General features: G+C 64.0%; 53 protein-coding genes (2 of these 53 cut by a window edge). 24 read left to right on the top strand and 29 right to left on the bottom strand.

Features of this window, described 5'->3' with window-relative positions; all coding sequences use genetic code 11:
• The 5 genes in view from GGR38_RS00810 to GGR38_RS00790 are tightly spaced (each overlapping or abutting the next) and all read right to left on the bottom strand, a layout consistent with a single transcriptional unit that may run on beyond the window.
• Positions 1 to 306, bottom strand: partial view of an ATP12 family chaperone protein gene (locus GGR38_RS00810; RefSeq protein ID WP_183621771.1) — the start only. The gene continues 390 nt to the left of window position 1, outside the view; 306 of the gene's 696 nt are visible here — the first part of the coding sequence; its start codon is at positions 304 to 306; its stop codon lies beyond the left edge, outside the window.
• On the bottom strand, positions 306 to 527 hold the full coding sequence (locus GGR38_RS00805) for a hypothetical protein (RefSeq protein WP_172341060.1): 222 nt from the start codon (positions 525 to 527) through the stop codon (positions 306 to 308). Before GGR38_RS00805 ends, GGR38_RS00810 begins: the two co-directional genes overlap by 1 nt.
• Complete coding sequence (locus GGR38_RS00800) at positions 524 to 1,189, bottom strand: HAD-IA family hydrolase (RefSeq protein ID WP_183621769.1); 666 nt, start codon at positions 1,187 to 1,189, stop codon at positions 524 to 526. Before GGR38_RS00800 ends, GGR38_RS00805 begins: the two co-directional genes overlap by 4 nt.
• Positions 1,186 to 1,785, bottom strand: a complete 600-nt coding sequence (locus GGR38_RS00795; RefSeq protein WP_183621730.1) for an FMN-binding negative transcriptional regulator — start codon at positions 1,783 to 1,785, stop codon at positions 1,186 to 1,188. The genes GGR38_RS00800 and GGR38_RS00795 overlap by 4 nt, the downstream gene beginning before the upstream one ends.
• The gene (locus GGR38_RS00790; protein WP_183621728.1) at positions 1,785 to 3,134 is read right to left on the bottom strand and encodes an RluA family pseudouridine synthase; all 1,350 of its coding nucleotides are present in this window, start codon (positions 3,132 to 3,134) and stop codon (positions 1,785 to 1,787) included. The genes GGR38_RS00795 and GGR38_RS00790 overlap by 1 nt, the downstream gene beginning before the upstream one ends.
• Before the next feature lie 319 nt (positions 3,135 to 3,453).
• Between GGR38_RS00790 and rpsU the strand changes: the two genes are divergently transcribed.
• The 5 genes from rpsU to gatB all read left to right on the top strand — a co-directional run bounded on the left by rpsU (position 3,454) and on the right by gatB (position 7,853).
• Entirely contained in the window at positions 3,454 to 3,660 is a 207-nt protein-coding gene (gene rpsU / locus GGR38_RS00785) for a 30S ribosomal protein S21 (RefSeq protein ID WP_168603737.1), read from the top strand.
• Positions 3,661 to 3,889: 229 nt separating this feature from the next.
• Positions 3,890 to 4,429 carry an FKBP-type peptidyl-prolyl cis-trans isomerase gene (locus tag GGR38_RS00780; protein WP_172341064.1) on the top strand — a complete coding sequence of 180 codons (540 nt, stop codon included), beginning with the start codon at positions 3,890 to 3,892 and terminating at the stop codon, positions 4,427 to 4,429.
• Positions 4,430 to 4,568: 139 nt separating this feature from the next.
• Positions 4,569 to 4,871, top strand: a complete 303-nt coding sequence (gene gatC / locus GGR38_RS00775; protein ID WP_168603735.1) for an Asp-tRNA(Asn)/Glu-tRNA(Gln) amidotransferase subunit GatC — start codon at positions 4,569 to 4,571, stop codon at positions 4,869 to 4,871.
• Positions 4,871 to 6,352 (top strand): Asp-tRNA(Asn)/Glu-tRNA(Gln) amidotransferase subunit GatA, encoded by a 1,482-nt coding sequence (gene gatA, locus GGR38_RS00770; protein ID WP_183621726.1) that lies wholly within the window; start codon positions 4,871 to 4,873, stop codon positions 6,350 to 6,352. The genes gatC and gatA overlap by 1 nt, the downstream gene beginning before the upstream one ends.
• Before the next feature lies 1 nt (position 6,353).
• Positions 6,354 to 7,853 carry an Asp-tRNA(Asn)/Glu-tRNA(Gln) amidotransferase subunit GatB gene (gatB, locus tag GGR38_RS00765; RefSeq protein WP_183621725.1) on the top strand — a complete coding sequence of 500 codons (1,500 nt, stop codon included), beginning with the start codon at positions 6,354 to 6,356 and terminating at the stop codon, positions 7,851 to 7,853.
• A gap of 255 nt (positions 7,854 to 8,108) precedes the next feature.
• On the opposite strand, the gene GGR38_RS00760 is transcribed toward gatB, so the two are convergent.
• Both GGR38_RS00760 and GGR38_RS00755 read right to left on the bottom strand, forming a co-directional pair.
• A complete protein-coding gene (locus GGR38_RS00760) occupies positions 8,109 to 10,961 on the bottom strand; it encodes a M16 family metallopeptidase (protein ID WP_183621723.1) in 2,853 nt (950 codons plus the stop codon).
• An 88-nt stretch (positions 10,962 to 11,049) separates the two neighbouring features.
• Positions 11,050 to 11,703, bottom strand: a complete 654-nt coding sequence (locus tag GGR38_RS00755; protein WP_183621722.1) for an outer membrane protein — start codon at positions 11,701 to 11,703, stop codon at positions 11,050 to 11,052.
• Positions 11,704 to 11,898: 195 nt separating this feature from the next.
• On the opposite strand from GGR38_RS00755, the gene GGR38_RS00750 reads away from it, so the two are divergent.
• Complete coding sequence (locus tag GGR38_RS00750) at positions 11,899 to 13,665, top strand: M28 family metallopeptidase (RefSeq protein ID WP_246404156.1); 1,767 nt, start codon at positions 11,899 to 11,901, stop codon at positions 13,663 to 13,665.
• Positions 13,666 to 13,779: 114 nt separating this feature from the next.
• Complete coding sequence (clpB, locus tag GGR38_RS00745; RefSeq protein WP_183621720.1) at positions 13,780 to 16,359, top strand: ATP-dependent chaperone ClpB; 2,580 nt, start codon at positions 13,780 to 13,782, stop codon at positions 16,357 to 16,359.
• 36 nt (positions 16,360 to 16,395) lie between these two features.
• Here clpB and GGR38_RS00740 read toward each other — a convergent pair whose 3' ends face one another.
• Entirely contained in the window at positions 16,396 to 17,022 is a 627-nt protein-coding gene (locus tag GGR38_RS00740; RefSeq protein WP_183621718.1) for a glutathione S-transferase family protein, read from the bottom strand.
• Between the two features lie 121 nt (positions 17,023 to 17,143).
• On the opposite strand from GGR38_RS00740, the gene mtnP reads away from it, so the two are divergent.
• The gene (gene mtnP, locus GGR38_RS00735; protein WP_183621716.1) at positions 17,144 to 18,010 is read left to right on the top strand and encodes an S-methyl-5'-thioadenosine phosphorylase; all 867 of its coding nucleotides are present in this window, start codon (positions 17,144 to 17,146) and stop codon (positions 18,008 to 18,010) included.
• Between the two features lie 54 nt (positions 18,011 to 18,064).
• Here mtnP and desA read toward each other — a convergent pair whose 3' ends face one another.
• Both desA and GGR38_RS00725 read right to left on the bottom strand, forming a co-directional pair.
• Complete coding sequence (gene desA / locus GGR38_RS00730) at positions 18,065 to 19,453, bottom strand: syringate O-demethylase (RefSeq protein ID WP_183621714.1); 1,389 nt, start codon at positions 19,451 to 19,453, stop codon at positions 18,065 to 18,067.
• 28 nt (positions 19,454 to 19,481) lie between these two features.
• On the bottom strand, positions 19,482 to 20,177 hold the full coding sequence (locus GGR38_RS00725) for an alpha/beta fold hydrolase (protein ID WP_183621712.1): 696 nt from the start codon (positions 20,175 to 20,177) through the stop codon (positions 19,482 to 19,484).
• Positions 20,178 to 20,360: 183 nt separating this feature from the next.
• Between GGR38_RS00725 and GGR38_RS00720 the strand changes: the two genes are divergently transcribed.
• The 3 genes from GGR38_RS00720 to GGR38_RS00710 all read left to right on the top strand — a co-directional run bounded on the left by GGR38_RS00720 (position 20,361) and on the right by GGR38_RS00710 (position 22,609).
• Complete coding sequence (locus GGR38_RS00720) at positions 20,361 to 21,236, top strand: methylenetetrahydrofolate reductase (protein WP_183621710.1); 876 nt, start codon at positions 20,361 to 20,363, stop codon at positions 21,234 to 21,236.
• 69 nt (positions 21,237 to 21,305) lie between these two features.
• Positions 21,306 to 22,178, top strand: a complete 873-nt coding sequence (gene purU, locus GGR38_RS00715) for a formyltetrahydrofolate deformylase (RefSeq protein ID WP_343058938.1) — start codon at positions 21,306 to 21,308, stop codon at positions 22,176 to 22,178.
• 17 nt (positions 22,179 to 22,195) lie between these two features.
• Entirely contained in the window at positions 22,196 to 22,609 is a 414-nt protein-coding gene (locus GGR38_RS00710; protein ID WP_183621707.1) for a dihydroneopterin aldolase, read from the top strand.
• Between the two features lie 53 nt (positions 22,610 to 22,662).
• On the opposite strand, the gene GGR38_RS00705 is transcribed toward GGR38_RS00710, so the two are convergent.
• Positions 22,663 to 23,529, bottom strand: coding sequence for a LysR family transcriptional regulator (locus GGR38_RS00705; RefSeq protein WP_183621706.1), 867 nt, complete (start codon positions 23,527 to 23,529; stop codon positions 22,663 to 22,665).
• Between the two features lie 311 nt (positions 23,530 to 23,840).
• On the opposite strand from GGR38_RS00705, the gene GGR38_RS00700 reads away from it, so the two are divergent.
• On the top strand, positions 23,841 to 24,545 hold the full coding sequence (locus GGR38_RS00700; protein ID WP_183621704.1) for a CoA transferase subunit A: 705 nt from the start codon (positions 23,841 to 23,843) through the stop codon (positions 24,543 to 24,545).
• 5 nt (positions 24,546 to 24,550) lie between these two features.
• Positions 24,551 to 25,186: a CoA transferase subunit B gene (locus GGR38_RS00695; protein ID WP_183621702.1), complete on the top strand. Its 636-nt coding sequence runs from the start codon at positions 24,551 to 24,553 to the stop codon at positions 25,184 to 25,186.
• 73 nt (positions 25,187 to 25,259) lie between these two features.
• Here the strand turns inward: GGR38_RS00695 and GGR38_RS00690 are convergent, their stop codons facing one another.
• The 7 genes from GGR38_RS00690 to ligK form a co-directional block, all read right to left on the bottom strand.
• Positions 25,260 to 26,795 (bottom strand): DHA2 family efflux MFS transporter permease subunit, encoded by a 1,536-nt coding sequence (locus GGR38_RS00690; RefSeq protein WP_183622323.1) that lies wholly within the window; start codon positions 26,793 to 26,795, stop codon positions 25,260 to 25,262.
• 89 nt (positions 26,796 to 26,884) lie between these two features.
• Positions 26,885 to 28,081 carry an HlyD/EmrA/EmrK family protein gene (locus GGR38_RS00685; protein ID WP_246404155.1) on the bottom strand — a complete coding sequence of 399 codons (1,197 nt, stop codon included), beginning with the start codon at positions 28,079 to 28,081 and terminating at the stop codon, positions 26,885 to 26,887.
• Positions 28,082 to 28,087: 6 nt separating this feature from the next.
• Positions 28,088 to 29,518, bottom strand: coding sequence for an efflux transporter outer membrane subunit (locus GGR38_RS00680; protein ID WP_246404154.1), 1,431 nt, complete (start codon positions 29,516 to 29,518; stop codon positions 28,088 to 28,090).
• A gap of 220 nt (positions 29,519 to 29,738) precedes the next feature.
• On the bottom strand, positions 29,739 to 30,668 hold the full coding sequence (locus GGR38_RS00675) for a LysR family transcriptional regulator (protein WP_183621698.1): 930 nt from the start codon (positions 30,666 to 30,668) through the stop codon (positions 29,739 to 29,741).
• Between the two features lie 69 nt (positions 30,669 to 30,737).
• Entirely contained in the window at positions 30,738 to 31,616 is an 879-nt protein-coding gene (locus GGR38_RS00670) for an amidohydrolase family protein (protein WP_183621696.1), read from the bottom strand.
• 13 nt (positions 31,617 to 31,629) lie between these two features.
• Positions 31,630 to 32,691 (bottom strand): 4-oxalomesaconate tautomerase, encoded by a 1,062-nt coding sequence (locus tag GGR38_RS00665; RefSeq protein ID WP_246404153.1) that lies wholly within the window; start codon positions 32,689 to 32,691, stop codon positions 31,630 to 31,632.
• A gap of 271 nt (positions 32,692 to 32,962) precedes the next feature.
• Entirely contained in the window at positions 32,963 to 33,637 is a 675-nt protein-coding gene (gene ligK, locus GGR38_RS00660; RefSeq protein WP_183621694.1) for a 4-carboxy-4-hydroxy-2-oxoadipate aldolase/oxaloacetate decarboxylase, read from the bottom strand.
• A gap of 114 nt (positions 33,638 to 33,751) precedes the next feature.
• On the opposite strand from ligK, the gene GGR38_RS00655 reads away from it, so the two are divergent.
• The 7 genes from GGR38_RS00655 (at position 33,752) to GGR38_RS00625 (ending at position 40,485) form a co-directional block, all read left to right on the top strand.
• On the top strand, positions 33,752 to 34,906 hold the full coding sequence (locus GGR38_RS00655) for a LysR family transcriptional regulator (RefSeq protein WP_183621692.1): 1,155 nt from the start codon (positions 33,752 to 33,754) through the stop codon (positions 34,904 to 34,906).
• Between the two features lie 93 nt (positions 34,907 to 34,999).
• Positions 35,000 to 35,839, top strand: coding sequence for a DUF1932 domain-containing protein (locus GGR38_RS00650; protein ID WP_183621690.1), 840 nt, complete (start codon positions 35,000 to 35,002; stop codon positions 35,837 to 35,839).
• A gap of 6 nt (positions 35,840 to 35,845) precedes the next feature.
• Positions 35,846 to 36,871: an amidohydrolase family protein gene (locus tag GGR38_RS00645; RefSeq protein ID WP_183621689.1), complete on the top strand. Its 1,026-nt coding sequence runs from the start codon at positions 35,846 to 35,848 to the stop codon at positions 36,869 to 36,871.
• A gap of 56 nt (positions 36,872 to 36,927) precedes the next feature.
• Positions 36,928 to 37,374, top strand: coding sequence for a protocatechuate 4,5-dioxygenase subunit alpha (gene ligA / locus GGR38_RS00640; protein ID WP_183621687.1), 447 nt, complete (start codon positions 36,928 to 36,930; stop codon positions 37,372 to 37,374).
• Position 37,375: 1 nt separating this feature from the next.
• Complete coding sequence (locus GGR38_RS00635) at positions 37,376 to 38,218, top strand: class III extradiol dioxygenase subunit beta (RefSeq protein WP_183621685.1); 843 nt, start codon at positions 37,376 to 37,378, stop codon at positions 38,216 to 38,218.
• A 60-nt stretch (positions 38,219 to 38,278) separates the two neighbouring features.
• Positions 38,279 to 39,229: a Gfo/Idh/MocA family oxidoreductase gene (locus GGR38_RS00630; RefSeq protein ID WP_183621683.1), complete on the top strand. Its 951-nt coding sequence runs from the start codon at positions 38,279 to 38,281 to the stop codon at positions 39,227 to 39,229.
• A gap of 263 nt (positions 39,230 to 39,492) precedes the next feature.
• Positions 39,493 to 40,485 (top strand): aldo/keto reductase, encoded by a 993-nt coding sequence (locus tag GGR38_RS00625; RefSeq protein ID WP_183621681.1) that lies wholly within the window; start codon positions 39,493 to 39,495, stop codon positions 40,483 to 40,485.
• 37 nt (positions 40,486 to 40,522) lie between these two features.
• Here GGR38_RS00625 and GGR38_RS00620 read toward each other — a convergent pair whose 3' ends face one another.
• From GGR38_RS00620 to GGR38_RS00600, 5 genes are all read right to left on the bottom strand, one after another.
• Positions 40,523 to 40,951, bottom strand: coding sequence for a transcriptional repressor (locus GGR38_RS00620; RefSeq protein ID WP_172341092.1), 429 nt, complete (start codon positions 40,949 to 40,951; stop codon positions 40,523 to 40,525).
• A 114-nt stretch (positions 40,952 to 41,065) separates the two neighbouring features.
• On the bottom strand, positions 41,066 to 41,509 hold the full coding sequence (locus GGR38_RS00615; protein WP_183621679.1) for a Ros/MucR family transcriptional regulator: 444 nt from the start codon (positions 41,507 to 41,509) through the stop codon (positions 41,066 to 41,068).
• 172 nt (positions 41,510 to 41,681) lie between these two features.
• Entirely contained in the window at positions 41,682 to 42,158 is a 477-nt protein-coding gene (locus tag GGR38_RS00610) for a GNAT family N-acetyltransferase (protein ID WP_246404152.1), read from the bottom strand.
• Between the two features lie 21 nt (positions 42,159 to 42,179).
• Entirely contained in the window at positions 42,180 to 42,872 is a 693-nt protein-coding gene (gene tsaB, locus GGR38_RS00605) for a tRNA (adenosine(37)-N6)-threonylcarbamoyltransferase complex dimerization subunit type 1 TsaB (protein ID WP_343058936.1), read from the bottom strand.
• The gene (locus GGR38_RS00600; RefSeq protein ID WP_183621678.1) at positions 42,869 to 43,444 is read right to left on the bottom strand and encodes a NifU family protein; all 576 of its coding nucleotides are present in this window, start codon (positions 43,442 to 43,444) and stop codon (positions 42,869 to 42,871) included. Before GGR38_RS00600 ends, tsaB begins: the two co-directional genes overlap by 4 nt.
• A 137-nt stretch (positions 43,445 to 43,581) precedes the next feature.
• Between GGR38_RS00600 and GGR38_RS00595 the strand changes: the two genes are divergently transcribed.
• The 4 genes from GGR38_RS00595 to GGR38_RS00580 all read left to right on the top strand — a co-directional run bounded on the left by GGR38_RS00595 (position 43,582) and on the right by GGR38_RS00580 (position 49,330).
• On the top strand, positions 43,582 to 46,467 hold the full coding sequence (locus tag GGR38_RS00595) for a M16 family metallopeptidase (protein ID WP_183621676.1): 2,886 nt from the start codon (positions 43,582 to 43,584) through the stop codon (positions 46,465 to 46,467).
• Between the two features lie 260 nt (positions 46,468 to 46,727).
• The gene (locus GGR38_RS00590; RefSeq protein WP_172341098.1) at positions 46,728 to 48,098 is read left to right on the top strand and encodes a class II 3-deoxy-7-phosphoheptulonate synthase; all 1,371 of its coding nucleotides are present in this window, start codon (positions 46,728 to 46,730) and stop codon (positions 48,096 to 48,098) included.
• A gap of 78 nt (positions 48,099 to 48,176) precedes the next feature.
• Complete coding sequence (locus GGR38_RS00585; RefSeq protein ID WP_183621667.1) at positions 48,177 to 48,701, top strand: DUF4337 family protein; 525 nt, start codon at positions 48,177 to 48,179, stop codon at positions 48,699 to 48,701.
• Complete coding sequence (locus tag GGR38_RS00580; RefSeq protein WP_183621665.1) at positions 48,698 to 49,330, top strand: LysE family translocator; 633 nt, start codon at positions 48,698 to 48,700, stop codon at positions 49,328 to 49,330. The genes GGR38_RS00585 and GGR38_RS00580 overlap by 4 nt, the downstream gene beginning before the upstream one ends.
• Positions 49,331 to 49,570: 240 nt before the next feature.
• Here GGR38_RS00580 and GGR38_RS00575 read toward each other — a convergent pair whose 3' ends face one another.
• The 6 genes in view from GGR38_RS00575 to GGR38_RS00550 are tightly spaced (at most 45 nt apart) and all read right to left on the bottom strand, a layout consistent with a single transcriptional unit that may run on beyond the window.
• Complete coding sequence (locus GGR38_RS00575; protein WP_183621663.1) at positions 49,571 to 50,548, bottom strand: quinone oxidoreductase family protein; 978 nt, start codon at positions 50,546 to 50,548, stop codon at positions 49,571 to 49,573.
• Between the two features lie 7 nt (positions 50,549 to 50,555).
• The gene (locus GGR38_RS00570) at positions 50,556 to 51,173 is read right to left on the bottom strand and encodes a ParB-like protein (RefSeq protein WP_221226944.1); all 618 of its coding nucleotides are present in this window, start codon (positions 51,171 to 51,173) and stop codon (positions 50,556 to 50,558) included.
• Positions 51,174 to 51,193: 20 nt separating this feature from the next.
• Positions 51,194 to 52,810 carry a SulP family inorganic anion transporter gene (locus GGR38_RS00565; protein WP_183621661.1) on the bottom strand — a complete coding sequence of 539 codons (1,617 nt, stop codon included), beginning with the start codon at positions 52,808 to 52,810 and terminating at the stop codon, positions 51,194 to 51,196.
• 45 nt (positions 52,811 to 52,855) lie between these two features.
• A complete protein-coding gene (locus tag GGR38_RS00560; RefSeq protein ID WP_183621659.1) occupies positions 52,856 to 53,734 on the bottom strand; it encodes a transglutaminase family protein in 879 nt (292 codons plus the stop codon).
• A gap of 7 nt (positions 53,735 to 53,741) precedes the next feature.
• On the bottom strand, positions 53,742 to 56,225 hold the full coding sequence (locus GGR38_RS00555; RefSeq protein WP_246404151.1) for a circularly permuted type 2 ATP-grasp protein: 2,484 nt from the start codon (positions 56,223 to 56,225) through the stop codon (positions 53,742 to 53,744).
• Position 56,226: 1 nt separating this feature from the next.
• Positions 56,227 to 56,731: the 3' portion of a transglutaminase family protein gene (locus GGR38_RS00550; protein WP_183621657.1), read on the bottom strand. It continues 2,852 nt past the right edge of the window; only the last 505 of its 3,357 coding nucleotides appear in the window; its start codon lies off the right edge, out of view; it ends in the stop codon at positions 56,227 to 56,229.

Here is a 56,731-nt window from a genome sequence, read left to right as displayed (position 1 = left end):
GTCTTCCGGATCGGCACGATAGCACAGCGTGTCGGTTTCGGCATAGGGCAGCAGCGAAGCGATGGCCTCGGCCCGGTCGCGCCCGACCACGTCCAGCGCATAATCGGCCATATCGCGCAGGATAAAACTGGTGGGGTCGATCTCTTCCCCTTGCGCCGCCCATTCGGCAGCCAGCGCCTCGGCCAGAGCCTTGGTCGGCACCTTTTGCGGCTGTCCGCCCACCGTCCGAATCGCGCGCCCGTCCAGCGTCACCTGCCAGACGTTTTCTTGCCCGGCGACCGATACTTCCTTGTAAAACCGCTTCATTACGCCCCGTCTTGCTTCTTCCAGCGCTTCACCAACCGGCTGGGAAAGATCAGCGCGTAATAGATCCCGCCCAGCAGGACCAGCAGGCCGACCAGACGCGGCAGGTCAACCTTGCCCGCCATGATCGCCGCGCCCACCATCGCCACCAGCACGCCGACAAAGCGCACCACGTTCAACCGCTTGAACCGCGCCTTGGCCAGCATTTCCGCGTCCATGCTCATCCCAGTAACTCCCGCAAGTGCTCCGGATCGCGCGCGACCGCATCGGCGCCCGCGGCCATCAATTGCGCCACGCTGTGGTATCCCCATGCCACGCCCAGCGCACGCACGCCCGCGCTGCGCGCCATGGCCATGTCAAAGCTGGTGTCGCCGATCATCACGCTGTCCTGCGGCATGGCGGCGGCTTCAAACAGGGCGGCTTCCAGCATGGCGGGATGGGGCTTGGACGGATGGCGGTCGGCGGTCTGCAGCGAGACGAAATGATCGGACAGGCCGTGCATCGCCAGACAATGCGTCAGCCCGCGATCACTTTTGCCCGTGGCCACTGCCATCGCCCAGCCATCGCTGCGCAACCCGTCGAGCAGCCCCCGGATGCCGTCATACAAAGGCTCGCCGATCCGCCCCTGATCGCGCGCGCTGCGATAGGCGTATTTATATTCCTCGACCAGCGCGGCCTGTTGCTCTGTCTCAAGATCGGGGCGCAGGCGACGCATGGCCACCGGCAGGCTGAGCCCGACGATCTGGCGCACCGCCTCGCGCGAGGGGGGCGTCAGGCTCTGGGCGCGGAAAGCGTCGACCATCGCGGCCTGAATGTCATGCTGGCCATCGACCAGCGTGCCATCGCAATCGAACACGGCCAGTCGGGTCGCAATAGGCTGTGTCATACCAGACCCCGCATGATCGCCGCCATCGCATGGCTCCCGGCTTCTTCCAGCCCGGCGGCGACCTGTTCGCGCAGCTGCGGGCTCTTGTTCTGCGAGAGTTTGAAGGTCGGGCGCCATGCCTGCACCTCCATCTCAAAGCCGACAATCGCGCCCATCAGCTTGTCGATATAGGCCGGATCGGATTTCTCCATCGTCCATGCGGGCGGCGGCAATTTGGCCTCCTCCTGCGCGGACAGGGCCTCCAACAGGCCATATAGCCCGTCGCGGTCCATCCGGCGCACCGGCCCCTCCATTTCAAGTGCGACATAGTTCCATGTCGGCACCTGATTGGGATCGTCACCGTACCAACGAGGCGAGACATAGGCGTCCGGCCCATTGACCACCGCCAGCGCCACCATGCCGTCCATATGACGCGCGAGCGCATTGCCGCGCGCCAGATGGAACTGCACCGCGCCATCGCCGGTCGAAACCAGCGGCACATGCGCCACGCGCGGCCCATCGGGCGTGGTGGCAAAGATCATGGCAAAGCCGATCCCGCCGATCAGCCGTTCAAACAGCGCGCGGTCGCCCTGACGAAAGGCGGGATTGGGATGCATTAACGCTGACCTCGCGGTGCGGGCGGCCTCCCGGTGGAACGGCCTGCGGGCTTACCGGCGGGCTTGCCAGCAGGTTTGCCGACGGGACGCGGGCCGGTGGGCTTGGCGCTGGGCTTGCTGCCCAGACCTTTTTTCGGGCCGGATTTGCGCGGGGCTTCGGTACGGGCGCCGGGGCCTTTGCGCGAATCGCTCTTGCGGGCATCGGGGCGGCGCGAATCGCCCTTGTGCGAATCGTTGCGCGTGCGGCCCGTATCGGCGCGACCGCGGCGTTCGCCCTTGCGCTCCTTGCGGTAGTCCTTGGCATGGGCCTTGGCCGCTGTCTTCTTTTCCTCGCGCGACATATCGCGGCTGGGATCGGGGATATATTCGCCCTCGGATTCCTCAAAACCCAATTGCGCAAGGCTGGCCGCCATATGATCGGGCAGGGGCGCCTCGACATCCAGCGGCGTGCCATCGGGATGCTCGATAATCAGGCGGCGGGCATGCAGGTGCAGCTTGCGGCTGATGCTGCCCGAAAGGAACGCGTCCGGGCCGCCATATTTGCCATCGCCCACAATCGGGTGGCCGATCGCGGCCATATGCACGCGCAACTGATGGGTGCGCCCCGTCAGCGGTTGCAGCTCGACCCAGCAGCAGCGATTGCCCGCGCGGTCGATCACGCGATACCGGCTTTTGGAGGGCTGGCCCTGTTCGGATTGATCGACCATCATCTTTTCGCCGCCCGAACCGGGCTGCTTGGCCAAAGGCAGGTCGATCAGCCCTTCGTCGATGGATGGCACACCAACCACCAGCGCCCAATAGACTTTCTTGGCCGTGCGCCCGGAAAAGCGCTTGGAGAAGAAAGCCGCGCTGCCCGGCGTGGCGGCGACCAGCAGCACGCCCGACGTGTCCTTGTCCAAACGGTGGACAAGGCGCGGGCGGGGGCCGCCATTGGCATAGGCGTCGAGCAGGCCGTCGACATGCTCGAACGTGCCGCTGCCGCCCTGAGTGGCCAGACCGGGGGGCTTGTTGATGACGATGGCGCTGGGGTCGCGGTGCAGCACGATGGAATCGGCCAGTTCGAGCTGCGCTTCGGTCAAAGGCTTGCGGGCGCGCACGCCTTTTCCGCCGCCGATCCCCACGATGCTGTCGCCGGGCGGCACGCGCAGGGTCTGGCCCTTGGCCACGCGGTCTTCGGGGGCGGCGCGCTTGCCGTCGATGCGGATCTGGCCGGTGCGGGCCCAGCGGCTGATCGTGGCAAAGCCGATCTGGGGCAGGTGGCGCTTGAACCAGCGGTCCAGACGAATGCCGTCGTCATCGCGACCGACGACAAATTGGCGGACCTGATTGGAAGATGTTTCATGACTCATAGGCCGCCCCCTAGCTTATGGCGGGGCTTGCGTATAGTCCGGGGGCGCCTTGGCGGCGCGGGCCTGTTCCATAAAATGCGGGCAGGGGTGTTGTCATCCTGCTGTTTATAGGCTTTAGAGCCGCCGCGCGCCTTGGTTGGCGAGTCACGTTTCGGTCGATGGCAGCTTGCCTTTGGCCCGCGACTCTGCTAGCGGGCCGCAAATCCAGCCGACCCCTCAGGGATTCGGCGCAAGATTCGTTGAAATCCCTTGGGTGAACCCCCGCTCGATCGAGACTGGGTGGGGCTCTGGCCGACAGATATTTGAGGTGGTTCTTTTTATGCAGATTCTCGTCCGCGAAAACAATGTCGATCAGGCCCTGCGCGCTCTCAAGAAGAAGTTGCAGCGCGAGGGGGTGTACCGCGAGATGAAGCTGCGTCGCCACTATGAAAAGCCCTCGGAAAAGCGTGCTCGCGAAAAGGCCGCCGCTGTGCGTCGCGCCCGTAAGCTGGAGCGCAAGCGCGCCGAGCGTGACGGCGCCAAGTAAGGCGTCTTTCGGTCTTCACTGACCGAATCAAAAAGCCCGCTGGCCCGGCTGTCTGAAAAGATGGCCATGGTCGGCGGGCTTTTTGCTGTGCGCTGTCCGGGCGTTCTTCGGCAAATTCGTGGTCTTTAAGACCTGTGTTGCGCTTGCACAGACCATGGCGCGGCTGTAGGGAGGCGGCCAAGTGTTTGGGCCGTATCCGGCCATTGATCGCATAGGACAGGATTGCACCATGACCGAGATCACCCGCGTTCCCCTTCAGCCGTTGAGCAAGGGTTCGGTTTCGAAAATCTGGCTTGGCACGCTGGTGGCCGTGCTGGTGGGCGGGACCGTTGCCGTGGCCGCGCGGCCGCCGCTGGTGGGCGTCAAGACGCTCAAGGCCGGCGAAGGCCCCAATCCGACCGTGGCCGATCTGGTGATGGTCAATTATGTCGGCAAGCTGGATAATGGCACCGTGTTCGACCAGAACAAGAATGTCGTGATGCAGATGCAGGGCACGATCCCCGGTTTCGCCAAGGCGCTGGCTCAGACGCAGCGCGGCGGCAAGTATCTGGTCAAGATCCCGGCCAAGCTGGCCTATGGCGACAAGGGCGCGGGGCCGATCCCGGCCAATTCGAACCTGACGTTCGAGCTGGAAGTGATCGATTTCCGCAACCGCGCCGAGCTGGAAATGCAGCAGCGCATGATGGAACGCATGTCGCGCGCGCAGGGCGGTGCTCCGGGTGCGGAAGCTCCGGCCGCAGAGGCTCCGGCGGTTCCGGGCGCTCAGTAAAGCGCCTTGCTTGAAGCGCCGCATAGGCGGTGCTAGCGTTTGAATAAGCGCGAGGGGCGGGTGCCACAGGTGGCAGGCTGCCCCTCGCTTTGTTATGGGCCGGATGATCCGGCCCGGTTTTAACGGCAAAGGTTGTTGCATGTCGGTCGATACCGCCACAGTGGCCCGGATCGCCAGTCTTGCCCGCATCAAGGTGAGCGAAGGCGAGTTGGAAGCGATGGTTCCTGAACTCAATGGCATCCTCAATTGGGTGGAACAATTGGGCGAGGTGAATGTCGAAGGGGTTGAGCCGATGACGGCCGTGATCCCCAATACGCTGCGCCTGCGCGCGGATGTGGTGAATGCCGATCCGTTGACGGGCGGCGGCATTCGCGATGCGGTGCTGGCCAATGCGCCCGCTGCCGAGCATGGATTTTTCGGCGTGCCCAAGGTGATTGAATAATGACTGGTTTGACCGATCTGGGCCTGATCGCGATCCGCGATGGTGTGGCCAAGGGCGAATTCACCGCTGTTGAAGTGGCGCAGGCATTCAACGCCGCCGTGGCCGATGCGCAGGAGGCGTTGAACGCCTTTATCGTGACCACGCCCGAGGCGGCGCTGAGCGCGGCCGCAAAGGTCGATGCCGACCGCTCGGCGGGCAAGGAACTTGGCAAGCTGGCGGGCGTGCCCATCGGCATGAAGGACCTGTTCGCCACCAAGGGCGTGCAGACTTCGGCGGCGTCGAAGATTCTCGAAGGCTTTACGCCGCAGTATGAATCGACCGTTTCGCAAAAGCTGTGGGACGCGGGCGCGGGCATGTTGGGCAAGCTTAACCTTGACCAGTTCGCGATGGGTTCGAGCAATGAGAGCAGCGCCTTTGGCCCCGCGATCAGCCCCTGGCGCCGCAAGGGCGACACGGCGGCGCTGACGGCGGGCGGTTCTTCGGGCGGCTCCTCGGCGGCGGTGGCGGCCCGGCTGTGCCCGGCGGCGACCGGCACCGACACCGGCGGCTCGATCCGTCAGCCTGCGGCCTTCACCGGCATTTCGGGTATCAAGCCGACCTATGGCCGCTGCTCGCGCTGGGGCATCGTGGCGTTTGCCTCGTCGCTCGATCAGGCCGGGCCGATGGCGCATGATGTGGCCGATTGTGCGCTGATGCTTGAAGCGATGGCCGGGTTCGATCCCAAGGATGCGACCTCGCTGGACATGCCGGTTCCTGATTGGTCGGCTCTGCTGAACGCGGATCTGAAGGTCAAGAAGGTGGGTATTCCGCGCGAATATCGCATCGAGGGCCTGAACGCCGATGTGGCGAAGGCTTGGGATGATGGCATCGCATGGCTCAAGGATGCCGGGGCCGAGGTGGTGGACATCTCGTTGCCGCATTCCAAATATGCGCTGGCCACCTATTACATCATCGCGCCTGCCGAGGCTTCCTCGAACCTCGCGCGTTATGATGGTGTGCGTTACGGTCTGCGCGATCTGCCCGATGGTGCGAACCTGCAGGACATGTATGCCGCCACCCGCGCCGCCGGTTTCGGGGCCGAGGTCAAGCGCCGCATCCTGATCGGCACCTATGTGCTCTCGGCCGGTTTCTATGACGCCTATTACACGCAGGCGCAGAAGGTCCGCACGCTGATCTCGCGCGATTTTGAAGAAGCCTTCAAGCAATGCGACGTGATCCTTGCGCCGACCGCGCCGACGCCTGCCTTCGCGCTGGGCGAAAAGAGCAATCCGCTCGATCTCTATCTGGGCGACGTGTTCTCGGTGCCGGCTTCGCTGGCGGGCCTGCCCGCGATGAGCGTGCCTGCGGGCCTGTCCTCGGACGGTCTGCCGCTGGGGCTTCAGATCATTGGGCGGCCTTTTGATGAACAGGGCGTGCTGAACGCGGGCCTTGCCATCGAACAGAGGGCGCAGTTCTCGGCCAAGCCGGAAAAGTGGTGGTAAGATGAGCAGCTATCGTATTCAGGGCGCAACGGGCGAATGGGAGGTCGTGATCGGCCTTGAAGTCCATGCGCAGGTCACCAGCAACGCCAAGCTGTTTTCGGGGAGCGCCACGGCCTTTGGCGCCGAGCCGAATTCGCAGGTATCGCTGGTTGATGCCGCGATGCCCGGCATGTTGCCCGTGCCGAACATGGAATGCATCCGTCAGGCGGTGCGCACCGGCATGGCGATTGAGGCGGCGATCAACAAGTGGTCGCGGTTTGACCGCAAGAACTACTTCTATGCCGACCTTCCGCAGGGCTATCAGATCAGCCAGCTCTATCATCCGCTGGTGGGCGAGGGATCGCTGACCATTGAGGCGGATGAGAAGGCGGGGATCCCCGAGCCCAAGGTCATCGGCATCGAGCGTATCCATGTCGAGCAGGACGCAGGGAAACTGATGCATGATCAGCACCCGACCATGTCCTATGTCGACCTGAACCGTTCGGGCGTGGCGCTGATGGAAATCGTCAGCCGCCCCGATATGCGTTCGCCCGCAGAAGCTGGGGCCTATCTGTCCAAGCTGCGCCAGATTGTCCGTTACGTGGGTTCGTGCGACGGCAATATGGATCAGGGCTCGATGCGCGCGGATGTCAACGTTTCGGTGCGTCGTCCGGGCGATGAATTCGGCACGCGCACGGAAACGAAGAACGTCAATTCGGTGCGCTTCGTTATGGCGGTGGTGGAATCCGAGGCCAAGCGTCAGGTCGCGCTGATCGAGGACGGGGGCAAGGTGGTGCAGGAAACGCGCCTCTACGATCCGGACAAGAACGAGACGCGTTCGATGCGCTCGAAGGAAGATGCGCATGACTATCGCTACTTCCCCGATCCCGACCTGTTGCCGCTGGTGCTCGACGATGCCTTCCTTGAGGAATGCCGCGCGTCCTTGCCCGAACTGCCCGATGCCAAGCGGGCGCGCTATGTCGATGGCCTTGGCCTGTCGGATTATAACGCCACCGTGTTGACCACGGATGTCGATACGGCGCGCTGGTTTGAGGCGCTGCTGGCGGCCACGGCGTCGGCCCAGAACAAGCCTGAGGCCGATGTGGCCAAGCAGGCGGCCAACTGGCTGCTGTCGGAATTCTTCGGGGCTTTGAACAAGCTGGGCAAGGATCTCTCGACCAGCCCGATTTCGCCCGAAGGCGCGGCCGAACTGCTCGCGCTGGTGGGCAATGGCACGATCTCCGGCTCCATTGCCAAGCAGGTGCTGGAAAAGATGCTGGAAACCGGCGACGCAGCCGGTGTGATCGTTGAGCGCGAAGGGTTGAAGCAGAACTCCGACACCGGCGCGATCGAGGCGGTGATCGCCGAAATCCTGACCAAGAACGCCGACAAGGTCGAGCAGTATCGCGGCGGCAAGGAGGCCCTCTTCGGCTTCTTCGTCGGTCAGACCATGAAGGCGATGCAGGGCAAGGCCAATCCGCAGATCATCAACGAGCTGCTGAAGAAGGCTTTGGCTGGGTAAAGCAAGGGGGTAAGTTTGCCTCCGGCGGGTTAAGGGCCTTGGCCCTTAACAATCCCGATACTGTATGCGTTGCGCTGTAAGTTCGACCGAGGTTGAATGGTGCAGCGTTTGAATTGAAAAAAGCCTGCGGCGCAGATTAGCTGGCGCCGCAGGCTTTTTTAAATGCTTCGCGAAGCAGCGCCCCGGCCAAACCGAGGCGCTACCCCATAATGGGATTGCAAAGGGACCGAGTCCCTTTGCCCGCCGGAGGCAAACTTACTTTGCCCCCGACACCTCCACCGGCAACCCCACATCCTTCAACTGCGCCTCGACCTTGGCCTTGTCGCCCACGACGACGAAGGTCAGGCCTTCGGGTTGCAGATATTCCGCCGCCTTGGCCTCAAGCGCCTTGGCGTCGATGCTGCGATAGAGCGCGGGCAGCTTGCGGTAATAGTCATCCGGGCGCCCCAGCCGCTCATTGGCGGCAATCGCGCCCAACACCTGCCCGTTGGTTTCAAACTTGTTGGGCAGGCCGCGGATATTGCCGTCGGTCACGCGCTGCAATTCCTCGGCGGTGACGGGTTTTGCGCCGGGAAATGCCTTCATGTCGGCGATCATCGCCTTGATTGAATCGCCGGTGCGGTCGGTCTGGACGGGTGCGAAGAGGATCATGCTGCGCGCACCCAGAGGCTGGCGCACGGCGGTGGAGACGCCGTAGGACCATGCCTTTTCCTCGCGGATGTCGAGGTTGAGGCGCGAGAGGAACCCGCCGCCCAGCACTTCATTGGCCAGATCAAGCGCTTCCTGCCCCGGCGCCCGCCCGTCGACGGGCAGCACTTTGCCCGCCACGATCATCGACTGGGGCGAACCGGGCCGGTCGATCAGCACGATGCGCGGGCGCACGGTGGGCAGCGCGGCGTTCAGCGCCTTGACCGGCTTGGCGGCGCTTGGCGCTTTCCATACGCCCAGCGCTGCCTCCAGACGGGGCAGCAATTCGGCCATCGTGATGTCGCCCACCACCGTCACGCGGGCCAGATCGGGGCGCAGCCACTGGTCATGCGCGGCGCGCAGATCCTGCGAGGTCAGCGCCTTGAGCGAGGCCGCATTGCCCAGCCCGTCGGAGGCATGGCCATAGGGATGGTTCGGCCCGAACAGCAGCGGATTGATCGCCCGCAGCGCCACCCCGCGCGGATTGGCCATGGTCTGGGCCAGCGCGGCCAGACGCTGATCCTTGACCCGCGCGACCTCGGTGGGGGCGAAGGCGGGGTGCAGCAGCACGTCCGTCATCAGCGAGAGCGAGGGCGCCAGATTGGTCGAGAGCGCCGAGAGCGTGATCGAACTCGTGTCCAGACTGCTGCCCGTCTCGATGCTCGCACCCAGCCGCTCTTCCTCCTCCAGCACCTGTACCGCGCTGCGGTTCACGCCGCCGGTGGCGTCCTTGACCGTGCCTTCCTTCAGCATGGACAGCATCAGCCCCTGCGTGCCGGGCGTGTTCTGCGAATCGGCGGCGATCCCTGCGTCAAAACCGATGCTGACCAGCACCTTGGGCACCGCCGTGCGCCGCGCCAAAGTCACCGGCATCCCGTTCGACAGCGTGGCATGTTCAACCGAAGGAAAGGCCAGCTCGCCCACCGGGGCCACCTCGGGCGTGGCGCGCGGGGGCGATTGCGGCACGGGGGGCACGGGGGCCTTGGCATCGGGCTTGGGCGCGGGGCGCGTGGCCTCATCGCCCCATCCGCCCAGCAATTCGCCCTTCTGCTTGCGCTCGCCCGGCGTCACGGCAATCGCCAGCACAGGCCGCTTCATCCAGCGTACCGTAGCCGCCTTGATCGCTGCGGGCGTCAGCGCGGCCAGCTCGGCCAGATCCTTCTTATACTGCGCCGGATCGCCCGAATACATCAGCCCCTCGGCCAGTGTCGAGCCCTTGCCGCCAAAGCCGCCGACCACCTCTAAAGCGCCGATTTCCGCCGAGACTGAACGGGTCGCCGCGCGCTTCACCTCATCGGCATTGGGCCCGGTGGCCAGGAAGCGCGCGATTTCCGCGTCCAGCGCCGCCTCGGCCTTCGCACGCGGCACCCCCGGCTTCACATCCATCGAGATTTCAAGGAAGCTGACCTGTTCATGCGTCTCGAAATCGGCGCTGACCGACACAGCCACCTGCTTGCCCCGCACCAGCGCATTGTCGAGCCGTGAGGAGGCAAGCCCGCCCAGCACGCTCATGCCCATATCCAGCGCGGCGGCATCCTTGTCATTCAGGCCCGGCCCGGACCAGATCCGCATGATCCGCGTTGTGGCTACCTTGTCCTGCATCTCGACCCGCTTGGGGGCCTTGAGCGTCACCGGCCCGGCCACAACCGGTTTCACCACCGGCCCGGCCGGAATGTCGCCAAAATACTTTTCCACCAGAGGCCGCGCGCTGGCCGCGTCAATATCGCCCGTCAGCACCAGCACGGCATTGTTCGGCCCATAGTGATCGGTGAACCAATGGCGCACGTCTGAAAGGCTGGCCGCATCAAGGTCGGCCATCGAGCCGATGGTCTGATGCCGATAGGGGTGGCCGATGGGGAACAGGCCGTCGGTTTCGGCATAGCGCAAGAGGCCATAGGGCTGATTGTCGCCCTGCCGCTTTTCATTTTGCACCACGCCGCGCTGCTTATCCAGCTTGTCCTGCGTCACCGCGCCCAGCAGGTGCCCCATGCGGTCGCTTTCGAGGAACAGCGCCAGCGGCAGCGCGCCGGTCGGCACGGTTTCGACATAATTGGTGCGGTCATACCATGTGCTGCCATTGGTGCTGGTCGAACCGGCGGCTTCAAGCGGCACGTCGAAATTGGCGACATTCTCGCTGCCGCCAAAGAAGAGATGTTCGTAGAGATGGGCAAAGCCGGTCTTGCCGCGCGGCTCATGCTTGGACCCGACGCGGAAATAGGTGGTGACGCCGATGATCGGCGCCTTACGGTCGGTATGGACCAGAACCGTCAGCCCATTGGCCAGCTTGAAGCTCTCATAGGGAATATCGACCTTCTTCACCAGTTCGGCCAAAGGCGTGGTCGATGGGGTCTGGGCGAGGGCGGGCTGGGCGGAGAGGGCGAGGGTAAGTGCCAGCAGCGGCGCGGAAATCTGGTGTCGCATGGTGTTTCCCGTCAATGGAATGCACCATGGGTAGTTTCATCCCCGGCCTGTCGCAAGGATGAACCGCGCGTCAGGCCGGAGAGATCGATCAGAAGCCGTAGGTCATGCTGGTGGCCACCTGATGCTTGTCGAGCGTGAGGCCGGTCTTGACCCCGTTGATGCTCAGGTCGCCATAGGACGAATAGCGATATTCGACGCGCAGGCGGGCGTTTTTCGAAAGGAAATATTCCAGCCCCGCTCCGCCGCGCCAGCCTGAATTGCTGAAGCTGCCATGGGTTCTGAAGCCGGTGGTGTCGGTGAAATCGGCCGTTACCAAAAGGTTGGTATAGCCCGCCTTGGCATAGGCATAGAGGCGCGGGGCCAGCATATAGCCCAGCTTGCCGCCGATGAAGAAGTCGCGGCCAAGGCCGATGCGCGCGGTGCCCACGCCTGCTTGCGTCTCGCTCCACGATGCGGTCGATCCGCTCAGTTCCGCTTCGAGGCCCACGCGGCTGCGTTCGCCCGTGCGCGAATCCATGCCGACCAGCCCGCCATAGGACATGCCATGGGTCGTAAGGCCCTGCGATACGGCGGTGTCCGACAGGGTCAAGCTTTCATAGGTGATGACCGGGCCGCCATAGATCGACAATTCCGGGTTTTCCCAGCCGATATGCGGGGCGCCCGCCATGGCCGGTGTGGCCGACAAAGCGATCAGCCCGGACGCCGCAAGCAGAGCGGGGCGATATAGGGAAAGAACCGGCATCCTCGTATTTCTCCAGCACAGGCCGTTAAACAGTTCGACCGGGGCTGTATCGGTGGCTGAGGGTTAATTTCTGATTGTTCAGCTTGAATTTATTTCACAATTTTCTCATGTTTGTTGCAGTCGGGCGGGGTGCTTGCCTGCGGCGAAATCTTGCCTATGCTGACATGCATGTCAGTTTCCGTAAAAGAGAGATACATGCCCTCTGTTGCCAAGTTTTCCGCCTGTCTGATCCCCGCGCTGATGATGATCAGCCCGGCCCATGCCATTGAATCGGTAGAGGCCACCGAGGCTATGTATGAAGAGGCCGGGACGCCGGTTGCCGCCAAGCTTGTGGTCAAGCCCGAAGGCCCGACCCGCGCCGAAGCCGACCTGCCGCTCGATCCGCGTTTTTCGGCCCAGCGCATCCGCTCCGACATTGCCTTTCTGGCCGACGACCTGCTCGAAGGGCGCGATGTGGGCAGCAGGGGGCATGAGATTGCCGCCCGTTTCGTGGCGCAGCGTTTCGCCTCGCTGGGCCTGACGCCGATGGGCGACATCGGCCCGGACGGCAAGCGCGGCTGGCTTCAGCGCATCACCTTTCAAAAGACCTCCTATGCCGATGGTCCGGCGGGGATGGAGATCACCGGCCCCAAGGGTAAGATTATCTTTGAACATGGCAAGCAGGTGATGATTTCGGCCAGCGCCAATGAGCCGAAGCTGGATATCACCGCGCCGCTGGTCTTCGTCGGCTATGGTGTCGACAATGCTCTGCTGGGCATCGACGATTACAAGGGGCTGGACGTCAAGGGCAAGATTGTGGTCGTCCTGCGCGGCTATCCGGCGGGCATGGCCAGCGAGGAGGGCGCGCATCTCTCGGCCACCAAGGCGCAGATGGCGCAGGCCCATGGCGCAATCGGCGTGATCACGCTGGCCACTAACATCTCCGCGCGGGCGCGGCCGTGGGAGCGGGCGCTGCAATATGCCTTCTATCCCAGCTATGCCTGGGTGGGCGAGGACGGCAAGGCCAATGAGGCGGCGCCCGGCATCCGCATGGCCGGATCGATCAGCGACGAGGCCGCCGCCGCCCTGCTTGCCGGGGCGCCCCGCACACTGGCCCAGATCCGCGCCGAGGCGGACAAGGTCGGCGGGCGGCCCAAGGGCTTTGAACTCAAGACCTCTTTGCGCGCTTTCGTCAGCAGCAAGTCCGAGCGCGTGACCAGCCCGAACATCGTGGCCATGTTGCCCGGCGGCGATCTGAAGGATCAGACCGTGGTGCTCTCGGGCCATCTCGATCACCTTGGCGTGGGTGTGGCCAAGCCGGGCGATGCGCCGGATAAGGACCGCATTTACAATGGCGCGATGGACAATGCCGCAGGCAGCGCGACCACGCTGGAGGTCGCCCGCGTGCTGTCCGAGGATAAGAAAGGCCCTCGCCGCTCGGTGGTGTTCCTGATTTCGACGGCGGAGGAAAAGGGCCTGCTGGGTGCCGATTATTACGCCAACCATCCCACCGTTCCGGCTGCCAGCATTGTCGGCAATGTCGATCTGGACATGCCGGTTCTGCTCTATCCGTTTACCGATGTGGTGGCCTATGGCGCGGACCATTCGACGCTGGGGCCGATTGTCGCGGCGGCGGTCAAGCCGATGCAGGTGAGCCTCTCTCCCGATCCGATTCCGGCTGAAACGATCTTTGTGCGCTCGGACCACTATCGCTTTGTGCGCAAGGGTGTGCCTGCGGTGTTCCTTGCCACCGGCTATGCCAATGGCGGGGCGGCGGCCAATGAGGCGTTTCTGGCCAAGACCTATCACCAGCCGGGTGACGATATGAATCAGGCGTGGGACTGGCGCGCGGGCGCCCGCTTTGCCGAGGCCAATTATCGCATCACCCGCGCCATGGCCGATGGCGATACGCCGCCGCTGTGGTTCAAGGGCGATTTCTTTGGCGATACTTATGCCTCGGGCGCGGCGAAGGCTGCGAAATAAGCGGATTGCTCGGGATCAAAGAACCGGGAAACATGGGGCGGTAAATTCTTGTTGCAAGGGCTTGTGTGGCGATTTTGTCACACTACCTTGTGAGGCAACGGAGGAACCGACCCCATGAACCTCGAAAAGTTTACTGACCGCGCCAAGGGTTTCCTGCAAGCCTCGCAAACCCTGGCGATCCGCCTGAACCATCAGCGCATCACGGCGGAACATATTTTGAAGGCCCTGCTGGAGGACAGCGAGGGCATGGCCAGCGGGCTGCTGCAACGCGCGGGCGGCAATCCCGCCATCGCCAGCGCCGAGCTGGACAAGGCCTTGGCCAAGATCCCGGCGGTGTCGGGGTCGGGCGCGCAGGCCCAGCCGGGCCTCGACAATGACGCTGTGCGCGTGCTGGACAGCGCCGAGCAGATCGCCACCAAATCGGGCGACAGTTTCGTCACGGTCGAACGCATTCTGGTCGCGCTGGCTCTGGCCACGACCACGGCGGCGGGGCAGGCGCTGAAGGCCGCCAATGTCACGCCTCAGGCGCTGGAGGCCGCGATCACGGCCCTGCGCGGCGGGCGCACGGCGGACAGCGCGGGGGCCGAAAACGCCTATGACGCGATGAAGAAATATGCCCGCGATCTGACTCAGGCTGCCAAGGACGGCAAGCTCGACCCCGTGATCGGGCGCGACGAGGAAATCCGCCGCACGGTGCAGATCCTGGCCCGCCGCACCAAGAACAACCCTGCGCTGATCGGCGAACCGGGCGTGGGCAAGACCGCGATTGCTGAGGGCCTCGCGCTGCGCATTGCCAATGGCGATGTGCCCGACAGCCTCAAGCATCGCCGCCTGATGGCGCTCGACATGGGCAGCCTGATCGCGGGCGCCAAATATCGCGGCGAGTTTGAGGAGCGCCTCAAGGCGGTTCTGGACGAGGTGAAGGGCGCCGAGGGTGAGATCATCCTGTTCATCGACGAGATGCATACGCTGATCGGCGCGGGCAAGAGCGAAGGCGCGATGGATGCGGGCAATCTGCTCAAGCCCGCTCTGGCGCGCGGCGAATTGCACTGCATCGGCGCAACCACGCTGGATGAATACCAGAAATATGTCGAGAAGGACCCTGCCTTGCAGCGCCGGTTCCAGCCCGTTTTCGTGGGCGAGCCGACGGTGGAGGACACGATCTCGATCCTGCGCGGTCTGAAGGAGAAATACGAGCTGCACCATGGCGTGCGTATCGCGGACAATGCGATTGTTGCGGCAGCCACGCTGTCGAATCGCTACATTGCCGACCGTTTCCTGCCCGACAAGGCGATCGACCTGATGGATGAGGCCGCAAGCCGCATCCGCATGGAGGTGGAGAGCAAGCCGGAGGAGATCGAAAACCTCGACCGGCGGATCATCCAGCTCAAGATCGAGGAAATGGCGCTGGCCAAGGAGAGCGATCAGGCATCGAAGGATCGGTTGGCCGCTCTGCGCGAGGAACTGGCCAATGCCGAGCAGAAGTCGGCCGAGCTGACCACCCGCTGGCAGAATGAGCGCGACAAGATCGCCGCCGAGGGCAAGATCAAGGAAGCGCTGGACGCTGCGCGCATCGAGCTGGAGCAGGCCCAGCGCAAGGGCGATCTGGCCCGTGCGGGTGAACTGTCCTATGGCCGCATCCCCGATCTGGAGCGTCAGCTTTCCGAGGCGCAGTCGCAGGCGCAAAACGCCATGCTGCGCGAGGAAGTGACCGCCGATGACATTGCCGGCGTGGTCAGCAAATGGACCGGCGTGCCGGTCGACCGCATGCTGGAAGGCGAGCGGGAAAAGCTGCTGCGCATGGAAGAGGTGATCGGCCAGCGCGTGATCGGGCAACGCGATGCGGTCGTGGCCGTGTCCAAGGCCGTTCGCCGCGCCCGCGCCGGTTTGCAGGACCCCAACCGCCCGCTGGGCAGCTTCCTCTTCCTTGGCCCGACGGGTGTGGGCAAGACCGAGCTGACCAAGGCGCTGGCCGGGTTTCTGTTTGACGATGACAGCGCGATGGTGCGCATCGACATGAGCGAGTTCATGGAGAAGCACGCCGTCTCGCGTCTGATCGGCGCCCCTCCGGGCTATGTCGGCTATGACGAAGGCGGTGTGCTGACCGAGGCGGTGCGGCGGCGGCCCTATCAGGTCGTGCTGTTCGACGAGGTAGAGAAGGCCCACAGCGATGTGTTCAATGTGCTGTTGCAGGTGCTCGACGATGGCCGCCTGACCGATGGGCAGGGCCGCGTGGTGGATTTCACCAACACGCTGATCATCCTGACGTCGAACTTGGGCAGCCAGTATCTGGCGAATCTGCCCGAGGGCGGCGATGTGGAAAGCGTCGAGCCGCAGGTGATGGAGGTGGTGCGCAGCCATTTCCGGCCCGAATTCCTCAACCGTCTGGATGAGATCATCCTCTTCCACCGGCTGGGCCACGAGCATATGGCGCCCATCGTCGATATTCAGGTCGCGCGGGTGCAAAAGCTGCTGAAAGATCGCAAGATCACGCTGGCCATGACCGAGGCAGCCAAGCGCTGGCTGGGCCGGGTGGGTTATGATCCGGTCTATGGCGCGCGGCCTTTGAAGCGCGCGGTCCAGCGCTATTTGCAGGACCCGCTGGCCGAAAAGTTGCTGGGTGGCGAGGTGCCCGATGGCAGCACGGTGGACATCGACGAGGGCGATGGCGCGCTGCATATCACGGTGGAATAAATATCGGGGCCGGGGTTAAATCCCGGCCTTTTCTTATCAGCTTGGCGGGATGAATTCCTGCTGGATCGCCTGAAATTCAGGGCGGCCCTCGGCGCGGGCGCTGTGGGCAGCAAGGGCCGGATAGTCTGCCAGCGACACCAGCCAGCCATAGGCCTCGGACACAAAACGCGCGACCACGGCCACGGCGATGTCATCATGGCCCGGCGCATCGCCATGCCACCAGTCGCCATCGCGCGCGGCGCATTGCGCGTTTAACGCGGCCATGCCGTCGCGGATTTGCGCCTCGCTGCGCTGGGTGAAAAACGGATCGACCTCGCCGCCGAACCTGCGCGTGTAGAAATAGGCCACCGCCTTGTCGGCTACCGCTGTCGCCGTGGCAATGCGTTTCAGTGCTGCGCGGCGGGCTGGGCCGGAGGCGGCGATCAGCGCCTTGTCGCGGCCATAGGCTTCGTCGAGATAATCGAGGATCGCCCCGCTTTCGATCAGCACTTCACCATCGTTGAGCACCAAAGTCGGCACCCGCTTCAATGGGTTGAGATGAGCGAATTTGTCGCCATCGCCCATCACCGAAAAGGGGCTGTGTTCGAAAGCCATGCCGTAAATCCTGAGCGCAATCCCGACGCGGCGGACAAAGGGGCTGTCAAACTGGCCAATCAAAAGCATAAGTTTTTCCTTTCGGCCGCAGACTGCACGGGCGCGCAACTCTTGGCAAGAGAAGCGAAAAGCGGTTTCGGCGCCGCCCGGCATCGGCTAGGCAACCGGCAGGACACAGGAGTTTGATCGCATGAGCGCATGGCATATCGGGGTGATTGGCGGATCGGGTCTGGCCGAGGGGATCGGACTTGAAGGCGCGCAGGAGATTGCCGTCGAAAGCCCCTTTGGCGCGCCCAGCAGCAGCGTCACCACCGGCACGCTGGACGGCGTGCGCTTCACCTTTTTGCCGCGCCACGGGCCGGGCCATGCGATCCCGCCCAGCGACGTCAATTACCGCGCCAACATCGACGTGCTGAAACGTTGCGGCGTGACGGATCTTGTCTCGCTCTCGGCGGTGGGTTCCTTGCGTGAGGAATATGCGCCGGGCCATTTCGTCTGCGTCGACCAGATGATCGACCGCACCGAAGGCCGCGCGCGCAGCTTTTTCGGCAGCGGTATGGTCGCGCATCTGGCGCTGGCCGATCCGGTTTGCCCGCGCTTATCGGAATTGCTGGCGCTCTCGGCCCATCATGCGGGCGGCACTGTGCATCCCAAGGGGGCCTATATCGCCATCGAGGGACCGCAGTTTTCGACGCGGGCCGAAAGCCGGATGTATCGCGGCTGGGGCGCCGATGTGATCGGCATGACCGGCTTTCCCGAGGTGCGCCTCGCCCGCGAGGCCGAGCTGCCCTATGCGATGCTGGCCATGGTGACGGATTATGACGCCTGGCGCGATGAAGAGGCGGGCGTCGAGGCCCATGAAGTCTTCGCAACGATGAAGGCCAATGCGGCGCTGGCCCGCGCGGCGGTGCGCGAATTGGCGCGGCTGTTGCCCCCGGTGCGTGAGGCCAGCCCGATTGACCGGGCGCTGGACGGTGCCTTTGCCACGGCCCCGGCGCAACGCGATCCGGCGCTGTTGGCGCGGCTTGATGCCGTGGCCGGGCGAGTGCTGCGTTAAACGGAAAACGCCCCCGCCGTTTCCGGCAGGGGCGTTTCCTGGGATCAGAACCGATCAGGCCTGACGGTTGCGCCAGCTGTCGGCATAGGCGTCGCGCGCCACTTCCGAATAGGGCACCGAGGCGACCACGGCCTTGATTTCGGTCTGGACATGGCGCTCGACGGTGGGCTTGCGCGTGCCGCCATCGGGTTCGCCCCACAGCAGCGTGACCTGCGTGCCGGGCGTGGCGACGCTTTCGTCCACCATGGCCAGCGTCAGGAACTTGCCCTCATTGGCGGTATAGCCGATCCAGGTGGACAGGCCGACCATCTTGCCATCCTGAAGCACCTGATCAAACGGGTGCATCGCATAGACGGCGCTGGGATATTCCATGAACTTTGCGCGGTCGCCCTTCGACAGGGCCGAGGACTGGACGCGCATCACGTCTTCATTGTCCAGCGCCAGTGTCACCTTGCGGCGGTGCGGGCCAGCGGCCTTGGCTTCCAGTGCTTCACGACCGATGAAGTCATGATCGAATTTCACAAACGGACCATAGCCCAGATCCCACGGGGTCAGGTAATAGCCTTCGATGCTGTCGGGGATGTACGATCCGCCGATCGAGCACTTGGCTTCATACGAATTGGCGCTGGCCCATGCGCGGAAACCCTTCGAGCCTTCGCCGGTGTAGGTGGCGGGCAGCGGCGAGGGGATCCAGCCCGATTCCAGCGTGTTCGACGAATAGGTGCGGCCACCGCACAGCGTCAGGCCAAATTCCTTGCCCGCCTCGACCAGCGCGCCATGGACGGCGGCGTAATCTTCCCACGGGCCGAACAGCTCATAGCCCGGCTGGCCCGCCATGCCGTGACGCAGCGCGCGCACCTTGGCGCCGCCGAATTCCAGCGTGGTCATGTGGAAGAACTTGAGGTCCGGCGCCTGATAGCCCAGCGCCTTGGACAGCACGGCCATCGCGTTGGGGCCCTGAAGCTGGAAACGGTAGCTCTTGCGCTTGCCGTCGGTGCGCATGGCCCAGCGTTCGTCGCGCTCGACCTTCACATCCCACTTGCCGGTCTGGGCGTGATATTCGATCCATTCGATGGTCGGCGCGCGGCCCACCAGATTGAACAGGTTTTCAGCCAGATAGAACAGGATCACGTCGCCAATCACATAGCCTTCGGCCGTGACAGGCACGAATTGCTTGGCGCGATCGGGCACGAAACCCTTGAAGCTGTTAATGCCCAGATAGTTGAGCATGGCAAAGGCGTCGGGGCCCGACACTTCCAGATCGACCATGTGATACGACTGGTTGAACAGCACGGCGGTCTTGGCCCAAGCCTGCTGCTCGGTACGCCAGTTCGAATATTCGGCCGGAACGCCGGGATAGACATTGGGGCCAACCTGCGCGTTGCGCAGCATTTCGACAATGTCGCCGCTGGCATCGAGGACATCTTGCAGGCTCTGGGTCATCTTGCTCTCCTTATGTGGATCTTGGTTTTCAGGCGCGCTGGGTCAGCCAGCGGGCGATGATCTGGGTGAAGGCTGCCGGGCGCTCGATGGGCAGGAAATGGCCAGCATCGGCCACGATTTCCAGCACGGCGCCGGGGATGGCATCAGCAATGGCGGCGGCCTGTTCGGGCGGGCTCCACACGTCCAGCGCCCCGGTGCAGGACAGAACGGGCATGGTCAGCGTGGGCAGGAAATCCTCAAGCGCGGGGCGCGCGAGCAGGGCCTCGATCTGCGCCTCAAAGGCGGAAAGGCCCTGTTCAAGGCACATGGCGGTCAGCGGCCCGATCAGCGCGGGGCGATTGTCGGGCGCGATCATCGGCGGCAACCAGTCGGCCACCAGCGCCTCCATCCCATATGCGCGGCCCTTGTCGCGCAGGGCATAGCGCTTTTCCGCCTCGCCCGCGCCGACAGGATGCGTGCCGGTGGAAACCAGCGCGAGGCGTTCGACCCGCTCGGGCGCGCGACGCGCGACTTCCAGAGCCACGCGCGCGCCCATCGAATGACCCAGCAGGGCAAAGCGTTCGGGTGCCTGCGCCAGCAGCTTGTCCGCCATCGCGCCCAGCGAATCCACCGCGCCCCAGCCGGGCAGCGCAACGGCCTGCGGCAGGGCGGCGCATTGCGCGGCAAAGACCCGCGAATCGCAGATCAGGCCGGGAACCAGCAGCAATGGGAGGTTTTCAGACATCGTATCCCGCAATTTTCTCGTCCATGAAAAATTCATCTATACGAAATTATCGCCCTGCGCTAGAGGACACTTCAAGTTACACGCATTTCGTTTTAGTATGCGTCGCATACAAAATAACCGTCCGGGATGAAGCAGGCGTGAAAGCCCCCATCGCCAGACGCCAAAGAGAAAGGGCAGAGGACCATGGTGGCCATTTCGCAGATCCACCCCAATTGGGAACGCGCGCCGGACGGCATTACCGACGGATTTTCCTTGGAAATTACGGCAAAGGACGTCGAATCGCTGCGCGCCGCCGCGCCTGCCATTCCGCCTGAAACACCCATCGCCGTGACCTTCCTGCCGGGCGAGGAAGCGCCTGCGCGAATCGCCGCTGCCAAGGCCGTGCGCGCACTGGGCTTTGAACCGATGCCGCATTTCTCCGCCCGCCGGATCACCAGCGAGGCCGAGTTCGAGGATTACCTCAACACTGTAGTGCAGGAAGCGGGCGTGCGCCGCTGCTTCGTGATCGCGGGCGACCCGGATCATGCCGCGGGGCCGTATAATGATTCGAGCGAGCTGATCGCCACCGGCCTGTTTGAAAAGGCGGGCATCAAGGCGATCGGCGTGGGCGGCCACCCTGAAGGCCATCCCAACATGACCGAGGAGCAGTGCTGGGAGGTTCTGGCCCGCAAATGCGTTGAGATCGACGCGCGCGGCATGGCCCCGCTGGTGGTCACGCAATTCGGGTTCGATCCCGATGCGGCGCTTGAATGGCTGGCCGCCTTGCGCCAGCGCGGGATTGTCGCGCCCGTGCGCATCGGCGTGCCGGGCCCGGCGGGGATCAAGACCCTGATGCGCTTTGCCGCGCGCTGCGGCGTGGGCGCCTCGGCCAGCGTGCTGGCCAAATATGGCATTTCGATCACGCAATTGCTGGGCAGCGCCGGGCCGGACAAGCTGGTTGACGCGCTTGCCAAGGGGCTGAATGAAAGCCATGGACCGGTGCGGTTGCATTTCTATCCGTTTGGCGGGCTGGAAAAAACCGTGGCGTGGATCAACTCGTATCGCAAATCGCGCGGCTGATCGGCTGCGACAAGGAATAAGCGCCGGCGCGAAAAGGCGCCGTGCGGGAGAGAGAAAGGATCAATGCAAGTGACCACGTCTGACCACGACACTGTTTGTACGCTGAGCCTGTCCTGTGGGGACCAGCCCGGCCTTGTGGCCAAGGTGGCGGGCTATCTGGCCGGACGCGGCGGCAATATTCTCGATGCCCAGCAGTTCAACGACCGACTGACCGACCGCTTTTTCATGCGCGTGATCTTTGCCTTGCCCCAGGGCGATACGGCCGAGGAATGGCGCGCCCATTTCGGCGATCTGGCCGCCGAACATGCGATGGACTGGCGCCTGCGGGTCCATGGCGAGCGGCAGAAGGTCGTGCTGATGGTCAGCAAATTCGACCACTGCCTTGGCGATCTGCTCTATCGCTGGCGGATTGGCGAAATTGACATGGATGTCGTGGCCATCATCTGCAACCATGACCGCAAGCATATCACCACCAGCCTGATCGGTGATCTGCCCTTCTATCATCTGCCGATCACCAAGGACACGAAGGCGCAACAGGAAGCGCAGATAAAGGCCGTTGTTACTGAAACGGGGGCCGATCTGGTGGTGCTGGCGCGTTATATGCAGATCCTGAGCGACGATCTGGCTGGCTTCCTGTCGGGCCGCTGCATTAATATCCACCACTCGTTCCTGCCCGGCTTCAAGGGCGCCAAGCCCTATCATCAGGCCTATGAGCGCGGGGTCAAGATGATTGGCGCGACGGCGCACTATGTGACCGCCGACCTCGACGAAGGCCCGATCATCGCGCAGGACGTGGGCAGCATCAGCCATGCCCACGCGCCCGAAGACCTCGTCCGCAAGGGTCGCGACATCGAACGCCGCGTGCTGGCCGAGGCGGTCAAGGCGCATCTGGAGGACCGCGTGTTCCTCAATGGGCATCGTACCGTGGTATTCCCGGGCTGATACAGGAGGCGGGGTGTATGGAAAGTGTGATCTCTCTGCGCCCCGCGCCTGTTGCGGGCTATGAGGTGGCCGAAACGGTGGTGCGCCTGTCGGGTTTCGAGGTGATGGCCGCCGTTGGCGTCAACCATGGCGAAATCGGGCGGCGCCAACCGCTGGTGATCTATGCCGAGCTGGGCCTTGGCGTGGGCGCCATCGACCGGCTGGAGCAAACCGTCGATTACCGCGACATTGGCGCGGCGGCGGAACAGCTGGCGCGTACCCACATTGACCTGATCGAGAGCTTTGCCCGGCAATTGGGCGAGGCTTGTTTGGGGATGGGGTCGGTGCTTTGGGCGCGGGTGCGGATCGATAAGCCCGAGGCGGTCGATAATGGGATGGCTTCGGTGTCGGTGATGGTGCGGCGCGGCGATCTCAATCGAACACCTCATTAACGGGATTGCAAAGGGATAAGTCCCTTTGCCCGCCGGAGGCAAACTTCTCGCCTTTACCGAGGATCAATCCGCAACCCCGCCGCCCGCCTGAACAACTCCAGCACCAGCGGATCGCTCTCCTCCGCGCGGATCGCGGCTTGAAACTCGATCCCGCGCTTGGGCCGGGGCCAGACCTCTTGCAGGCGCCCACCTGCCACCGCCTCGCGCGTCATGGTTTCGGGCAGCAGGGCCATGCCTTGCCCCGCCGCGATGATGTCGATCAGCATCCGGGCGTTGTTGCAGGTGCGGATGGCGGGCAGGGCCTCGCCCGAGAGGGTTTCGAGCATGACCTGATGCAGCGGCGACTGGCGGGGCAGGGACCAGAGCGGGGGCGTCGCGCCATTGCGCATTGCCGCCGCCGTTGCGGGTGAGGCCAGCCATTGCAGCGCGACCCCGCCGATTGAGGCGGTTTGCAGCCCCGGACTGGCCGCAGGGCCTGCCAGAAACACCAGATCGCTGGTCGCGCCCAGCAGATCTTGCAGCAATTGCGCGGTCAGGCTGATCGTGATGTCCAGCGTTACGGCAGGCATGTCGCGCTCGATCTCTGCCACGAAGCCGGGCAGGCAGGAGGCCGCCGCGATCTCGCCCGTGCCGATGCGCACCACGCCGCGCGCGCCTGCCAGATTGTCCGCCGCCAGCGTCCGTTCCAGCGCCGCCCACAGCGGCTCGGTATCGCGCACCAATTGCCGCCCGCGCACCGTCAGCAGCATCCGCCGTCCCTCTCGCCGGAACAGGGGGTAGCCGATCTGTGCCTCCAACTCGCGCACGCGGGCCGAGATGGTGGGCTGGGTGGTGTTCAGCCTTTCCGCCGCCGCTGCGAAGGTGCCGAGGCGCGCGATCCAGAGCAGGGTTTCGAGGTGGTAGAGGGCGATGCGGTTCAATGTATGCCTCCGGCGGGCAAAGGGCGGGGGCCCTTTGCAATCCCGTTAATGGGGTGGCGTATGGCTGGCCAACGCACTCTCTTCCGCGAAGCGGTTTTATAGCCTGCGGCGCTGCAAGGTTGCGCAACGCCGATTCCTTGGCGCAACATCGACAGTACCGGGATTGTTAAGGGCCCCCGCCCTTAACCCGCCGGAGGCACCTTCCAATACATCACCATCTTCTATCAATACCCCAAAAAAACTATCATTAGAACGCATAATTTTCTTCGATACACTCGCCCCGGAATTTATCCCGAGAGAGAGGGAGCTGTATGGCGAGCAAGGTTTATCCCAGCGCAGAAGCGGCGCTGGAAGGGGTGTTGCGCGATGGTCTGCTGATTGCCAGCGGGGGCTTTGGCCTTTGCGGCATTCCAGAGCGTCTGCTGGATGCGATTCAGGCCAGCGGGGTAAAGGATCTGACCTTTGCCAGCAACAATGCGGGCATTGACAATGAGGGCATCGGCAAGCTGCTGCGCACGCGGCAGGTGAAGAAGATGATTTCGTCTTATGTAGGCGAAAACAAGGAGTTCGAGCGTCAGTATCTGGCGGGCGAGCTTGAGGTGGAATTCACGCCACAGGGTACTCTGGCCGAGCGTCTGCGCGCGGGCGGGGCGGGCATTCCGGGCTTTTACACCAAGACGGGCGTAGGCACGCTGGTGGCCGAGGGCAAGGAAACCAAGGTCTTTGACGGTCAGGAATATGTGCTGGAGCAGGGCATTTTTGCTGACCTCGCCATTGTGAAGGGCTGGAAGGCGGACACCACCGGCAATGTGATTTTCCGCAAGACGGCGCGCAATTTCAACGTGCCTGCCGCCACCGCCGGCAAGATCACCGTGGTCGAGGTCGAGGAGATTGTCGAGCCGGGCCAATTGGACCCCGATGCGATCCACCTGCCGGGCGTTTATGTTCAGCGCATCGTGCTGGGCGCCTATGACAAGAAGATCGAATTCCGCACTACGCGCCCGAAGGAGGCCTGAGCAACATGGCTTGGAACCGCAATGAAATGGCCGCCCGCGCCGCGCGTGAGCTTCAGGACGGCTTTTATGTGAACCTTGGCATCGGCATCCCCACGCTGGTGGCCAATTACGTGCCCGAAGGGCTGACCGTGACGCTGCAGAGCGAGAACGGGATGCTGGGCATCGGCCCGTTCCCCTATGAGGGCGAGGAAGACGCCGACCTGATCAATGCGGGCAAGCAGACGATCAGCGAGCTGCCCCATTCGGCCTATTTCGACAGCGCGCAGAGCTTTGCCATGATCCGTGGCGGCCATATCGATCTGACCGTGCTTGGCGCGATGGAAGTGTCCGAGGGCGGCGACATCGCCAACTGGATGATCCCGGGCAAGATGATCAAGGGCATGGGCGGCGCGATGGATCTGGTCGCGGGCGTCAAGAAGATCATCGTGGTGATGGAGCATTGCGCCAAGGATGGCAGCCCCAAGTTCATTCCCGCCTGCACCTTGCCGCTGACGGGGCGCAATGTGGTGGATATGATCGTGACCGATCTGGCCGTGTTTGCCCGCCCGGATCACAGCGGTCCGTTCAAGCTGGTTGAACTGGCCCCCGGCGTGACGGCGGAGGAAGTCCGCGAAAAGACCAGCGCGCATTACGTCGAATAAGGCGCTTTCAAACGCCATAAAAAAGGCCGGGGTGGATCAACCGCCCCGGCCTTTTCTTTAGTCAACCACGCTTTTAGTCAACGACCACCGCACCACCCTGCGGCGGCGCAGGCTTGCGCGTACACCAGAGCAGCGCCAGCATCGCCACACAGCCCATCCCGGCAAACCAGAAGATGTCGAGCGAGGACATCAGATAGGACTGGTTTACCATCTGCCCGGTCAGCGCGCCGGTGGCCTGTGTCTTGCTCATGCCGATGGTCTGCAAATGGTCCATCGCCTGCACATAGGCCGGATTGGACGGATTGGCGGCCTCGGCCAGACGGCTCTGGTGCAGCACCTCGCGCCGGTCCCAAAACGTCGTGGTGATCGAGGCGGCAAAGGCGCCCCCGGTGATGCGGGCAAAGTTCGAAATGCCCGTGGCCGAGGGGATGCGATGCGGCCCCAGCCGGTCAAACGAGAGCGTGGTCATCGACATGAAGAAGGTACCCATCGCCGTGCCCTGAACGATCGAAGGCAGGATGAAGTGCCAAAGATCGGTATCGGGGGCAAAACCGGTGCGCATCATATAGGACGCGGCAAAGGCCAGCAGCGCATAGGTCGCGACATAGCGCAGGTCGATGGTGCCCGCCGCCCGCGCCACAAAGGGCGCCAGCAAAAAGGCCACCATACCCGCCGGCGCCGACACCAGCCCCGCCCATGTCGCGGTATAGCCCTGCTGGGTTTGCAGCCAGAGCGGCATCAGCAGGTTGCTGGCGAAGAAGAAGCCGTAGCCGAGACAAAAGCACAGCGTGCCGATGGCGAAATTGCGGCTCTTGAACAGCGAGAGATCGACCGCAGGATGCTCCTCGGTCAATTCCCAGATCAGCCAGGCAAGGAAGGCCACCACCGCGACAGCCGCCAGCACACAGATGAAGGTCGAATTGAACCAGTCCTCATCCTTGCCAAGGTCCAGCACGATCTGAAGCGACCCGACCCACAGGATCAGCAGCGCCACCCCGCCCCAGTCGAAGGGCAGCTTGATCGGCGGCGTATTATAGGCCCGCATCCGCGCCATCAGCACGCCAACGGTGATGAAACCCACCGGCACGTTGATGAGGAAGATCCAGCCCCAATGATAATTGTCCGAAATATAGCCGCCAAGGATCGGTCCCAGCACCGGCCCGACCAGCGCCGTCATCGACCAGATCGACAGGCCCACGGTGCGCTTTTCGGGGGGGAAGATCGCCAGCAGCAGCGCCTGACTGCCCGGAATCATCGGCCCTGAAACCGCGCCCTGCAACAGGCGGAACAGGATCAGCGAGGGCAGCGACCATGCGATCCCGCAAAGGAACGAGGCCAGCGTGAAGAGCGCCACCGAGGCGATAAAGGTGTTCACCACGCCAAAGCGCCGCATCAGCCACCCGGTCAACGGCACGGTCACGCCATTGGCCACGGCAAAGGCGGTGATCACCCATGTCGCCGTGCTGCTCGCCTCGCCCAGATTGCCCGAGATCGTGTTGAGCGCCACATTGGCGATGGTGGAATCCAGCACCTGCATGAAGGTGCCCAGCGCCAGCGCAAAGGCGGCGGAAAACAGCGCAAAGCCATGCAGCGGCGGCGGCGTCGCCATCGAGGATGAGGGGCTTTCATCCTCTTCCTCAACGGCGAATTCGCTCGCGTCCAGATCTTGCGAGGGGGATTGGCTCATGACATCTGCCTTCAGCGACCTGCGTTGGCCGCGATGATCCGGCGGATGCGGGCCTCGATCTCGGGGCTGACGGTATCGACCGGCTCGCTGGCCTGCGCCACGGCGGGGATCGCGGTCACCGGCTGGCCGGTGCCTTGGCTGGTGTCCACCTCGACATTGACCGACAGGCCAAGGCGCAGCGGATGGGCGTCCAACTCCTTGGGATCAAGCGCGATGCGCACCGGCACGCGCTGAACCACCTTGATCCAGTTGCCGCTGGCGTTCTGCGCGGGCAGCAGCGCAAAGGCCGCGCCCGAACCCGCCGACAGGCCGATGACCTTGCCGTGGAAGGTCACCTTCTTGCCATAGGCGTCGGAATGCAGCGTGGCGCTCTGGCCGATGCGCAGATTGGCCAGCTGCGTTTCGCGGAAATTGGCGTCCACCCAGACCTTGCGCAGCGGCACGACCGACATCAGCGGCGCGCCGGGGGCAACCTGCTGGCCCACCTGCGCGGCGCGCTGGGCCACCACACCATCGACCGGCGAGGAAAGATGCATATGCGAGCGCACGATGGCCGCGCGCTTGACCGCCGCGATCGCGGCCAGAACCGCCGGATTGCCCGCCACATCGGTTCCGCCCACGGTGCTTTCGGCATCTGCCCGGTGGCTGCGTGCGAGATCCAGATTGGCCTGCGCCATGCGCACGGCCTCACCGGCATGGGCGACCTCTTCGGCTGAAATTGCGCCCGAGGAGACGGCCTTTTCGCGGCGCGTCAGATCGCTCCTGGCGGCGGCAAGGCGCACCTCGGCCTGCGCGATTTCGGCCTCGGCGGTGCCCACCTTGGTAAAGCCGGAGCGCACCGTGCGCGCGGCGCGGGCCAGTTCGGCCTCGGCGGCGGCCAGTTGCGCATCCGCCAGCGCCGGGTCCAGATCGACCAGCGGTTGCCCTGCCTTCACGCCCTGCGTGCTTTCGGCGTGCACCGCAATGACGGTGCCGGGATCGCGCGCGGTGATTTGCGTGATGTTGCCCGCGACATAGGCGTCATCGGTTTCCTCGCTGGCCGCGCTCATCATCACATAGGCGCCGTAACCGGCCGCCCCGATCAGCGCGGCCACGCCCAGCATCAAAAGACCCTTGCGGCGGGCGGCGTTCTTGGCCGGGGGAGGGCTGTAGCTGTCGGCCATGGCGGGGGCATTGTCCTTGTCGAAAGAATGGTTTTGCTGGTTCATGGCGAATTACTTTCCGGCCGGGGCGGTTGCGCCCGCGTTCTGATCGGGGATCGGGGTAAAACCGCCGCCCAGCGCGATCAGCAATTGAATACGTTTGACGGCCCCATCGGCGGCCAGATCGACCTGCGCCTGACGCGCAGAGAGCAGGCGTTCGCCCGCGCTCAGCACGTCGAGATTGGTCGAGAGGCCCGATTGCAGCCGCACCTTGTCGAGCGAGACGGTCTTTTCCAGCCCGGTCAGGATCTCGGCCTGCTGGCGCGCATCGGCCCGGTTGGTTTCAACGCCCGACAGCGCATCGGCCGCCTCGCGCACGGCGCCCACCACAGCCTTGTTATACTGGGCAATGGCAATGTCCGCGCCCGCCACGGCCTGACGATATTGAGCGCGGATCGCCCCGCCTGAAAAGATCGGCAGATGGATGGCCGGACCAAACCCGCCGGTCAGCGCGCTGCCGGTAAACAGCGACCCGATGCCCAATGCTTGCGCCCCGACAAAGGCGCGCAGATTGACGTTGGGATAGAACTCGGTCTTGGCGATTTTCTCGCCCGCCATGGCCAGTTTGACCTGTTCGCGCGCGGCCAGCAGATCGGCGCGGCGCGCGAGCAGGTCGGCGGGCAGGGTTTCAGGCACGGGCAGCGCCTTGTCCAGCGCCAGCGTGGGTGTGGTCAGATTGGCGCCATAATCAGGCCCGCGCCCGGCCAGCGCGGCCAGAGCATGAACCGCCAGCGCCCTTGCGCCCAGCGCGCGGGTCAGCGCCTGCTCGGCCTCTGATTGGAGGGTGCGTGCGCTGGCAATGTCAAATTCATTGCCAAGGCCCGCATCGCGCCGCCCCGTCACGATCCTCAGCGAGGCCGAGCGCGAGGCGACAAATTCGCGCGCGATCCGGGCCTGTGCCTCCGCGCGGGCGAAATTGACATAGGCCTGCGCCACATTGCCCGCCAGCGCCACGCGGGCGGCGGACAATTGCAACTCGTTGGCGTGGGTATAGACCTTGGCGGCCAGCACCAGTTCCTTTTGCCGCCCGGCCAAATCGAGCGACCAGTCCAGATTGGCCTGCGCATTGGAGATCCACGTCCACGATCCGCCCAGCGGCGCGGGATAGATATAGCGGTTCGACAGGCGCTGATCCATGGCCGAGGCATCCGCCGACACCTGCGGCAACAGGCCCGAACGCGCCGAGGCGATCAGGCTGCCCGCCATGCGCAGCCTTGCGGCCGCTTCGTCGAGCGAGGGATTGCCCGCCAGCGCGTCGGCCATGATCCGGTCAAGCTGGGGATCGCCCAGCGCCTGCCACCAGTCGGCGGCGACCGGAACCGGCGCGGTATTGGTCAACCCCAGATCGGCAGCCTCACGGGGTTTCAACTGCGGCTTGTCATGGGGCAGGCCGGCGCAACCGGCCAGCATCGGCCCGGCCAGCAGGGACAGAGTCAAAGCCATGGCCATCTTTGCCGATGTCCGCGGCTTTGTAAGGGATTGAGTCATGGGTAGCTTTCGTTCCTCTTCCTGACGGTTTTCCGAGGGCCGACAGAAAGTTTTGCAAGGGCGGGCCATAGGCGGACCGTCCTGATACTGACAATTGTGTTATAGTGCAGTGCAGCGTCAAGGATTATCCGCCCTTGCGGCATAATAGTGTTTCTCAATTGACTATAATCACCGCTTAACCCTTGGGCACATTGGTCCACTTGGGCAGGGTCAGATGCGGGCGCAGAAAATCGAGCAGCGCACGCACCCGCGCTGGGCGGGCGCGTCCGGGGGGCGTGATCAGATAGAGCGGGCCGGGCGGGGTGCTCCATTCGGGCAGCAATTCGACCAATCGCCCCGCGCGAAGATGACCCCACACGAAATATTCCGCCATCAGCCCGATGCCCACCCCCGCCACCAGCGCAGGCACCAGCGCATCGGCATGGTTGGCGCGATAGCGGCCATTGACGCGCACGGTCACCGGATCCTCGTCGCCGCGGGCGAATTGCCATTCGTGGCTGTTGGCGATGTGGCTGGGCAGAACGGCGGGATAGCGGGCCAGATCCTGCGGCGATTGCGGCATGCCCAGCCGTTCGAGCAATTCGGGCGCCCCCACCAGCGGGCGGCGCAGCGAGGACAGGCGCACCGTGCGCAGGCTGGCGGAATCGCCGTCCAGACCGACCTGAATGGCCGCATCGAACCCTTCTGCCACCAGATCGACCCGGTTTTCGGTCAGCACCAGATCGACCTCGATTTCCGGATTGGCCTTGAGAAATTCGGGCAGGACCGGCGCGATCACCTCAACGCCCACCGCGCTGATCGAGGCGATGCGGACAAGGCCGCGCGGGGTGGCGGCTTCGTCCAGAATGTCGGCCTCGATCGCCGCGCCGTCGATCAGTATACGCGCGGCGCGTTCCAGTGCGAGGCGGCCCGTTTCGGTCAGCGATAATTTGCGCGTGGTGCGGTGGAATAGGCTGGCGCGCATCCTTTGTTCAAGCCGGGTCACGGCCTTGGATACGGTGGTCTTGGCCAGGCCAAGCTGCTCGCCCGCGCGGCTGAAACTGCCGCATTCGGCCACTTTGGCAAAGATGGCCCATGCTTCAAGATCGGGGAGCGAATGCGGCATGGCGCTCTTTTGCCCCATGCGCGGGGGAAGGGGAAGGGGGCTTTATCGGCCCGCCTTCCCCTCAAACCATCAGAGTTCTTCGGGCCAGTAAAGGCGCATCGGATTGGTCACGAGCAGCTTTTGCTGAAGCTCTGCTGTGGGCGCGATGCGGGGGATCATATCGACGATATGGCCATCATCGGGGATCGCCTTTTCCATGTTGGGATGCGGCCAGTCGGTGCCCCAGATGCAGCGGTCCGAATAATCGGCCACCAGCGGCGCCACCGCGCGGGCGAAATTGTCCCACGGATCGCCGGCGGCCATGTCGAGGCGATCCGGGCAGGTCGGCTTGAACCAAATGTCGGGGCGGCTGTCGAGAAGCTCACGGAAAGCCTTCATGTCGGCGCCATCGGGGCCTTGGGTCACATCGGGGCGGCCCATGTGATCGACCACCACCAGACGCGGCAGGGCGGCAATGAAGGGACGCATTTCTTCAAGGATGTCGGCCTCGAAATAGATGACGATGTGCCAGTCCTTGGGCAGGCGATGGGCGACTTCAAGGAACTTGTCCTTGGGCGCGTCATCGACAAGGCGCTTGAGGAAGTTGAAGCGGATGCCGCGCATCCCGCCTTCGTGGAGAGCCGCGATTTCCTCGTCGCTGATCGCCGGATCGACCACGGCCACGCCGCGCGCCTTTCCGCCCGACACGGCAATGCCGTTCAACGTGGCGGCATTGTTGGTGCCGTGGCACGAGGCCTGAACGATCACATTGCGCGAAAAGCCCAGATGGTCGCGCAGGGCAAAAAGCTTATCCGGGCCAGCATCTTCGGGCAGATACTTCGCCTTGGGGCTGAAGGGAAATTCCGCCATCGGACCAAACACATGGCAATGAGCGTCAATCGCGCCGGGCGGCGGGGTATAGGTCGGCTTGGACGGATTGCCGTGCCAGCTGGTGATACGTTCAGACATTGGTCTCTCCTGATTATCCGAAAACGGTGCCGTCCATCAGCTTGCGCGCGGTGCGCAGCAGGGCAGCGGTCTTCACATCGCCCGCTTCGTCGGTTTCCAGCACGCAGGTCATTTCGCCGGTGGGATGCTCGACCGACAGGGTCTTGCGCGCGCCCTCGGGGATCTGCGCCACCTCGGCGGCGGGCGAGCCCTTGAGCAGGCAGGCCGTGGCCACACTGACCGCGCCCAGCACGCCGATCGTGGCATGGGCGCGATGGGGGATGAAGCTGCGCACCGTGACCGCGCCGCCATGCTTGGGCGGGGCGACAAGCATCATCTTGGGGACGGATTTTTCCTTCACATCGCCAAGGTTCATGGCGGAGCCCACGGCCAGACGGATCGCCTCGATCTTCGCCTTCAGCTCGGTGTTGGCGTCCAGCCAGTCACGGTCCTCATAGCCGGTGATGCCCACGTCTTCGGCTTTGAACACCACGCAGGGCATGCCATTGTCGATCAGCGTCACGCGCACGCCATTGACCTCGTCCACCGCATTGCCCGAGGGCAGCAGCGCGCCGCAGGAAGACCCTGCCGTATCGCGGAATTCCAGAGGCACCGGGGCGTGAGAGCCGGGAACGCCGTCGATCTTGGCCTCGCCCTTATAGGAAACCACGCCGCCCGGTGTCTGGACTGTGGCCACGGCCACCTGTCCGGTGTTTTCCATAAAGATGGCCACGCGGGTTTCGTCGCCCGTTGCGGGGATCAGCCCGCGTTCAATCGCGAAAGGCCCCACGCCAGCCAGAATATTGCCGCAATTCTGCGCGTCCGTCACAATCGCCTGATCAACGAAAACCTGCAAAAACAGATAGTCAACGTCAATGCCGGGGCGCTCGGATTTGCTGACGACCGCAACCTTGCTGGTCAGCGGATCAGCCCCGCCCATGCCGTCGATCTGCACCGGATCGGGCGAACCCATCACGCCCAGCAAAAACGCATCGCGCGTGGCGGTGTCGGCGGGCAGGTCGGATTTCAGGAAATAGCCGCCCTTGCTGGTGCCGCCGCGCATCCACATACAGGGGGAGGAGAGGTTGGTGGGCATGGGGTGTGGTTCCTAAATAGAATAAGGAGGAAATGCGAGGGACTAGTCCCTCGCGCTCCCATTACTGTCTTTGTTGTGCCACGAGTTCGGCGTTGGGTGTCGGACGAGACCATTGAGTTGAAAGCCTGCGGCGCGGACAGCACTGATCTCTCCGCGCCGCAGGCTTTAGCAATGGATTCGCTCCAAAAGTGCCTCGGCCAACGAAACGCAACCCCATTAATGGGATTGCCAAGGGACGAGTACCTTGGCCCGCCGGAGGCACCCTTCACCTTCAAACGTACTTCAACCCTTCCTTCTCCAACCGCTCACGCATGTTGTAGATGTCCAGACCCAGCACCCCGGCGGCCAGCTTTTCGCGCTTGGCCGCTTCGTTGGCCTCACGAGCCTGCGCGGCTTTCAGCACTTCGGCGGCTTCCTCGCGGCGCACCACGCAGACGCCATCGTCATCGGCCACGATCACGTCGCCCGCGTTGACCAGCTGGTTGGCGCAGATGATGGGGACGTTGACGCTGCCCAGCGTGTTCTTGACGGTGCCTTGGGCATAGACGGCCTTGGACCAGACAGGGAAGTTCATCTCGGTCAGGTCGCGCACGTCACGCACGCCCGCGTCGATGACGAGACCCCGGCATCCGCGCGCCTGCGCGCTGGTGGCCAGAAGGTCGCCGAAATAGCCGTCTTCGCAAGGGCTGGTGGGGGCAAGGACGAGGATGTCGCCTTCCTTGAGCTGTTCGATGGCGACATGGACCATCCAGTTGTCGCCGGGCGCGGCGCTGATCGTCACGGCGCTGCCCGCGATGCGAGCACGCGGATAGATCGGGCGCATGTAGCTAGCCAACAGGCCCTTGCGGCCCTGTGCTTCGTGAACGGTGGCAACGCCGCAGGCGGCGAGGCCGTCGATGACATCAAGGGGTGCGCGCTCGATGTTCTGGACGACGATGGAAGACATGAAGATCCTCTCTGGATGGTCGATAGGTTGGCTGGCATGCGACATGCGCCGGGGCGCAGTCACGCTCCAATGCGAAGTTGTCTATGGTCATAAGTTTCTGCTAAACGTGCAGGCATGATCGAAAATGGAATCGGGGATCGCCCGCTCAATATCCGCCACTTTGCCGCGCTGGCTGCGACGGTGCGCCATGGCAGTCTGACGCGCGCCGCCCGCGCGGTAAACCTGACCCAGCCTGCCTTGACGCAGGCCATTGCGGGCCTTGAATCGAGCCTTGGCGTGACCTTGTTTGAACGCAGCGCGCAGGGCATGACGGCCACCGAACCGGCGCTGCTGATGGCTCCGCGCGCCGAGGCCGCGATTGATCATATCGGCAGCCCGCGCGTCACCGGAACCCAGCTTCGCGCGTTGCTCGCCCTGGCGAGGGCAGGCAGCTATGCCGGGGCGGCGGAGGCAACCGGCCTGTCCTCGGCCAGCCTGCATCGCGCGGTGGCCGATTTACAGGTCGCGCTGGGCCAAAGGCTGGTGGACCGGCGCGGGCAGCATGTCGCGCTGACCCCCACCGGACAGCGCCGCGCGCGCGGGTTTGGCCTTGCCATGGCCGAATTGCGCGCCGGTCTGGCCGAGGTGGCGACATGGCAGGGTAAGGCGGCGGGACGCATCATCGTGGGTGCGATGCCCCTGTCGCGCGCGCGTTGGCTGCCCGAGGCGATCAGCCGGTTTGCCCGCGAATATCCCGGCGTGGGCGTGATGGTGGTCGAGGGCAGCCATGGCGAACTCTCCGGCCCGCTGCGCGATGGTGAAATCGACCTGATGCTGGGGGCCTTGCGAGAGGGCGCCGAGGCCGAGGGGCTGGCGGGTGAGGCGGTGTTTGCCGATACGCCGGTGCTGGTGATGCGCAAGGGTCATCCATTGGAAAATGTGGCTGAGCCGGGGTCTGAACTGGCCGATTATCCTTGGATTTTACCCGGTTCCGAAACGCCGCTGCGCCGCCATTGGCAGGCGATGCTGCGCGCGCTAGGGGCCGAACCTCCGCGTGTGGCCATCGAATGCGGATCGGTGATGACGATCCGGCAATTGCTGCTCGACAGCGACAGTCTGACCTTGCTCAGCCGGTCGCAGGTTTCGGTCGAGCTGGATGCGGGCGTGTTGACCGCGCGCGACCTTGCCTCAGGCTTTTCCCGCAGCATCGGGATTACCACCCGCGCCGGGTGGCGGCCTACATCCACGCAGGAGGCTTTCGTGGCGATGCTGCGCGAGTGCGGAGGCTGACGGGCTTTGTAAAAACTTATGGTGGCGGATGCCTTTCGATTGGTGCGCGCGCGAGGCTTGGCGGCATGGCTGTAGTGATAAGGAGATTCGTTCGTGTCACATACTATATCCCTGATCGGCTATGGCGAGGCAGGCTCCACCTTTGCCCGCGCGGGCGGATGGGGTGAGGCAGCGGACGGGGCAGGCGGCAATGCCCGCGCCGGTGTGTGGGATCTGCGCCCCGAAAGACTGGCGCTGGCCGCGCAGGACGGGCTGATGGTGGCCGGAAATGCGCAGGAAGCGCTGGCCGGACGCGAGATGGTGCTTTCGCTGGTGACGGCTGACAGCGCCTTGCCCGCCGCGCAGGAATATGCCGCATTCCTGCCCAAGGGCGCGATCTGGGCCGATTGCAATTCGGTGGCGCCCGGCACGAAGCGCGAGGCCGCCGCCGCCGTTGAAGCCGCGGGCGGCTGTTATGTCGATGTGGCGGTTCTGGCTCCGGTCGATCCGGCGCGGTTGAATGTGCCGCTGCTGCTGGCCGGGCGCGAGGCTGCGCGGGCCGAGGCGCTGCTGCGTGAGGCCGGTTTCGCCAATATCCGCATCGTGGGTGATGAAGTGGGCCGGGCGTCCGCGATCAAGATGATCCGCTCGGTCATGGTCAAGGGCGTCGAGGCGCTGACCGCCGAAATGATGCTGGCCGCGCAGGAAGCGGGCGTGGTTGATGAAGTGCTCTCCAGTCTGGATGCCAGCGAGAAGGCATGGCCCTGGGCCAAGCGTGCGGCGTACAATATCGAGCGCATGGTGACGCATGGCGTGCGCCGCGCCGCCGAGATGGAGGAATCGGCCAAGACCCTGACCGGGCTTGGCATCGAGCCGATGATGACCAACGGCACCGTCTTGCGCCAGCGCGACATGGCGGGCCGTAAAGAGAGATTGATCGAGGGAAAGGAGTAAACCCCCGTGAGCCTGATTATTGACTGTCATGGCCACTACACCGTGCTGCCCAAGGGGCATGACGCGTGGCGTGAGGAACAGAAGGCCGCCTTCAAGGCCGGCGTTGCTGCTCCGGCCTATCCGAAGATCAGCGACGATGAAATCCGCGAGACGATCGAGGCCAACCAGCTTCGCCTCATCAAGGAACGCGGCGCGGACCTGACCATTTTCAGCCCCCGCGCCAGCGCGATGGTCCCCCATGTCGGCGATCAGAGCGTGGCCGTGCCTTGGGCGCGCGCCTGCAACGATCTGATCGGGCGCGTGGTCGATCTGTTCCCCGGCGTGTTCGAGCCGGTCTGCATGCTGCCCCAGTCGCCTGAGGCCGACCTGACCAATTCGATTGCCGAGCTGGAACGCTGCGTCACCGAAATGGGCTTTATCGGGTGCAACCTGAACCCCGATCCGGGCGGCGGCCATTTCAAGCATCCGCCGCTGACCGATCCTTACTGGTTCCCCTTCTATGAAAAGATGGTCGAGCTGGACGTTCCGGCGATGATCCACGTTTCGGGTTCGTGCAACCCGGCGATGCATGCCACGGGCGGCTATTACATCGCGGCCGACACGATTGCCTTTATGCAATTGCTCGAAGGCGATCTGTTCAGCCGCTTCCCCACGCTGCGCTTCATCATCCCGCATGGCGGCGGCGCGGTGCCCTATCACTGGGGCCGTTATCGCGGTCTGGCCGACATGCTGAAAAAGCCGTCGCTCGACACGCATCTGATGAACAACATCTTTTTCGACACCTGCGTCTATCACCAGCCCGGTATCAACCTGCTGGCCGATGTGATCGACAATAAGAACATCCTGTTCGGGTCGGAAATGGTCGGCGCGGTGCGCGGGATCGATCCCACCACCGGGTTCTATTTCGATGATACCAAGCGCTATGTCGATGCTCTGGAGATTTCGGATGCCGAGCGTCACGCGATCTTTGAGGGCAATGCCCGCCGTGTGTTCCCGCGTCTGGATGCCAAGCTGAAAGCGCGCGGCCTGTAATCAACGACTTGCCCCCGTCCGGTGCGCCGGGCGGGGGCGGGTTTGGGAGAATGAAGATGGCTGAGAACCCCACACAGAATATTCACGAATATCTGGCCGAATTCGACGATATTCCCGGCACGCTGGTCTATACCGCCGCGCGTGCGCGCCGTGGCTATTGGATCAACCAGTTCGCCATGAGCATGATGAAGCCGGAAAACCGCGAGCGTTTCAAGAAGGACGAGCGCGCCTATCTGGACGAATGGGATATTTCCGAAGAAGGCAAGCAGGCGCTGCTGCGCCGCGATTACAACGCACTGCTCAAGCTGGGCGGGAATGTCTATTACCTGTCCAAGCTGTTTTCGGCCGACGGCATTCCCTTTGCCGAGGCATGCAGCACGATGACCGACATGACCTGGCCCGAATATCGCCAGATGATGCTGGATGGCGGACGCAAGCCTGAGGGCAACCGCTCGATCCGCGAAAATCTTGCCGCCGCCGCCGCGGCAAAAGGGAGCAACTAAGATGGCCAAGATTACCGCCGGTGTCGGCTCCAGCCACGTGCCCCTGTTGGGCGTGGCCGTGGATCAGGGCAAGGAAAAGGACGATTATTTCGGCCCGATCTTCCGTGGCTATGATTGGACGCGCGAATGGGAAAAGGCCGAGAAGCCTGATGTCGTTGTGCTGGTCTATAATGACCATGCCAGCTATTTCGACATGAACATCGTGCCCACCTTCGCCATCGGTTGCGGCGAGCGTTTCGGCATTTGCGATGAAGGCTGGGGCCCGCGCCCGGTGCCTGAGGTTGAAGGCCATCCCGATCTGGCATGGCACATTGCTCAGAGCCTGATCCTCGACGATTTCGACATGACCATCTTCAACAAGCTGGATGTCGATCACGGTCTGACCGTGCCGCTCTCGATGATGTTCGGCCAGCCTGAAAAGTGGCCGTGCAAGGTCATTCCCTTTGCCGTCAATGTCGTGACCTATCCGGTGCCTTCGGGCAACCGCTGCTGGGCCATTGGCGAGGCGATCAAGAAGGCCGTCGAGAGCTTCCCTGAAGATCTCAACGTCCAGATCTGGGGCACGGGTGGCATGAGCCACCAGCTTCAGGGGCCGCGCGCGGGCCTGCTCAACCGCGAATGGGACAACAAGTTCCTCGACATGCTGGAAAGCGACAATGACGATGTGCGCCATATCCCGCATATCGAATACCTGCGCGAAACCGGCAGCGAAGGCATCGAAATGGTGATGTGGCTGATCATGCGCGGCGCGATGGGCAAGAAGGTGAAAACCCTTCACCGCCATTACCATATCCCGTGTTCGAATACGGCCATCGGCCATATCGTGCTGGAACCGGCCGACTAATTCCGAACGCCGGGGCGCTCCATGCGCTCCGGCGGTTCCTCTTTAATGGAGTATCCTCTCATGCGTATTGCCCTTGCCGGCGCCGGCGCCTTTGGCGAAAAGCACCTCGATGGTCTGAAAAACATCGACGGCGTGGAAATCACCTCGATCATCAGCCGCACCGGCGAACAGGCCGCCGCGGTTGCCGCCAAGTACGGCGCCAAGCACAGCTCGACCGAACTGGCCGATGCGCTGGCCCGTGATGACGTGGACGCGGTGATCCTTTGCACCCCCACCCAGATGCACGCCGCGCAGGCCATCGCCGCGATGAAGGCGGGCAAGCATGTGCAGGTCGAAATCCCGCTGGCCGACAGCTGGGCCGATGCGCAGGAAGTGCTGAAGGTTTCGCAGGAAACGGGCAAGACCTGCATGGTTGGCCACACGCGCCGCTTTAACCCGTCGCATCAGTATGTGCATAACAAGATCAAGGCGGGCGAATTCAACATCCAGCAGATGGATGTGCAGACCTATTTCTTCCGCCGCACCAACATGAACGCCAAGGGCGAAGCGCGCTCGTGGACCGACCACCTGCTTTGGCACCACGCCGCGCATACGGTTGACCTGTTTGCCTATCAGGCGGGCAAGATCGTCGCCGCCAATGCGATTGAAGGGCCGATCCATCCGGTGCTGGGTATTGCGATGGACATGTCGATCCAGTTGAAGGCTGAAAGCGGCGCGATCTGCACCCTCTCGCTGTCCTTCAACAATGACGGCCCGCTGGGCACTTTCTTCCGCTATATCGGCGACACCGGCACCTATATCGCGCGCTATGACGATCTGGTCGATGGCCGCGAAAACGCCATCGACGTGTCGAAGGTGGACGTGTCGATGAACGGCATCGAATTGCAGGACCGCGAATTTATCGCCGCTATCCGCGAAGGTCGCGAGCCGAACTCGTCGGTCGGCAAGGTGCTCGATTGCTATCGTGTGCTGGGTGAATTGGAAGTGCAGTTGGAGGCGATGAAGAAGTAAAGGTTAGGTGCGAGGGGCTGGACCCTCGCGCTCCCGTTACTGTCTTCGTTGCGTTTGTGGTTCGACGTTTTGTGTCGGACGCTGCGTTGAAATTGGAAAGCCTGCGGCGCTATCGAGTGTAACCTCGCCGCGCCGCAGGCTTTTATCATGTTCATGGCAAATCCGATGATGCACGCCTCGATAAACCCATTAATGGGATTGCAAAGGGACAAGTCCCTTTGCCCGCCGGAGGCATAAACCGTCATTCAATAAGGACCCCCACAATGTCCATCACCCGCAAACTCGGTGGCAAGGATGTGAACCCCGTCGGCCTCGGCTGTATGAACGTCAGCTGGGCCTATGCCGCGCCGCCGCCGCCCGAAGAATCCGCCAAGCTGCTGCATCTGGCGCTGGATCTGGGCTATGGTCATCTCGACACCGCGCGGCTCTATGGCGGCGGCAAGAATGAGGAGCTGATCGGCGCAACGCTCAAGGGCCGCCGGAACGAGTTCTTCCTTGCCAGCAAGATGGGCCTGATTGCCGACGGCCCGCGCCGCTATGTCGATTGCAAGCCGGAAACGATCAAGGTCGAGGTCGAAAAGAGCCTGAAGGCGCTGCAGACCGATCACATTGACCTGTATTACATGCACCGCCGCGACTTCACCGTTCCCATCGAGGAAAGCGCAGGCGCGATGGGTGATCTGATCCGTGAGGGCAAGATCGGCGGCTATGGCCTGTCGGAGATGAGCGCGGATACGCTGCGCAAGGCCCATGCGGCCTGTCCCGTCACCGCCGTTCAGACCGAATATTCGCTCTGGACCCGCAACCCCGAACTGGGCGTGTTGCGGGCTTGCGGCGAGCTGGGCGTGGCGTTGGTGGCGTTCAGCCCGCTGGCGCGGGGCGTGCTGGCCAATGGCGTGCGCAATCCGGTGAAGCTGGAGGAGAAGGATCTGCGCCGGACCCATCCGCGTTTCAACAGCGCCAACTGGCCGACCAACCTCGCTCTGGTCGATGCGTTCAACGCCATTGCCGAGCGGGAAGGAGCCAGCCCTGCGCAATTGTCGCTGGCATGGGTGCTCTCGCGCGGCGATCACGTGCATGTGATCCCCGGCACGACCAACCCGGATCACCTGCGCGAGAATATTGAATGCCCGGATTGGCGCCCTTCGGATGCTACGCTGGCCGAACTGGACGCGCTGATCAACCAGAACACGGTGTCCGGCCCGCGCTATCCCGCCGCGATGCAGGCGACGATGGATACCGAGGAATTTGCCTGAATAAAGAAAGGGCGGGGATCAGACCCCGCCCTTTTCTTCACTTCTTGGCTTCGCGTTCCAGTTTGACCCCGAACAGTTCCAATCGGTGGTCAACCAGGCGATAGCCCAGCCTTTCGGCGATCTGGCGCTGTAAAGCCTCCAGTTCGGGATCGACGAATTCGATCACATGCCCGGTTTCCACATCGATCAGATGGTCGTGATGGGCCTCAGGCGCCGCCTCATAACGGGCGCGGCCATCGCCGAAATCGTGGCGGTCCAGAATGCCCGCTTCTTCGAACAGGCGCACGGTGCGATAGACCGTGGCGATCGAAATGCCCGGATCGACCGCCGTTGCGCGCGCGTGCAACTGGTCCACATCGGGATGATCGTCGCTCTCCGACAGCACTTTGGCGATCACGCGGCGTTGCTCGGTGATGCGCAGGCCACGCTGCTGGCAAAGGGTTTCGATGTCGATTTGCTGGTGCACTGGGGGTCCGTGTCTTAGAAAAGGTTTGCCCTGCCGACTATGGAGCCGACAGGGCAAAACTTCAACCTGCTATACGGTGATAAGCGGGGGCAAAACCGCCGCTTCCACGCTGGCTCAGGCGGCAGCCTTGGGCTTGCGGCCGCGCTTGACGCTGGGCTTGCGGCCAAGGCCGATCGACTTGGCCAGTTCGCGGCGCTTTTCGGCATAGTTGGGGGCAACCATCGGATAGTCGGCGGGCAGGTTCCAGCGCGCGCGATACTGTTCCGGGGTCAGGTTATAGTGAGTCGCCAAATGGCGCTTGAGCATCTTGAGCTTCTTGCCATCCTCAAGACACACAATGTGATCGGGCTTGACCGAGGCGCGGATCGAAACGGCCGGTTCGGGCGGCGTTTCCACCGGAACCGAAGCCTGACCAAGGCCGGACAGGGCATTGAAAACATTGGTGATGAGGGCGGTAACTTCATCAACCGTGACGTTGTTGTTGCTGACATGGGCGGCAACAATGTCCGACGTCAGGGTGATGAGGGTTTCCTTGGAATCGACTTCGATCGTGCTCATGGGATGTAGCCTTCTCTTTTGCTTATGACCCGATTGTCTGTTTTTGTTTGTTTTGTTTATGCAGCTCCATCCCAGCTGCACCACGCTCTATTGCGACGATTTCAAGATTTATTCAAGATGCAGAATTAGAAAAATTGAACATACATTGGAATGACGCCTTTTTTCGTCTCAATCAGTTGTTCTGTTCATCTGCGGGAAAGGAAAAGGTCACCGCATCAATCCTGTCGCCATTGGCGCAGCGGTAATACTTGGGCCTGAGTCCCACGGGGACGAAGCCGGTGGCGCGATAAAGAGATTCGGCCGGATTGCCGCGTCGCATTTCAAGCATCACCTTGCAGACGCCCGATCTTTTCATGTCGTCTAATGTTCTGCCTAATAATCTTGCGCCAAGGCCCCGGCGGCGCCATTGCGGCGAAACGGCAAAAAGCAGCAGTTCGGCCTCGTCGAAAATCTGGCGGACCAGCGCGAAGCCGGCGGCCTCCTCGCCTTCATCGGGCGTGCCGCCGTGGGGCGCGATCAACCAGTAATGCGTGTTGCCGATCGCCAGCGCACTTTCGATCTGCATCCGGTTCCACGCCTCGCCCCACAATGGGTCAAAGGCGGCGTCCATGACTTCCATGATGCGGTCAACATCGTCTCTGGGCATCATGATTTTAGCAAATCCTGCGAATCAGGCGGCGGATGTGGCGGGGGCATCGGGCAGGCGCCCACCCGGCAGTCGGGCGTCAGGCGCGCGACCGTAAAGCGGGCTGAGATCGGCGCTGAAATGCGCCGGGTTCAGGCCCGCCACCGCGCGCGCATCGGGCCACAGCGCCAGCGCCAGCCCTTCAGGGCCGCCCGCAGCCTGCCGCCCGGCGATCAGCGCCTCGGCCTGACTGCCCGCGATCAGCGTTTCACCATGAGCCATCGCATCCTGCGGCTTTTGCGAGAGCAGCGCATCGAGCGCGATTCCCTTGCCGTCAAAGCTCTGGGTGAACCATTCACCATGGCCGCCGGTGGTGGCCACGCGCACAGGGCCATTCTCGCGCTCAAGCGCCATGGAGGCGATCAGCGCCAATGTGGGATAGCCATAGACCGGCGCGCTCCACGCCAGCCCCAGCGCCCGCGCTGCGGCAAGGCCGATGCGCAACCCGGTAAAGCTACCCGGCCCGCGACCCACGGCAACTGCCCCGGCCCGCCCGCGTTCGGGCAGGGCCGCGATCATCGGCACCAGCGCTTCGGCATGGCCGCGCCCCAATTGCCGGTATTCGCCCGCCACCAGCGCGCCATCCTGAAACAGCGCCACCGAACAGGCCTCGGTCGTGCATTCAATTGCCAGCCAGCGCCCGCTGCGCGGATCAGGCTCCGACAATGGCAAGCTCACGCGGCGCGAACCTCGGTCACCTCGGGCACGTAATACTTGATCAGGCTCTCGATCCCGTTCTTCAGCGTGGCAGAAGACGAAGGGCAGCCCGAACAGGCGCCCTGCATCTGCAGGAACACCACGCCATCGCGGAAACCGCGATAGGCCACATCGCCGCCGTCATTGGCCACGGCAGGGCGGATGCGGGTTTCGATCAGATCCTTGATCTGGTCGATGATGTCGGCATCCTCCTCGCGGTCGCCGGGAAAGTCTTCTTCGGCCGGGACACTGATGCCTGCAGCGGTTCCGGCGGCAAACAGGGGGGCTTCGGAAATGAAATGGTCGAGCAGCATGGCCACGACCTGCGGCTTCAGATCGCTCCACCCAGCGCCATGCCCGGCCGTTACCGAGATGAAGTCGCGGCCGAAGAACACGCCCGTAACGTCGCCAAGGCTGAACAGCGCAGCGGCCAGAGGCGAGGCTTCGGCCTGCTCCTCATCGACAAATTCGCGGGTGCCGGCCACCATCACCTGCCGCCCGGGCAGGAACTTGAGCGTGGCGGGGTTGGGCGTGGTTTCCGTCTCGATAAACATGGAGGCTGATTTAGGAGCGTTAACCGGCATCGACAAGGGTGGAAAAGCCATTTGTCAGGCAAATGTTGCAGTTTTGGCGGCGTAAAGTGGCCGCTGTTCACTGGCCTTTAATCGAAGCGCTCCCTATAGCTTGGATTATGAGCCATTTCTCCCGCGCGCCTCGCCTGCTTTCGCTTGTCATCTCGCTGGCGCTGATCGGCGCTCAGACAAGCTCCGCCCGTACTGCTTCGCCTTTGCCGCCGCTGCCGTCTCAGGATGCGCCATGGCTTTATAAGGGCAGCGATGTGCCTCATGACCGCGAATGGTACTTCGGCGTGCTGGACAATGGCGTGCGCTGGGCCGTGCGCAACAATCAGGTGCCGCCGGGGCAGGTGTCGATCCGCGTGCGCGTCGATGTGGGCGCGATGCATGAAAAGCCGCAGGAGGCGGGTTTCGCTCATCTGATCGAGCATCTGGTGTTCCGCCAGAGCCGCTATTTGCCGCAAGGCGCCGCGATCCCCACCTGGCAGCGTCTTGGTGCGACCTTCGGCAGTGACACCAATGCCGAAACCACCCCCACGGCCACGACCTATAAGATCGACCTGCCCGATGCCTCGCCCGCCACGCTGGATGAGAGCATGAAGCTGATTTCGGGCATGGTTTTTGCGCCCAACCTGTCGGACAGCGACATCCGCATCGAGGCGCCCATCGTGCTGGCCGAAAAGCGTGAAAGGGGCGGTACGGCCGAGCGGTTGATGATCGCCATGCGCAAGATGATGGCCGAGGGGCAGCCTCTGGCCTCGCATGTCACAGTGGGCGATGTCGAAACGATCAATGGCGCGCGCCAGACCACGCTGCGCGCCTTTCATCAGCGCTGGTATCGCCCGGAAAAGGTGACGGTGGTGGTGGCGGGCGACGCTGATCCGCGCCTGACCGCCGCGCTGGTGACCAAATGGTTTGGCGAATGGAAGGGCGCAGGGCCCGCCACGCCTGATCCCGATTTTGGCGCGCCCGCCACGCCTCCCGGCGCCGATCCGGCCAATCCGGTGGGCGCCGCGCAAGTGCTGATCGAGCCGACCGTGCCGCGCTCGCTGATCTATGCCGTGCTGCGCCCCTGGCATGAAAAGCAGGATACGGTGGTCTATAATCAGGGCCTGATGCTGGACCAACTGGCGCTCTCGATCCTCAACCGCCGTCTGGAGGCGCGGGCGCGTTCGGGGGGCAATTTCCTCTCGGCGCGGGTCGATCAGGAGAATGAATCGCGCTCGGTTGACGGCACTTTCGTCACCGTCTCGCCGCTTGACGGCAATTGGCGCGGTGCGCTGGCCGAGGTGCGCGGGATCATCGCCGATATGCTCGACCGGCCGCCCAGCGTTGAGGATATTGCGCGCGAGGCGGCCGAGATGAATGTCGTTTTCGAATCGCAGGTGCAACAGCGGGCCCTGCTGCCCGGCGGCAAGCTGGCCGACGATCTGGTGCAGGCGGTCGATATTCACGAGACGGTCGCCTCGCCCGCCGTGGTGCAGGACATTTTCAAACAATCCATGCCGCTTTTCACCCCGCAGGCGGTGCAGGAACATGTGCGCAGCCTGTTTGCCGGCAAGGTGATCCGCTCGCTCTATGTCACGCCCGAAAAGGGTGAGGCGAGCCCGGAGGATCTGCGCGCAGCCTTGCTGACCAAGGCGGTGCCCGACGAACGCGCCCGTGCCGCGCAAAAGCCGATCAGCTTTGCGCAGTTGCCCGCCATTGGCGCGCCTTCGGCCCCGCCGGAAGTGCGCCCGACCGGGATGCTCGATGTGCAGGAGCTGACCTTTGCCAATGGTGTGAAGGCGCAATTCTGGCCTACCAAGGATGATCCGGGCCGCGTGATCGTCAAGGTCCGTTTTGGCGCCGGGTGGCAGGCGTTCAAGCCCGCCGACAATGCCTATGCCACGCTGGGCCAGTTGGCGCTGGTCAGTTCGGGCGAGGGGCAACTGGGGCAGGAGGAGCTGGACCGCATTTCGGCAGGGCGCAAGCTGGGCTTCGATTTCCGCATCGACGATGGCTCGTTCCAGTTTACCGGCGAAACGCGGGCCGAGGATCTGGAGGACCAGCTTTACCTGTTCGCCGCCAAATTCGCGATGCCGCGCTGGGATTCGGGGCCGCTGCTGCGCGCGCGGGCGGCGGGCAAGATCCAGTTTTCCTCCTACGCCGCCAGCCCGCAAGGGGTGATGGAGCGGGATCTGCGCTATCTGCAACGCGGCAATGACGAGCGCTTTGCCGTGCCCACGCCCCAGCAACTGGATAAGGTGACGCCCGAGGGCTTCCGTCAGGTCTGGGCGCCGATTTTGGCGCAGGGGCCGATCGAGGTGCAGGTGTTTGGCGATTTTGACAGCGCCAAGGGCATGGAAGCGCTGCAAAAGACCTTTGGCGCATTGGCCGCGCGCGGGCCTTTGCAACCGGCCACGACCAAGGGTTATGCCTTTGCCCGGCCCGGTGCGCAGCCGGTCACGCTGACCCACAGCGGCGATGCCAACCAGGCCGCCGCCGTGGTGACTTGGCCGACCGGCGGCGGCGTCGAGGGGCTGACCGAAAGCCGCCATCTTGAAGTGCTCAGTCAGGTCTTCGCCAACCGCCTGCTGGCCGCGATGCGCGAAAAGAGCGGGGCTTCCTATGCGCCGCAGGTGTCGGCCGACTGGCCCATTGATCTGCCCGGCGGCGGCACGGTTTCGGCCAGCGCGCAGGTGACGCCCCAGATGGTGCCGCTGTTCTTTGAAACGGTGGACCGGATTGCGGCTGATCTGGCCACGCGCAAGATCCCGGCCAGCGAACTGGCTCTGGTGACCGAGCCTTTGCGTCAGCAGGTGGCGCGCGCCTCGTCCAGCACCGCCTTTTTCATGAGCCAGATCGAGGGCGCGACGCAAGACCCGCGCCGCTACAGTCAGGTGCGCGGGCTGATGGCCGATTATGTCAGCGTGAAGCCTGAGGAATTGCAGGCGCTGGCGGCGCGTTGGCTGGTCAAGGACCGGGCTTTCCGTCTGGCGATTGTGCCTGAGCGGAAATAAACGTGCGTGGGGGCTTTGCGGCCCCCCGTACTTGGCCCCATTCACGGAAATTCCGGTCAATCTGATCGAAAAGAGCGGCTATCCATTCGCCGCATAGCCTTGTATGGGCAGCACCCTTGCTTAATTAAGGGCAGAATCGCGCAAGCATCTGTCATCAAGGACAGCAGGATCGCATAATTCTGTGTACTAAGCAGTACAATTTTCGTCAAGTCTGTTTTGTTGTGGGCCGTATAGTGATGCGGCGTGTGGAGTAAGGAAAAGTGGCAAGCAACTGGACCCCGGAAAGCTGGAAGACCCGCGAGGCGCGGCACCTTCCCGTGTATCAGGACGCCGAAGAACTCGGCCGGGTAGAGCAGACGCTGGCCAACTTTCCCCCCTTGGTTTTTGCAGGCGAAGCGCGCGCGTTGAAGGCCGAACTGGCCAAGGTGTCGGCGGGCAAGGGTTTCCTGCTTCAGGGCGGCGATTGCGCGGAAAGCTTTGCCGAATTCCACCCCAACGCGATCCGCGACACGTTCCGCGTGCTGCTGCAGATGGCGGTCGTGCTGACTTTCGCCAGCAAGCAGCCGGTGGTCAAGGTGGGCCGCATCGCGGGCCAGTTCGCCAAGCCGCGCAGCGCGCCGACCGAAAAGCTGGGCGATCTGGAGCTGCCCAGCTATTTCGGCGACATCATCAACGGCAGCGATTTCACGCCGGAATCGCGCCGCAATGACCCGAACCGCATGCTTCAGGCCTACGGCCAGAGCGCGGCCACGCTCAACCTGCTGCGCGCCTTTGCCAGCGGCGGTTATGCTAACCTGCGTCAGGTGCATAAGTGGACGCTGGAGCATCTCGACCACAGCCCGTGGGGCGAACGTTTCAGTGCCATGGCCGACAAGATCGGCGAGGCGCTGGACTTCATGGCGGCCTGCGGCGTCGATCCGCAGAGCGTGCCCCAGCTTCAGGGCACCAATTTCTACACCAGCCATGAGGCGCTGCTGCTGCCTTATGAGCAGGCGTTGACGCGTCAGGATTCGCTGACCGGCGAATGGTATGACTGCTCGGCGCATATGCTGTGGATCGGGGATCGCACCCGCTTCGACAATTCGGCGCATGTCGAATTCCTGCGCGGCGTGGGCAATCCGATAGGCGTGAAATGCGGGCCTTCGCTGGCACCTGAACTGCTGCTGCGTTTGCTGGACCAGTTGAATCCGGCGCGTGAGGCCGGTCGCATCACGCTTATCGCCCGTTTCGGCCATGATAAGGTCGAGGCGCATCTGCCTGCTTTGGTGCGTGCGGTGAAGGCCGAGGGGCATCCGGTGGTGTGGTCGTCCGATCCGATGCACGGCAATGTCGTCAAGTCGGACAGCGGCTACAAGACCCGTCCGTTCGAGCGTATCCTCAAGGAAGTGCGCGACTTCTTCGCCGTGCATCGCGCCGAGGGCACCCATGCGGGCGGCATCCATATCGAGATGACCGGCAAGAATGTGACCGAATGCACCGGCGGTTTGATCGATGTGACCGATGCGGCGCTGGCCGATCGCTATCACACGCATTGCGACCCGCGCCTCAATGGTGCGCAGTCGATCGAGCTGGCCTTCCTGCTGGCCGAGGAACTGAACAGCGAGGCCCAGGAGCGCCGTGCGGCGGCCTGATCCGGCCTGCTTGAAACAAGAGGGAGGGGGCCAAAACGGCCCCCTTTCTTTTTTCCGCCACCCGGCTAAGTCACGGATATGACAGAGACGAAATCCTCCCCTTTGTGCGTGGCGCTGATCGTGCTGGCTGTGGTGCTTTCGGGCATCATCCATATTGCCATGCTTGCGGCCCAGCGTGAGAGCATTCAGGCGGCTCTGGCGGCGGCCGATGCCACCACGATGGTAGAGGCGATGAAGGCGCGTGAGACGATGCTGATCGCGCAGGCCAATCAGGGCGGGCTGGACGGCGATGTTCGCGCTGGCGCTCTGGGCGAGGCGGCGTTGCTGCGTCAGGGTAAGCTGAGCGCGCAGCCCGGCGGTCCGCGCGCGCCCGGTATTGACGCCATCGCCACCCGGATCGCAGGCCTGCGGGCGGAGGCATCCTCTGCGGCGGAGCGCAGCGGCCAGCTTGGTCTGGCCGAAAGCGCGCTGTTGCTGGGCATTTTGTTGCTGGCCTTGTCGCAGATCATGGCCACGCGCGCTTTCCTGTGGCTGGGCGCTGGTCTCGGTCTTGCTGGCGTCCTTGTGGCGGCTTTGGGCGTATTGGGGGGAGTTTTGGCATGAACCTGCATCTCTGGGGTCTTTATTGCGTCACCGTGTTCCTCATCAGCGCCTCGCCGGGGCCGAACATGCTCCATATCATGAGTCGCAGCGTCGAATTGGGCCTGCGCGGGTCGTTTCCTGCCATGGCCGGCTGCATGAGCGCGCTGGTGGTGATGATGACAGCCAGCGCGCTGGGCCTGACCGCGCTGCTCTTTGCGCTGCCAGGCGCGTTCGAGGTCCTGCGTCTGGCAGGCACGGCCTATCTGGTCTATCTGGGCATCAAGGCTTGGCGCGCGCCCGTGACCGATGAGGCCGAAGAAACGGTCGAGTTTGAGCGCCCCGGCCTTTCGCGCTGGGCGGTCTATCGCGGGGGCTTCACCATCGCGATCTCTAACCCCAAGGCGCTGCTCTTCGCCGCCGCCTTCCTGCCCCAATTTATCGACCCGGCCCAGCCCAAGGCGATCCAGATGGCGATCCTCATCAGCACCTTCGCGGTGATCGAAACCTCCTGCTACTTTACCTATGCCGTTGGCGGTCGGGGGCTTGCCGGATGGCTGCGCCGCCCTGCTGCCCAGCGCTGGTTTAACCGGGTCACGGGCACGGTGTTCATGGGGTTTGGCGCGATGCTGCTACGGTCGCAGAAGGCTTGAGGTTTTAGGCGATTTTAAAGGTGCCTCCGGCGGGCAAAGGGACTTGTCCCTTTGCAATCCCGTTACTGTCGATGTTGAGTGTCGAAGGCAAACTGGCGTGAACTTGCCGCGCCGCAGGCTATTAAACCGCTTCGCGGAATAGAGTCACAGGCGAGATCAAGCACCACCCCAAAATGGGATTGCAAAGGGACGAGTCCCTTTGCCCGCCGGAGGCATAAACTTCCAACCCCCGTCAACCGATCAAGGCACCAACACACTCGCCCCCACCGTCCGCCGACCCTCCAGCGCACGATGCGCCTCCGCCGCATCGGTCAGGGCAAAGCTCTGCCCCACCGGCACTTTGACGGCCCCGCTCTCCATCATCTCGAACAGCCGCGCCACGCCTGCCGCGCTTTCCGCCGGGGTGGCGTAATAGTCCCACAAGCGGGGCCGCGTGACATAGAGCGAGCCTGCCGAGGCCAAAGCCCCCAGAGCCACGCCCGTAACCGGCCCGCTGGCATTGCCAAAGGACAGGATCGTGCCGCGCGGGCGAACGCTGGCCAGCGACACCGGCCAAGACGCCGCGCCCACGCCGTCAAAGCTGGCCGCAACGCCGGTGCCGCCCGTAATCTCGCGCACCTGCGCCGCCACATCGGGCGCGCTCGACAAGAGGACGACCTCGGCTCCGGCCTCCTTGGCCATGGCCGCCTTGCCTTCGGACCCGACCACCGCGGCGACATGAACGCCCAGCGCCTTCAGCCATTGCACAAGGATTTGCCCCACGCCGCCCGCCGCCGCATGGACCAGCGCCCAATCGCCCGCCTTCAAGGCGACCGCGCGTTCGACCAGAAATTCCGCCGTACAGCCCTTGAGCATGGCCGCCGCCGCCGTTTGCGCGCTGATGCCATCGGGGATGCGGAACCATCCCGAGGCAGGCGTTATCCGCGCCGTGGCATAGGCGCCCAGCGCCGGGCCAAAGGTGGCCACACGGTCGCCCGGCTTGAACGCGGCGACATCCGGCCCCACCGCCTCGACCACGCCTGCCGCTTCGCTGCCCAATCCGGAGGGCAGCGGGCAGGGGTAGAGGCCCGAGCGATAATAGGTGTCGATGAAATTCAGCCCCACCGCCTCGTGCACCACGCGGATTTCGCCGGGGCCCGGTTCGTGCAGATCGACCTCGTGCCAGCGGATCACTTCGGGCCCGCCGGTCTGGGCGAAATAGGCTTGGAGAGCTTTCATTGTGTCATCATCCTTCCGGACCGGCAAAGCCCGGCAAATAGGCCGCTTTAGGACTATTGGCCAATTTCAGCGCTTTGGCCAGCGCGGCCGCGAAATTTTCTTCGAGTTTGTCGCGTTTTATATGATCGCGGAAGAAATCGGCCCATAAAAACTCCGCATAGGGCGTCGATGTCTTGGCATAGCCGCCGCCGCGCCGGACCGCGCCCGCCAGCGAGCGGAACGGATCGTCGGCCAATTTGCCCACGTGGCGCGGCAGATCGCTCCAGTCGTGCTTTTTGCCATTGTCATCATAGGGATGGAGCCAGTTGTAATAGTCCATCACCGAAAAGAACCGTTTCTTGCTCAGCTTGCCCAGCCGCGCCTCGACCGAAACCAGCACTTCCTCGACGCCTTCTTCGTAAAGCGCGCGCGCCAGATGGTGATGGTCGATCACCCACCACGTGTCGCCCGGCCCATGCACCACCGGGATCAGATGCTGACCCAGCCATTGCCCGGCCTGTTTCTGATCGCGCCAGTGCTGCTGCTTGTCGCGCACTTCGGCCAGCCCCACGGTCATTTGTGTGGGGCGCAGATCGCGCAGCCTGACCGGATTGAGGACCGGCTGGACCGGATGGTTCATGGCCATAAACGCAGCTCTCCTTTCCCTCAGATGGCGCTATCCTGCCACGATGCCCCGGCCCGCGCCACGGCGTCGGCCACCGAAAATGTCGAATCCTGAGCCAGTTGCGCCATGCCCGCCACCACCAGCACATCGCGCACCCGGTCATGTGCGCGGGCCAGCAGCACGCGCTGGCCATGTTGCGCGCGGTCGAGTACGAATTCGCCCAGCGCGTCGATGGCGGTCGCGTCCAGATCGTTCGATTCTTCAAGGCTGAGCACCACCACCGGCGCGCCCGATGCCGCCGCCCGCGCCGCAATCAGGTTCAGCACGCTTTCCGCATTGGCGAAAAACAGCGGCGCATTGGGGCGAAACAGCGCGATATTGGCGGGCACGCGGGCATCGTCATGGCGGGCGATATCGACGAAATCATGGCTGTCGCCTACTTGGCCCAGCGTGCTGATCGAGGGATGGGCCAGATCGTAGAGCAGCATGGCGATGGACAGCGCAATCGCCGCCAGCATCCCGTTAAGCACCCCCAGCAAAAGCACGCCGACCGCGGCGGCCACCGCCACCCAGCCATCGCGCCGGATCTGAAACAGGCGCCGGATCGGAGCAGGATGGAGCGCATGGGTCAGCGCGGCGATCACCACGGCGGCAAGGATTGGCTCGGGAATGCGCCCGATGGCGGGCGCGGCAAACAGGGCCAGTGCCAGCAAGGCCAGCGCCGCGACGATGGCCGCCCACCGGCTTTGCGCGCCCGCCGCAGCATTGGCATTGGCCGCCGAAAAGCCTGCGCCCACCGGCATCCCCTGCGCCAGCCCGGCGGCCAGATTGGCCAGCCCCAGCGCGCCCAGCTCGCGATTGGCATCCACCCGGTCGCCATTTTGCAGCGCAAGGCCCCGCATCGTCCCCCAACTTTCGGCAAACAGGATGAGCGCGACCGGCGCGGCGATCTGGGCCAGACGCGGCAGCAGGGCGAGGGGTGGCAGAGCGAAATCGGGCCATGTCAGCGCCACCTGTCCCACCAGCGCCACGCCCCAAGCCGCCGGGTCCAGCCACCAGCCCAGCAACAGTCCGCCGCCGATCACCATCAGCGATCCGGGCCAACGCGGCGCCCGCCGCAGCGCCAGCAGCGCCAGCAGCGCCCCAAGCCCCAGCAGCAGGCTGGGCCAGTTGGTCCGGGGCAGCGCCACGGCGATTTCGCCCAGCAGCCTCCACATGGGCGCCCCCGCCACGCTGATCCCCAGCAGATGCGGCAATTGGCGCGCGATGATCGTGATGGCCAGCCCCAGCGCAAAGCCGCGCAGTACGGGGCGCGAAATGAACCCGGCCAGACTGCCCAGACGAAACGCGCCCAGCGCAGCAAAGATCGCCCCGGTCATGACCACCAGCGCCGTGGCCGCCGCGCCTTTGTCGGCCAGCCCCTCGGTCGAAAGCCCGATCAGCGCCGCGCCCAGAATGGCTGCCGAGGAGGATGTGGGCGCGATCACCGCATAACGACTGCGCCCGACCACCGCATAGGCCAGCGCGCCCGCCACCGCCGCGACAATCGCCCGCCCCGGCGCCAGCCCCGCCATACCGGCATAGGCCACCGCCTCGGGCAGCAGCAATCCGGCAAGGCCAAGGCCGGTCAACAGATCGCGTCTGGGAATGCTCTCCATCGCGCCATGCATGAACCCGGCCCGATGCAAGTCAAGCCGCGCGCGTCAGTCTTCCACCGGTTCGACATCGACCGAGACCGACAGCCTTTGCCCCGCGCCGCCCATGAACACGCCGTCGATGGGGGCAATATCGGCATAGTCGCGACCCATGGCGACAAAGATATGATCGGTTCCGGCCAGCACGTCATTGGTGGGATCAAAGCCGACCCAGCCGATGTCCTGACCGCACCACAGCGCGGCCCATGCATGCATTGCATCGGCACCGACCAGGCGCGGTTGGCCCGGCGGGGGCAATGTGCGCAGATAGCCGCTGACATAGGCGGCCGGAATGCCATGAGCGCGCGCGGCCACGATCATCACATGGGCGAAATCCTGACACACGCCACGCTTTTGTTCAAAGGCGTCCTTCGCGGTGGTGGTCACGCTGGTGGCGGTGCCGTCATACGAGAATTGGGCGTGGATCGCGCCCATCAAGGCATGACCGGCGGCCAGAACGCTTTGATCGGGTCCGAAAAAGGGCGCGGCCCATTCGGCAATCGCGGCCGATGGCGGGGCCATGGGCGAGGCGAAGAGATAGGATGCCGGACCCATCGCTGACAGATCGGGCAGGGCGAGGGCTGCAGCGCGGATGCTGGCAATATCGGGCGCGTCTTCGGGCGCAGGGGCCGGTTCGTTCACCTCGATTTCGAACCGGCTCTCGATGCTCAGTTCTGAAAGCGCCTCGCGCAGGATTACGCGGTGGCGATGGACGATCCAAGGGCCATCCCCGGCCTCGATCTCGGCAGGGGGTGGATCGAGTTTCAGCGCGAAATTCTCCACCCTTTGCCCCGGCCATGGCGCCGGTTTCAGCCGCAGGTTGAGCCGTGCCAGTCGCACCACGCTGTCATAGAGCAGGCTGGTCGAATGATGGATGCGATAGCGCATGGAAGGATCAGCCTTGCAGCGGCGTGCGGCCCGCGACCGCCGCGTCGAATTGCAGGAAGTAGCGCGCGGAAATCGAATCCGAAAGCGCATTGAGCCGCATCTCGATTTCAACCATGCGCGGCTCGTCGAACTGATCGACGGTCAGGCTGACGAGCGGGGCGAGCACCGCGCGCACCTCGCGCAGGGGCGCCTCGGGCAGGGCGTCCTCACGCAGGGAGGGCAGGGCGGCGATGTGGCGCTCAATGGCCTGAACCTGATGGACAAGGCTGCGCGGATTGTCGGGGTCGAGCAGCAGCAGGTCATAGACCGGATCACGCAGCGGGGCCGAAAGATAGCGCGAGCGATAGGTGATCTGGCTGTCGAAAATGTCGAGCAAAGTGTTGAGCCGGTCGCTTTCCTCGCCCGCGCCTTCCAACTGGCGTGCGATGCGGCACAGCGAAAGCGCGCGTTCGATGCGCCGCCCCAGATCAAGGAAACGCCAAGCCGGACCGCGCACCATATCTTCCGCGCCGAGGCCTGAAAGCGCGGCGAAACGTTCGATCAACTCGCGCGCCACGCGCAGCAGCACGCCGGGCCGATGCGAATCGAGCGCAGGCAAGGACCGACTGGCGATCCGCCAGAAATCGGGCGCGAAACGGTCGCGCAGCGATTGGCCCACATTGCGCTGGGTGTTGAGCAATGCGGCGACCCCGCCGGGCAAGTCATGTTCGACCAATGCGGCGCGACACGCTTCGGCGGGCGAAAGTGCGCCATGATCCGGCCCCAGCGCGCCCCAATTGGCCAGCAGTTCGATCAGCCTGGCGCGCACCTCGGGATGGCCGCTGGCGCCCGCATCTACTTCGATCCCGCCGCCCAGAATTGAGCGGACCACGCGCACGGTCATTTCCGCCCGCTCGCCATAGCGGCCGAACCAGAACAGATTGTCGGCCGCCTGCGCCGCCAGAACCCCGCCGTCGCGCCGGATCGATGGTGCGCCCGTCAGCGTGACGCGGCTGAAGCGTTCCTCGTCGGCCTCGTCCACCACGCAGACGTCCGCCGACAGATCGCCTTCGCCCATCAGTGTCGAGGCGATCTTGCCCGAGGAGGACAGGCGGGCAAAGCCGCCCGGCATCACCACCCATTCGCCATCGGCCCCGCGCGCGACAAAGGCGCGTAGCGTGAAGGGGCGCGGCTCGAACCGGTCCTCGATAAGTGCAGGCGTGGTCGACAGGTTGATGATTTCCTGCGCGCAATAATCCATCGGGCGGCGCGCCATGGCGGCCAGCAAGGCCTCGCGCGCCTCGGGCGTCAATTGCGCGCCATGGGCGGGCTGCACCGTGGCCAGCCCTTCGACCCTTTGCCCAAAGGCCGGGGCGATCATCAATTCATCGAGCCGCCCGCGTACCAGATCCGCCTCGGTCTCGCCCCCACACCACCATGTCGCGACATTGGGCAACAGCGGGTCTTCGCCCAGCAGCGTTTGAAACAGGCGCGGCAGGAAGGCGGCAAAGGCGGGCGCCTCGACCACCTCGACGCCGGGCCAGTTGGCCATGGCCACTTGTCCGCCCGCCCAGCAATCGGCCAGATCGGGCACGCCAATCGTCGAACGCGCATCGAAATTGAGCGGATCGAGCGAATTGGTGTCGATCCAGCGCCACAGCGCATCGACCCGTTTCGGCCCGCCGATGGTGCGCACATACAGCTTGCCGTCGATCACCGACAGGTCGCGCCCTTCGACCAGCGGAAAGCCCAGATAGCGTGCCAGATGGGCCTGTTCGGGATAGGACTGGTTAAACCGCCCCGGCGTCAGCAGCGCGATGCGCGGCGATTCGCGCGGGCAATCGGCGGACAGGCCCTGACGCAATTGCCCAAAGAAACCCGCCAGCCGCCGCGCGTGAATGTCCGAGAGCAGTGATCCCGTCCCGCGCGAAAGCGCCAGCCGGTTTTCCAGCGCATAGCCCACGCCATTGGCCAGCCGCAGCCGGTCGCCCAGCACGCGCCATTGACCATGCGGCCCGCGCGCCAGATCGACCGCATAAACATGGATATAATGGCCTCGGCGAGGCAAAACCCCGCTCATCGCGCGGGCAAAATAGCGGCTGCCCGCCACGACCGCTGCGGGTATATGCCCTTCACGCACCAGATCCTGCGGCCCGTAAATATCGCCCACCACGGCTTCGAGCAGGCGCGCGCGCTGGACAAGGCCCGCCTCGACCTTGGCCCATTCCTGTGCACCGACGATCAGCGGCATGGGCGTCAGGGGCCAGCTGCGTTCCTCCGCATCGCCGGTCATGCGGAAACTCATGCCCATGTCGGCGATTTGCCGGGCCAGCAATTCCTGCGCCGACAGGCCCGAATCCTGCGCCAGCGTATTGAGCCCGCCCGCCATCATCCGCCATTTGGCGGCGACTTCGGGCGGGGCATGGCGAAACAGGTCGCCCGCGTCCACATCGACCGGATAGTCCTTCAGCCGGTCGACCGGCTGGGCCTTGCGGGGCGCGCGCGTGGCCAAGTTACCCCACCCAGCCGGGGCGGCGCAGGTCGAGAGTCATCGGGAATTCGCCCGGCCATTCCTGCGTGGGAATGGGCTGGAACCCCGGCGTATGGCCGATATCGAAGAAGCGCGCCTTGCGCCGCCCTTCGGCCTCGAAGGCATTGACCGGCACCGTATCGTAATTGCGCCCGCCCGGATGCGCGACCTCATAGACCGCGCCGCCGAGGCTGCGATGGTTCCATGTGTCATAGATGTCGAAGGTCAGCGGCGCATGGGGGGGCAGCATCGGATGGAGGCAATTGGACGGCCACCACGCCTTGTAACGCACGCCGCCCACGCCTTCGCCCGGCGTGCCGGTGGGGTTCATGGGAATGCGGCGGCCGTTGCAGGTGATGATATGGCGCCCGGCCACCAAACCGGTCGCGCGCACCTGCAAACGCTCGGTCGAGCTGTCGACAAAGCGCACCGTCCCGCCAATAGCCCCGGTTTCGCCCAGCACGTTCCAAGGCTCAAGCGCATGGGCG

Origin of the sequence: Novosphingobium sediminicola (assembly GCF_014196525.1) — a bacterium.
GTDB lineage: Bacteria > Pseudomonadota > Alphaproteobacteria > Sphingomonadales > Sphingomonadaceae > Novosphingobium > Novosphingobium sediminicola.
This window is presented reverse-complemented; position numbering and strand designations above follow the sequence as displayed.

Coding starts and splice junctions, on each gene's coding strand:
- GGR38_RS00805 (WP_172341060.1), bottom strand. CDS start 527: ATGAGCATGGACGCGGAAATGCTGGCCAAGGCGCGGTTCAAGCGGTTG.
- GGR38_RS00800 (WP_183621769.1), bottom strand. CDS start 1,189: ATGACACAGCCTATTGCGACCCGACTGGCCGTGTTCGATTGCGATGGC.
- GGR38_RS00795 (WP_183621730.1), bottom strand. CDS start 1,785: ATGCATCCCAATCCCGCCTTTCGTCAGGGCGACCGCGCGCTGTTTGAA.
- GGR38_RS00790 (WP_183621728.1), bottom strand. CDS start 3,134: ATGAGTCATGAAACATCTTCCAATCAGGTCCGCCAATTTGTCGTCGGT.
- rpsU (WP_168603737.1), top strand. CDS start 3,454: ATGCAGATTCTCGTCCGCGAAAACAATGTCGATCAGGCCCTGCGCGCT.
- GGR38_RS00780 (WP_172341064.1), top strand. CDS start 3,890: ATGACCGAGATCACCCGCGTTCCCCTTCAGCCGTTGAGCAAGGGTTCG.
- gatC (WP_168603735.1), top strand. CDS start 4,569: ATGTCGGTCGATACCGCCACAGTGGCCCGGATCGCCAGTCTTGCCCGC.
- gatA (WP_183621726.1), top strand. CDS start 4,871: ATGACTGGTTTGACCGATCTGGGCCTGATCGCGATCCGCGATGGTGTG.
- gatB (WP_183621725.1), top strand. CDS start 6,354: ATGAGCAGCTATCGTATTCAGGGCGCAACGGGCGAATGGGAGGTCGTG.
- GGR38_RS00760 (WP_183621723.1), bottom strand. CDS start 10,961: ATGCGACACCAGATTTCCGCGCCGCTGCTGGCACTTACCCTCGCCCTC.
- GGR38_RS00755 (WP_183621722.1), bottom strand. CDS start 11,703: ATGCCGGTTCTTTCCCTATATCGCCCCGCTCTGCTTGCGGCGTCCGGG.
- GGR38_RS00750 (WP_246404156.1), top strand. CDS start 11,899: ATGCCCTCTGTTGCCAAGTTTTCCGCCTGTCTGATCCCCGCGCTGATG.
- clpB (WP_183621720.1), top strand. CDS start 13,780: ATGAACCTCGAAAAGTTTACTGACCGCGCCAAGGGTTTCCTGCAAGCC.
- GGR38_RS00740 (WP_183621718.1), bottom strand. CDS start 17,022: ATGCTTTTGATTGGCCAGTTTGACAGCCCCTTTGTCCGCCGCGTCGGG.
- mtnP (WP_183621716.1), top strand. CDS start 17,144: ATGAGCGCATGGCATATCGGGGTGATTGGCGGATCGGGTCTGGCCGAG.
- desA (WP_183621714.1), bottom strand. CDS start 19,453: ATGACCCAGAGCCTGCAAGATGTCCTCGATGCCAGCGGCGACATTGTC.
- GGR38_RS00725 (WP_183621712.1), bottom strand. CDS start 20,177: ATGTCTGAAAACCTCCCATTGCTGCTGGTTCCCGGCCTGATCTGCGAT.
- GGR38_RS00720 (WP_183621710.1), top strand. CDS start 20,361: ATGGTGGCCATTTCGCAGATCCACCCCAATTGGGAACGCGCGCCGGAC.
- GGR38_RS00710 (WP_183621707.1), top strand. CDS start 22,196: ATGGAAAGTGTGATCTCTCTGCGCCCCGCGCCTGTTGCGGGCTATGAG.
- GGR38_RS00700 (WP_183621704.1), top strand. CDS start 23,841: ATGGCGAGCAAGGTTTATCCCAGCGCAGAAGCGGCGCTGGAAGGGGTG.
- GGR38_RS00695 (WP_183621702.1), top strand. CDS start 24,551: ATGGCTTGGAACCGCAATGAAATGGCCGCCCGCGCCGCGCGTGAGCTT.
- GGR38_RS00690 (WP_183622323.1), bottom strand. CDS start 26,795: ATGGCGACGCCGCCGCCGCTGCATGGCTTTGCGCTGTTTTCCGCCGCC.
- GGR38_RS00685 (WP_246404155.1), bottom strand. CDS start 28,081: ATGAACCAGCAAAACCATTCTTTCGACAAGGACAATGCCCCCGCCATG.
- GGR38_RS00680 (WP_246404154.1), bottom strand. CDS start 29,518: ATGGCTTTGACTCTGTCCCTGCTGGCCGGGCCGATGCTGGCCGGTTGC.
- GGR38_RS00675 (WP_183621698.1), bottom strand. CDS start 30,668: ATGCCGCATTCGCTCCCCGATCTTGAAGCATGGGCCATCTTTGCCAAA.
- GGR38_RS00670 (WP_183621696.1), bottom strand. CDS start 31,616: ATGTCTGAACGTATCACCAGCTGGCACGGCAATCCGTCCAAGCCGACC.
- GGR38_RS00665 (WP_246404153.1), bottom strand. CDS start 32,691: ATGCCCACCAACCTCTCCTCCCCCTGTATGTGGATGCGCGGCGGCACC.
- ligK (WP_183621694.1), bottom strand. CDS start 33,637: ATGTCTTCCATCGTCGTCCAGAACATCGAGCGCGCACCCCTTGATGTC.
- GGR38_RS00655 (WP_183621692.1), top strand. CDS start 33,752: ATGATCGAAAATGGAATCGGGGATCGCCCGCTCAATATCCGCCACTTT.
- ligA (WP_183621687.1), top strand. CDS start 36,928: ATGGCTGAGAACCCCACACAGAATATTCACGAATATCTGGCCGAATTC.
- GGR38_RS00635 (WP_183621685.1), top strand. CDS start 37,376: ATGGCCAAGATTACCGCCGGTGTCGGCTCCAGCCACGTGCCCCTGTTG.
- GGR38_RS00630 (WP_183621683.1), top strand. CDS start 38,279: ATGCGTATTGCCCTTGCCGGCGCCGGCGCCTTTGGCGAAAAGCACCTC.
- GGR38_RS00625 (WP_183621681.1), top strand. CDS start 39,493: ATGTCCATCACCCGCAAACTCGGTGGCAAGGATGTGAACCCCGTCGGC.
- GGR38_RS00615 (WP_183621679.1), bottom strand. CDS start 41,509: ATGAGCACGATCGAAGTCGATTCCAAGGAAACCCTCATCACCCTGACG.
- GGR38_RS00610 (WP_246404152.1), bottom strand. CDS start 42,158: ATGATGCCCAGAGACGATGTTGACCGCATCATGGAAGTCATGGACGCC.
- GGR38_RS00600 (WP_183621678.1), bottom strand. CDS start 43,444: ATGTTTATCGAGACGGAAACCACGCCCAACCCCGCCACGCTCAAGTTC.
- GGR38_RS00595 (WP_183621676.1), top strand. CDS start 43,582: ATGAGCCATTTCTCCCGCGCGCCTCGCCTGCTTTCGCTTGTCATCTCG.
- GGR38_RS00585 (WP_183621667.1), top strand. CDS start 48,177: ATGACAGAGACGAAATCCTCCCCTTTGTGCGTGGCGCTGATCGTGCTG.
- GGR38_RS00580 (WP_183621665.1), top strand. CDS start 48,698: ATGAACCTGCATCTCTGGGGTCTTTATTGCGTCACCGTGTTCCTCATC.
- GGR38_RS00575 (WP_183621663.1), bottom strand. CDS start 50,548: ATGAAAGCTCTCCAAGCCTATTTCGCCCAGACCGGCGGGCCCGAAGTG.
- GGR38_RS00570 (WP_221226944.1), bottom strand. CDS start 51,173: ATGGCCATGAACCATCCGGTCCAGCCGGTCCTCAATCCGGTCAGGCTG.
- GGR38_RS00565 (WP_183621661.1), bottom strand. CDS start 52,810: ATGGAGAGCATTCCCAGACGCGATCTGTTGACCGGCCTTGGCCTTGCC.
- GGR38_RS00560 (WP_183621659.1), bottom strand. CDS start 53,734: ATGCGCTATCGCATCCATCATTCGACCAGCCTGCTCTATGACAGCGTG.